Genomic DNA, 57,671 nt, shown 5'->3' with positions numbered 1-57,671 from the left:
CCGGCCCGTCCCTCTCAGAAGCGAAGGCGGATGTATGTCTGTCGAACTCCCTGGACCTGTCCCACCCCCCACCGGATCCGGCGAGTCCTCCTCGGCACCCAGTCGGCGTACCTTCATCGCCACCAGTACCGCGGTCGGTGGCGCCGCCGTCGCGGGCGGCGTGATCGGCGGGACACTCTTGACCGCCCCGGAGGAAGCCACCGCCGCGGAAGCCCTACCCTCCAGCCGCGTCTCCCTGACGGTCAACGGGACCCGCAGGACCGTGACGGTGGACAACCGCACGTCGCTGCTGGACCTGCTACGTGAGCACTTCGAGCTGACAGGCTCCAAGAAGGGTTGCAACGCCGGGGCCTGTGGCGCGTGCACGGTGCTGGTCGACGGCCGGCGGGTCAACTCCTGTCTGACGCTGGCCGTCCGCCTGGAGGACGCCGAGGTCACCACCATCGAAGGCCTGGCCGACGGCGACGAACTCCACCCGCTCCAGCAGGCGTTCATAGACGAGGACGCCTTCCAGTGCGGCTACTGCACCCCGGGTCAGATCCTCTCCGGAGTCGGCTGCATCCAGGAGGGCCACACCGACTCTCCGGAGGAGATCCGGGAGTGGATGAGCGGCAACGTCTGCCGCTGCGGCTGCTACGTCAAGATCGTGCGCGCGGTCGAGCAGACCGCCGCCCGGAAGTAAGGAGCGGCCACCCATGCATCCCTTCTCCTACACCTGGGTCTCCGACACCCGACAGGCCCTCAACGCCGGTCGCGCAGGCGGGCGTTACATCGCTGGCGGCACCACACTCGTCGACCTCATGCGCGAGACCGTCGAGCGTCCCGACACACTGGTCGACATCTCCGGGTTGCCACTGGACGAGGTCACCGTCACCGAGCGCGGGAGCCTGCGGATCGGTGCGCTGGTGAGCATGTCCGAGGCCGCCGCCCATCCCAAGGTACGCACCCTGTATCCCGTCGTCTCGCAGGCGTTGGAGCTGAGCGCCTCGGCCCAGCTCCGCAACATGGCCACCATCGGCGGCAACATCATGCAGCGAACCCGGTGCACCTACTTCCGTGACGTGACCGCCGACTGCAACAAGCGTGAACCGGGCTCGGGTTGTGCCGCTCTGCACGGCGTCAACCGCACCCACGCGATCCTGGGCACCTCCGACTCCTGCGTGGCCACCCATCCCTCCGATGTGGCCGTGGCGTTCGCCGCGCTGGAGGCGACCGTGCACCTCGTGGGCCCCGACGGGGATCGCCAAGTCCCCTTCGCCGGCTTCCTGCTGCGACCGGGCAGTACCCCCAGCGTGAACAAGCCCTGCGGAAAGGCGAGTTGATAACCGCCGTCGAGATCCCCGCGCTTCCCCGCCCGCTGAAGTCGGGCTATCTGAAAGTGCGCGACCGGCAGTCCTACGAGTTCGCCCTCACCTCGGCGGCCGTGGCGCTCCATGTGCGCGGCGGGGTGATCCGGGAGGCGAAGGTGGCCGCCGGGGGAGTGGGCACGGTGCCGTGGAAGCTGCCCGCCGTCGAGCGGCACCTGGTCGGTGAGCGTCCCTCGCAGTCGTTGTGGGCGGCCGCCTCCGAGCGAGCCGCCGATGGAGCACGTCCCCTTGACCACAACCGGTTCAAGGTCGAGCTGCTCAAGCGGACCGTCGAGCGTCAGCTGCGCATCGTAGGAGGTACCAAATGAGCCCCCAGCCGCAGGCCGCCGTGGGTGCGCCGCTGTCGAGGGTGGACGGCCGGCTGAAGGTCACCGGCAAGGCGGTGTACGCCGCCGAGAGCGACGTGGACGGGGCGGTGCACGCCGTGATCGTCGACGCGAGCATCGGACGCGGCCGTATCACCGCTGTGGACACCGGCGCCGCCGAGAAGCATCCGGGCGTGCTGCGGGTGATCCATCACCGCAACGCGCCGAAACTGCCCTACCGCGACAACGCCGGGTCCAACAACCTGCCGGGCCGACGGCTGCGGGTCTTCCAGGACGACAAGGTCCTCTTCCATGGCCAGCCCGTCGCCGTCGTGGTCGCCACCACCCTGGAGGCCGCACAGCATGGCGCGAGCCTGGTCGAGGTCCGCTACGACGCCCAGCAGCCCTCGACCGACCTGCACGACGCCGAGCCGGACAAGCCGACCGCCTACGCGCGCGGCGACGCGGAAGCGGGCCTGCGCGCCTCCGCCGTTCGGCTGGATGTGGCGTACCAGCTGGCGCGCAACCACCACAACCCGATGGAACCGCACGCCACCATCGCCCGCTGGGACGGCGACAGGCTCACCGTGTGGGACAAGACGCAGTGGGTCATGGGCACGCACGACGAGCTCGCCGCCGTGTTCGACCTGCCCGCGGACGCGGTGCGGGTCATCAACCCGTTCGTCGGCGGTGGCTTCGGCAGCGGCCTGCGCTGCTGGCCGCACACGGTGGTCGCCGCGCTGGCCGCCCGGGAGACGAAACGTCCGGTCAAGCTGGTGCTGAGCCGCAGGCAGATGTACTTCGGCACCGGTTTCCGGCCGTCGTACGCGTACCGGCTGCGCCTCGGTAGTGACCGGCGCGGTCGGCTGTCCGCGGCGATCCACGACATCGACGCCGAGACCTCCTCGTACGAGACGTTCACCGAGGCGGTCATGGGTGCGGGGCAGATGACCTACAGCATGCCCCACGTCAGCCAGGCGTACCGGACGGTGCCGCTGGATGTGAACACGCCGATCTGGATGCGCGGCCCCGGCTTCGCCTCGGCCTCCTTCGCGATCGAGTCGGCCATGGACGAACTCGCGCACAAGCTCGGCATCGACCCGATCGAGCTGCGCCGGCGCAACGAGCCCAGCGAGGACGAGTCGAACAACCTGCCGTTCTCCACCCGTCGGCTGCGGGAGTGCTACACGGTCGGCGCCCGGGAGTTCGGCTGGGACCGCCGCAACCCGAAGCCGCGCACCACGCGAGACGGGGACTGGTTGATCGGCCTGGGTATGGCCGCTGGAGTCTACGACCCCGGACGCTTCCCTGCCGAGGCCCGGGTCCGCCTGGATGCCGACGGGAGTGCGGTGGTCGAGTCGGCCACCAGCGACATGGGGCCGGGCACCTACACCTCCCAGACCCAGGTCGCCGCCGACGCGCTCGGGCTGACCGTGCGTACGGTGACCTTCCGGCTCGGCGACTCCCGGTATCCGCCGACCGGGCCGCACGGCGGCTCGGCGACCATGGCCAGCGTCGGCACTGCCGTCGTCGACGCCTGCGACCAGGTGCGCAAGCAGGCGATCAAGTTGGCCGTCGAGGACCGCGAGTCGCCGCTGTACGGCGTGGACGCCAAGGACGTGGTGGTGCGCGGCGGCCGACTGCACATACAGGGCAACCCGGCGCGCGGTGAGAGCTACAGGAGTCTGCTGGCCCGCAACGACCGCACCCACCTCGAAGCGGACGGCTCCTACACCGGGCCGCCGAATCCCGAGCGTCGCTCCTACCACGCCTACAACGCCACCTTCGCCGAGGTCGCCGTCGACGCGACCCTTGGTCTGGTACGGGTGCGGCGGATGCTCGGCGTGTACGACGCGGGCCGCATCATCAGCCCCAAGCTCGCCGACAGCCAGGCGATCGGCGGCATCGTCGGCGGCATAGGCACAGCCCTGCTCGAACACACGGTCACCGACCACCGCGACGGCCGGATCGTCAACGCCAACCTCGCCGACTACCTCGTCCCCGTCAACGCCGACGTCCCCGAGGTCAGGGCGATCTACCTGGACGGCGAGGACAACGACGGCAACGCACTCGGCGTCAAGGGGCTCGGCGAGGTCGTCCAGGTAGGAGTGGCGGCCGCCATCGGCAACGCGGTCTTCAACGCCACCGGGCGGCGGGTGCGTGAACTGCCCATCACCGCCGAGGCGTTGCTCTGACTCCGCCGCGCAGAGCACACCCCGACCGGTCCGGCATCCGGCTCCCCGTCTGATCGCCGGGCCCCCCGAGGGCCGCCGCCACGCGAAGACACTGCCCCGTAGCGCGGCGGCGGCCCTCCGCACTTTCCGTCATCCGGCTCCTCACGCGGAGAACGCCCATGCTGAACATCGCGGACACACTGCACCGTTGGTGCCGCGAAGGACGCCCCTTCGCCCTCGCCACCGTCGTGGATGTCACCGGCAGCGCACCGCTGCCCGTTGGCACGTCGGTCGCGGTGGACGGTGAGGGCAACGCGGTCGGCAGCATCTCTGGCGGCTGCGTCGAGGGAGCCGTCTACGAGCTGTGCCGACAGGTTCTCCACGACCAGGGTCCACCCCAGCGCGCCTGGTTCGGCTACTCCGACGACGACGCCTTCGCCGTCGGCCTGACCTGCGGCGGCGAACTCGACGTCCTGGTCCAGCACATCGACCCCGAGGCGCAACCGCACCTCACCGCCGCCCTCACCGACGTCGCGGAGGGCAGGCCCGCCGCCGTGGCCCAGGTCATCGACGGTCCGCAGGAGTTGCTCGGCCGGATACTGTGCGCCGACGCGGAGGGGCGTACACATCCCGGCAGGCTGACCGGAGCAGTCCAACGGGAGGTCGGCGCCCAGGCGCGGGCACTGCTGCGGGCCGGACGCACTGCCCGGGTGGACATCGGAGGGGATGCCGCCACCTGCCCGGAGCACCTGTCCGCGCTGATCCACGTCAACGCCTCCCGCCCCCGCATGCTCGTCTTCGGCGCGATTGACTTCGCCGCCGCACTCAGCCAGGCCGGCAGCTTCCTCGGCTACCAGGTCACCATCTGCGACGCTCGCCCGGTCTTCGCCACCACCGCACGGTTCCCGTACGCGGACGAGGTCGTCGTCGACTGGCCCCACCGCTACCTGGAACACACCGAGGTGGACGCCCGCACCGCCGTCTGCGTCCTCACCCACGACGCCAAGTTCGACATCCCCCTGCTGCGGCTCGCCCTCAACCTGCCGGTTGGTTACGTCGGCGCCATGGGATCCCGGCGCACGCATCACGAACGCCTCCGCCTCCTGCGCGAAGCCGGTGCCACCGAAGAACAGCTCGCCCGACTGCGTTCCCCCATCGGGCTCGACCTCGGCGCCCGCACACCCCAGGAGACGGCCATTTCGATCAACGCGGAGATCATCGCCCACGCCAACGGGAACACGGGCCTGCCCCTGACGCACCTCACCGGAGCGATCCACCACTCACCCCGGCACAGGCAGTCGGCCTTGGCAGCGATCACCGCTTGAAACCGGCCCTGTGTTCGTCGGCGCGGCGCGGCACGGTGGCGTTGGCGGATCAGTTGCTGGTGCTCCGACCACGAAGGCGTATGTGGCGAGGAGTGTGATGCGAATCCGGCTGCCCGGCGGGCGGCAAGGACTTCGACCCGTACCGCGAGACCCTGCGAGACCGGATCCGTCAGGCCGGGGCCGAGGCCGATATCGGCAGGCGGGGCATGTCTGTCCGGGGGTTATCGGGCGACGTAGCCGCCGTCGACGGGGAGGGCGACGCCGACGACAAAGCTGGCTCCGGGACTGCACAGCCACAGGACCGCCTGGGCGATCTCCTCCGCGGTGCCGAGCCGATTGATGGGCTGGTTGGCCTCGGCCTCGGCGCGGTCGAGCTCACCCTTGGTGATCATGTCGCGGACCATCGGGGTGTCGATGGTGCCGGGACAGACCGCGTTGATCCGGATGCCGCGCGGGGCGTATTCGAGGGCCGCGCTGGTGGTCAGTCCGATCACTCCGTGCTTGGAGGCGTGGTACGAGGCGCGGCCTGCGAGGCCGACGAGGCCGCCGAGTGAGGAGCAATTGACGATCGCGCCGCTGCCCTGGGGCCGCATGTGCCGCAGCTCGTGCTTCATGCAGGCCCAGACACCGCGGAGGTTGATGGCATTGACGCGGTCGAACCGCTCGGCGGGCTCCTCGGCGGCATCGCTGGGCGGGATCTGGATGCCGGCGTTGTTGTAGGCCATGTCGAGACGCCCGAAGGTCTCCACGGTGCGCTCGACCGCGGCGGCGACCTGCTCCTGGTCGCTGACGTCACAGGTCATGGCGAGTGCTCGGTGGCCGGCATCGGTGAGCTCCTTGGCCGCCGTGTTCAGGGCAGCGGCGTCGATGTCGGTGATGGCGACGGAGGCTCCGGCCTCGGCGAAGGCGCGGGCGGTCGCCAGGCCCACGCCGGAGGCGGCTCCGGTGACGAAGGCGACCTGACCGGTGAAGTCGTAGGTGGGGTTCATGCCGTGTTCTCCTGTCGAAAACCGAGTGGTGGATGTGAATCCGGGCTTGCGTCAGTGCTGCGACGGCGCCTGGGCGGGTTCCTCTCGCGTTCGGGGCGGGGCGGACGCGCCGGTTGACGATCCACCCGAAGTGGCTGTGCCGCCGGCAGCGAGGGCCAGGAGCGGAAGGATGGTGAGGGCCGTGATGACGGCGCCCACCAAGGGTGGTCCGGTGAGGCCGAGGGAGGAGTCCAAAGCCCTGCCGGCGATGGCCGCCCCGGCGGCGATGCCGGTGTTGTAGGCCGAGGTGGTGAGTGCCGAGGTCAGGGTGGGCGCGTCGCCTGCGAAGCGGACGGCGAGCGAGGTGATCACCGGATTGACGGTGAACCCGGTGAGGGCCATGAGGAAGACCAGGCCGGCGGCCGTGAAGGGATTGGCCGACAGGGGAATCAGCAGGAACAGGACGAGGGTGGTGGCCACCGCCGCTGTGAGGGCGGTGGTCATCGGACGACGGTCGCCCAGACGGCCGCCCACGGTGATGCCGCCCAGCGCTCCGACCCCGAAGGCGACCAGGACCAGCGGGACGGCACCATCCGGGACGTCGGCGCGGTCGGTCAGCAACGGGGTGATGTAGCTGTAGGTCGCGAGGACGCCGCCCATGATCAGCATCGCGGCGGTGAGCGCCAGCCACAGTCGGCCCTGCCGTAGCGCACCGACCTCGGCGCGCAAGGACACCTCGGTCGACTGCACGACTCGGGGGATGAAGCGACCGACGGAGGCGGCGGCGAGGGCCGAAAGGACGGCGAGTGCCCAGAAGGGGCCGCGCCAGCCGGTGATCTGGCCGGCGAAGGAGCCGATCGGGACACCGATGACGTTGGCGAGGGTCAGGCCGCCCATCATGACGCCCACGGCGCGGGTGGAGTTGGAGGGGCCTGCGGCGGTGGTGGCGACGACGAAGCCGACGGCCCAGAACGCTCCGGTGGCCAGAGCGGTGACGACGCGGGCTATGAGCACGACCGTGAAGGATGTGCTGGCGGCCGCGACGACGTGGCCGAGGCTGAAGACGACGAGGGCAAGGATCAGAGTCTGGCGCTGGGGCAGGCGCAGGGTGGCCATGGCCATGGTCGGTCCGCCGATGATCATGCCGATGGCGAAGGCAGTGATCAGCAGGCCGACGTGGGGGACGCTGACTCCGAGGTCATGGGCCATTTCCGGCAGCAGGCCGGCGATGACGAACTCGGTGGTCCCCATCAGGAATGTGCCTGCGGCGAGCGCCCAGACGACGAAGGGCAGTTTGGCGGAGGAGGTCTCGGGTGCAGAAGGCATGCTCGTGGTGACTCCTTGCGCGTATTGCGGGGGATCAGGGAACGGACGGAGCTCGGCCAGAGCAGACAGCAGCCACGGAATGGGTGACGAGAGCCGTCTTCTCCGTGACCCGCTGACGGCAGGGTCGCGAGACGGTGTTGAGGGTGGGGCTGTTCGCGGGGAAAGGGGCGAGCCTCGCGGTGTCGCAGCCGGCGACATGGTTAGAAACGGTCGGCCCGATAGGCGGGGCACCGTAGCGGTAAAGGGGTCGGGTTGCCTCAGGGGGGCGCAGTGGCAGAGGAGCCTGGGTTCGGCTGCCGCGCCCCCTGGGCGCCTCCGGGGCGCCGGAGACAGTGGTCCTTTCTGTTAGATGCCCGTCACAAAGGTCCGCGCTCGGGCGGGCAGAGCGACTAAGCCGTTATGGCCCGATCGTGGGCTGAGCGCCGAGCAGAGATCATTCGGCGTCGGCGCCGGTAAGTTCGGCTTCGATCCCCTCCGGAGAGAGGACGTGCTGACAGACGAGTTGGCTCGCGCCCATGATCGCGGCTCGTTCACCGGCGCGCGAAAGGGAGATGCGGAGGTTGGTGGTCGCAAGCGGAGGCGAGCGCTGGTAGACGACCTCGCGTACGCCCGCCGCGAGGTGCTCACCGACCGCGGCCATCGCGCCGCCGATCACGACCACCCTCGGATTGAGCAGGTTGACGCATGTGGCGAGGACCTCGCCGATGTCGCGCCCGGCCTGCCGTAGGGCCTGGATTACGGCGGTGTCACCGTTCGCGGCGAGCGTGATGACGTCGACCGTGCTCTTGGTGTCCAGTCCCTGTGCGCTGAGGGACCGGGCGACGGCGGCTCCGGATGCGATTGCTTCAAGGCACCCCGTATTGCCGCAGCGGCACACGATGTCCTGAGCGCGGGCCGAACGAACGTGTCCGATGTCGCCCGCGGTGCCGTCGGCTCCGCGTTGGAGCTGGCCACTGCTGATGACCCCGGAGCCGATGCCGGTGGCGACCTTGATGAACAGGAGGTCGTCGACATCGGGCCAGAACCACCGCTCTCCGATGGCCATGATGTTCACGTCGTTGTCCACCAGGACCACCCGAGTAGGCAGGGAGCCCCGGACGAAGCCGACGACGTCGAAATCGTCCCAGCCGGGCATGATCGGAGGCTTTACGGGCCGGCCCGTGATGTGCTGGACGGGGCCTGGAAGGCCGATGCCGACGCCTGCGAGGTTCTCCGGCCGATCGCTTTCCGCGAGCAGGCGCTTGCCCGCATCGGCGACGAACCCAAGCACCACGTCCGGTCCCGCCGTCACCGGCAAGGGCTCGCACTCCTCCGCGAGCACATGGCCCTTCAGGTCGGTGAGAGTCACGCGCACGTGGCTGGCACCGATGCCGGCCGCGAGCACGGTGCGCGCCTGGGGATCGAACGCGAAGCGCGACGCCGGCCGGCCACCGCTCGACTGGGCTTCACCGACCGGGACGACAAGCCCGGAGCGTAGGAGCCGCTCGACCTTGCCGACCACGCTTGAGCGCGAAAGCCCCGTAGTCGTGGCGAGCTCGGCGCGCGTCCAGGGGCGCCCGGCGCGGAGGATTTGGAAAAGATCACCGGCGCGAAAGACTCCGGTGGCAGGAGGTTGCTCACCTTTGGTGAGGTCGTCGCGCACATGAAGTCTCTTGCGTCGGCCTTCTGACATGGCGGGAGTATCGCACAGCCGACTTATGACAGTCCAGCGTTAAAAGTAAGGGTCGTTTCTTTGAAAGTTTCCCTTGCCTCCTGTTAAAAGTCGGTCTAGTGTCCGGTCAGCCGCCTCGGCTGGCAGAAATCTCCCGCCCCGCGCCAGCCGAGGCCGCTCTTCGCGGTCGCCTCGGGCCCCAGTCCCCAAGCGCATCGCCGCCGTACGCCCGTTCATCCATTTCCCCCGGCTCGGGCGCGGCATCTCGTCCCCACCCCTTCGACGAAGAAGGAACAACCATGAGACGAACCCGCACCACCGTGACGCGCCGCGGTTTCCTGGGTCTCGCGGTCGCCGCTGCCGCAGGCCCCGCCCTTGCCGCATGTGGCGGTGGATCCGGTTCCTCCGGGGGAGGCGGCACCATCAAGTTCTGGGACATGCCGTGGGGCGCACCCGCCTACAACGACGCGGCGAAGAAGCTCACCGCGTCGTACACGCCGGCGTCCGGCGCGCTTAGGGCGAGTTACCAGACCATCCAGTGGAGCAACTTCTACCAGACGTTCTCCTCGGCGATCGCGTCGAAGACGGGTCCGGCGGTCTCCACCGGCGGCGGGTTCCAGGCGTTCCAGTTCGAGCAGCAGGGCGCGATCGCGTACGCGGACAAGGTCGTCGACGCCCTGCGGAAGAACGGCCAGTTCGACGACTTCCTCCCCGGCGTGCTGGACCCGTTCAAGTCGGAGAAGGGCTACATCGCACTCCCATGGCAGCTCGACATGCGCGCGATGTGGTACCGCAAGTCGCTGTTCGACAAGGCGGGTGCGGACGCGCCGACGGACTGGCCGTCGATGCTCGCCGCGGGCAGAGCGCTCAAGAAGGTCGGCGCGGTGGGATTCGCCACCGGAGCGGGGCCGGGCAACTTCTTCGCCAACCACGCGGTCATCCAGATGCTGCTCAACAACGGCGGCGGCGTGTGGAGCCCGGACGGGCAGCTCGACGTCATGAACGACCGGAATCTCGAGGCCACGGAGTTCATGTACGAGCTGGGCTCGAACGGCATCATCGACCCCGCGGCCGTGAGCTACACGGACAACAACCTCCAGGCCCAGTGGAAGGACAAGAAGGCGGCCTACGGCTCGTACGCGGCCGGGCTGGACCAGAGGATCGGGGACACCTCGGGCGACCTGACGGTCGCGCCGGTGGTCGCGGGCCCGCACGGCGACAAGGCGACCCTTGTGTTCCCGAACAACATCATGATGTACAAGAACACCCCGTCGCAGGAGTCCTCAGAGGCATTCCTCGTGTACTACATGGGCCAGCTCAAGCAGTACTGGCAGCAGAGGCTCCTGGGCGGCCTGCCGGTGTTCAAGTCCATCACCGAGCTGCCCGAGTTCGCGGGGGACGCGAACAACGTCACGATCATCAAGGAATGGCAGCCGATCGCCAAGACGTTCGGCGCGCGCAGTACGGCCCTCGACGCGAACGTCGCGGTGCTCGACGGCGGCCAAGCGATCACCCAGTTCGCCCAGACGGTGATCACCGGGAAAGGTAACGCCAAGAGCGCCCTCAAGGCTTTCGAGGACGGCCTCAAGTCCGCCGTCAAGTCCTGACCGGAGGGTATCCCGTGACCAACACGATCAGCGGCCTGGCGAAGGCCCGCCGGGGGGTCGCCCCCGGCGGGACCGCCAGGGCTCCCGCCCGGCGCAACCCGAGTTCACCGACTGGGACCGGCAGATCACCTCCTGCGTCGCCCGCCTGCGCGCCATCGCCGGCACCGCACCCGACGCTCCCCACCTCACCAACCTCGTCGGCGAGCTGCTGCTGAAGAGCCCTGACTTCGCGGGCCTGTTGGAACGCTACGAAGTGACCGGGCGCAAACCCGCGCACAAGACTTTCCAGCATCCCCAGGTCGGCACGGTCACCCTCACCTCGCAGTCACTGCACGTCGAAGGCACCCCCGGTCAGCGCATCGGTGTCTACACCGCTGAGCCTGGAACCCCCGACCACGACGCCCTGCTCCTGCTCGACATGACCGCACCACGGCCCACAGGCTCCAGACTCTGCACCGCCGCCACGAAACCCCTGACTGACGCCGAATGGAAGCGCACCGTGGACGGACGCTGGCTCCGCTGGACGAGCACGTCCCAGGATGCGGGTGTTCACTTCGACGCCTTCGCCGCCCAGCAAACGAACAGCAGCCTCGCCACCTGGACCATCTGGGCAGCCACAGCATCGACCAGCCCACCTGGACGATCCACGCCTCTCCCGACGCGCCCGCCCCGATAATCGCCGACCTGGCCGAGGAAATCGCGCACAGCACCGGCACGGAACGGTCAGCACCAGCGTCCATCGGCAGCCTCCGCGTCTCACCGCTACGGCATCGGCCATCGCGTCGGCCGTCGCCAGATCCCAGTCAAGCCGAAGTCGCTAACCAGCGCACGCGAGCAGCAGAGTGGGCCTGCGGCCTGCATGCCGCAGGCCCACTCACACCGCACTGTCCGCCTGCGAGTTCCCCGCCCTTCGCCGCATCGGCACCAAGCGGTTGAAGACGTGGCTGCGCAAACGCCACTTGCCGCACAGGCGTCCGCGCCGCGGGTCGTGTGGTTCACCCCCCGCGTCGGTGGGGAGCATCAGCTCCGGACCGTGCTCGCCGACGGCGAGCCGTCGTTGCAGAAGCGCTGCGACACCGTCCTGCGGGCACTCCTGCCGAACCGCCCCGGAGACGACGTAGCGCTCCTGCTGGCCCGCACTCACCCCCTGGATGCCGACCACCGCGCCTCCTGCGACATTCCAGCCGATCCGGCGGTAGTTCTCCAAGGCTCGGACATACACCCGCAACCAACTGGCTACCTGGCTCGAGGACATCGCATTCACTACCGAGCTGGTCGTCAGTGAACTGGTCACCAACGCCATCCGCTACGGCGCCAGCCCCATCGGTCTGCGCCTGATCCGCGACGACGACTATCTGATCTGCGAAGTCGCCGACGCCAGCAACACCGCCCCGCACCTGCGTCGGGCACGGGTTTTCGATGAGCGGGGCCGCGGCCTGACGCTCGTCGCACAGCTCACCGACCGTTGAGGCAGCCACCACACGCCCCCACGGAAAGATCATCTGGGCGGATCAGTCACTGACCGGCTCGCGGGAGACAGACCTTGCCGGAAGCGAACTTGACTTCATGTCGGACGAACCCGCGCTGTGATCTTCGGCGCGACCTCGGAGCCCACTGGGCGTGTCCGACACCCACGCGGTGACCAGGCGCGGGTGAAGACTCACCGGGCGTCGACCGTGAGAATCGGCGGCTCCGTCTTCGCACGGACCTCGTCGACGGTCTCGCCGGGAGCGAGTTCGACGAGGTGAAGGCCGTCGACTCGTATGTCGATCACCGCGAGGTTCGTGATGATGCGTTGAACCACGCGAAGGCCGGTGTAAGGCAGTGAGCACTCGTTGACGATCTTGTAGCTTCCGTCCTTCGCGACGTGCTCCATGAGGACGATCACCTTCTTGGCGCCGTGGACCAGATCCATCGCGCCACCCATCCCCTTGACCATCTTCCCGGGGATCATCCAGTTGGCGATGTCGCCGTGCCTCGATACCTGCATCGCTCCAAGGATCGCGGCATCGATCTTGCCTCCACGGATCATCCCGAAGCTGGTGGCCGAGTCGAAGAAGCTGGCGCCGCGGCGCACAGTGACGGTCTCCTTGCCGGCGTTGATCAGGTCGGCGTCCTCCTCGCCCTCCATCGGGTACGGCCCCACGCCGAGGATCCCGTTCTCGGACTGCAGCACGAGCTCTGCCTCGGCGCCGACGTAGTTGGGAACCAGGGTCGGCAAGCCGATCCCGAGATTGACGTAGGCACCGTCGGACAACTCGTCGGCAGCCCGCGCCGCCATCTCCTCACGACTCCAGCTCATGCCGTACGCACCGTCCTCTTCTCGATCCGCTTGTCCGAAGCCTGTTGCGGGGTGACCACCACAACTCGGTGTACGAACACGCCTGGGGTGTGCACCTGGGTCGGGTCCAACTCGCCGGGTTCGACGAGCTCCTCGACCTCGGCGATGGTGACCCGCCCACACATGGCCGCGAGCGGATTGAAGTTCTGTGCGGAGTCCCGGTAGACGAGGTTGCCGTGCCGGTCGCCCCTCCAGGCCCGTACCAGGCCGAAGTCAGCGACGATCGACTCCTCGAGAACGAACTCGCGCTTGCCGTCGTGGGTTTCGAAGACCTTGGTCGGCTTCACCGGTGAAGCCTTGACCACCTGTCCCTCCGGTCCGTACTGCCAGGGAAGCCCTCCTGCAGCCACTTGTGTGCCGACGCCGGTCGCCGTGTAGAACGCGGCAATTCCCACCCCGCCGGCGCGCATGCGCTCAGCAAGGGTCCCTTGGGGGTCAACTCCACTTCCAACGCCCCCGACAGATACTGGCGGGCGAATTCCCTGTTCTCCCCCACGTACGACGACACCATGCGGCGGATGCGCCGGGCCGCCAGAAGCCGGCCCAGTCCCCAGTCGTCGACGCCGCAGTTGTTGGAGACGACTTCCAGGTTGGTGGCGCCGGCCGCCAGCAACGCCTCGATGAGCACCGAAGGGATGCCGCACAGGCCGAATCCACCGACGGCCAGTGTCGCGCCGGTCGGGATGTCTGCGACGGCTGCTGCAGCACTCGACTGCACCTTGTCCATGGCTGTCCGCTCCTCTTGGTCCGAGTGGCGACATGAAGCCATGGCCCTGGTCGGCGGCTCAATCGGGTGGTGTGCTTCGACGCGGAACTGGTCGTACCCCGGCCGTAGACGCCCTCCGGCGTTCACTGAGTGGACACGCGAAGAAGAGCCCCACAGGCGCCATCCAGAACCCTTGACACCCCTCCTGGCGCGACCCACAATGCGTTTCGCCCATATTAAATATTATGCACGCCGTGCAGGAGGCTGGGCCACGTGATCACTTCACGCATCACCCCTATACGCCGGTCCGGCATTTTGATGCTGGCTCTGCTGACCGTTGCCTCTCCACTTCTCACCGCCTGCGGTGGAAAGGCCGCAGGTTCCTCCGGCAAAGGCGTCCTGATCGGGGTCGCCTTCCCGTCACAGGCTCAGGAGCGAGTGGGATTCGAAACAAAGATCCTCAAAGAGGAGGCGGAGAAGAACGGCGACAAGGTCATATTCAACTTCGCCGAGGAGAACATGGCCACGCAGACCAGCCAGGTCGAAAGCATGCTGCAGCGTGGCATCAAGGTTCTCGTGCTGATGCCGGTGGAGGCCGAAGCGGCCGCGCCGCTCGTGAGAGAGGCCGAGAGCCAGGGCGTGAAGGTCGTCACCTACGACCGTCGTGTCGTCGGAGCTCCCGTCAGCTTCCACATCGAGCGCAACAACTACGAGAATGGAAAGCTGCACGCCGAATCCGCTCTCGCCGCCAAGCCGACCGGCAAGTACGCCATCATTCGCGGCGACAAGGCCACGGTCGCCGAGAACGACATGTCGAAGGCGTACGACAAGCTTCTGCTACACAACCCGAAGATCCAGGTCGTCTACGACAAGAACATCGTCGGCTGGGACTCCGCGGCAGCGCAGAAGGCCGCCGAGGCGGCACTGCAGAAGGACCCGGACATCGCCGCGTTCATCGTGATGTGGGACAACGGCGCACAGGCAGTCGCCCAGGCAATCAAGTCGGCCGACAAGAAGCCGGGCGCTGTGTGGGTGACCGGGACGGATGCCTCCAAGCCCAGTCTGAAGTTCATCGCCCAGGGGTGGCAGGGAGAAACGGTCTGGACTCCGGTCGACGAGATGGCACGCAATGCCGCCGATCTGGCGCACGACCTGGCCACCGGCAAGGAGCTCCCCAAGCCGGACGCTGTGGTGGACGGTGTGAAGACCGACTACGTGCAGCTGACGAGTATCACGAAGAACAACCTGTGTGACTTCGTCAACGGCGTCGCTCCAAAGGGATGGATCACCGCGCAGGAGGTCTTCGGTTCGGCAGGCGGCAACTGTGGCTGACACGAGCGCTTCCCCTGGCGGCCGCCATGTGGCGGTCGGCGAGGCGCGGCTCCTGATCGGACGCGGCCTTGAGAAGGCGTACGGACGGACCACTGTGCTCAAGTCGGTCGACGTCACCGTGCGTGAGGGCGAGGTCCTGGCCGTCGTCGGCGAGAACGGCGCCGGGAAGTCGACACTCATGAAGATCCTTGCCGGCGTCATCGGCCACGGCGACTACGAGGGCACCGTCGAACTCGGCGGCGAGCGCTGTGAGTTCACCTCTCTGCGAGCGGGTGAGGAAGCCGGAGTCGTACTGGTTCCGCAGGAACTCCACGTCGTGCCGCACCTGTCGATCGCGGAGAACATGTTCTCGGCTCATCTGCCAGGTCGCTTCGGTCTCTACGACAAGGGCCAGGCCGTCGCACAGGCGCGAGCGGCGCTCGCTCTCTTCGACCTGAAGGTCGACCCGCGGCGACCGGCATCCGCTCTGACACCCTCGGAGCGCAGGCTGACCGTCCTGGCCGCCGCCCTCCACCGCTCGGCGAAGATCCTGATCCTCGACGAGCCCACGGCCGCGCTGACCGACAGTGAGACCGAGGTCCTTCTGGAGCGGCTGCGTCAGTGTCGCGAGGCCGGGCTCGGGGTCTGCTACATCACGCACAGGCTGGATGAGCTGGACCGCATCGCCGACCGCGCGATGGTCCTCCGCAACGGCGCACTGGTGGCACAGTTCGACGAGATCCCGTCCCGGCCGCAGCTCGTGAGCGCGATGCTGGGAGAGACGTTGAAAGCTCGCCAAGCCCTTGCCGAGCGTGTTGCCGGCGTACGCAGTGACGAACCCGTGCTCCGTGTGCGCGAGTTGAACGTTCTCACCGCCGATGGCAGCAAACGCGCTCGAGTGGCCGGCGTCGACCTCGACGTCTACCCAGGTGAGATCGTCGGCCTCTACGGACTCGTTGGCGCTGGCCGTACCGAGCTGGCGCGTGCGCTGTACGGCGTCTGGCCCGGCAAGGCCACCGGCGAGTGCGAGATCGCGGGATCGACAGGCTTGCCGGCGAGGTCGCACGAGGCGGTTCGTCGCGGCTTGTCGTTGCTCGCCGAAGACCGGAAGTCGCAAGGAATACTTCCGGGACAGTCGGTGGCCAACAACATGACTGCCTCGATGCTCGGCGATGTCGGCCGGATGCGCTGGTTCGTCGACAAACGCAAGGAGCGTCGTCGGGTCGACGACCTCATCCAGAAGCTCGGAGTGCGACCCCCTCGCCCCGACCTACCGATCGACTCCCTGAGCGGCGGCAACCAGCAGAAGGTGCTCCTCGGGAGATGTCTGGTCGACGATCTGAAGGTTCTCATTCTGGATGAGCCCACGCTCGGGGTCGACATCGGCGCTCGGCGAGACATCTACGAGTTGGTCAGGACCATCGCGCAACAGTCGCAGGTCGGAGTTCTGCTCATCTCCAGCGACGTGGACGAGATCCTGACGGAGTCGGATCGCATCCTCGTCATGTACAAGGGTCGGCTGAAAGGTGAGTTCTCACGGGAAGCCACTGCCCACGATCTGTTGTCCGCCGCGACCGGAGCCTCGTCATCATGAACACTCATGGAACTGCGACCTTGGACGCCCCCCAGAAGAAGTCCTCCGCCCAGCGGGCACGTGGGGCGCAGAGCGCTGTCCTCCGTATCCTCACCACCCGCTCGACCGTGCTCGCGTTGGCCGCCCTCGTTCTGATCCTGTACTTCGACCAGGCGTCCGGAGGGCTGTTCATGACGCCGACGAACGCGTCCCTGCTGCTGCGTCAGACTGCCGTGGTCGCAGTGGTGGCGTCCGGAGTGGCGATCCTGATCATCATGGGAGAGATCGATCTGTCGGTCGGCAGCGCCGTCTTCCTGACCGGGCTCGTCGCTGCGAAGTGCCAGGTGGCGGGCTGGGGGCTGATACCCAGCATCCTGGCCGCGCTCGCCGTCGGCGTCGCCCTGGGACTGGTCCAGGGCGTCGTCGTGACTGCTCTTGCAGTACCCGCGTTCGTGGTCACGTTGGGTGGACTGCTCCTGTGGCGCGGCGTCGGCCTGATCTGGACCGACGCAGCGTCGATCGGCCCGGTCGACCCCAACTTCAGCTCCATGACCGAGGGAAGGACACCGACCGCGCTCGCCATAGGACTCGCAGTCGCAATCGTGGCAATCGTCGCCTGGCGTGCGGTGGTCAAGACAGCCCACACTGCGGTCACCGGCCAGGCGCGAATGGTGGCGATCGGCTCGCCGGTGGCTGTGGCGGTGCTGGCGGCGCTGCTCCTTCTCTGGGTCACTTTCGGTGACGCCGGCTTGCCCAACGCGATCCTGTGGATCGCTTCCATCATGCTGATCCTGGGACTGATCCTGAACGCGGCAAAGTTCGGACGCCGGGCGTTCCTGCTCGGTTCCAGCCGCGACGCGGCCGTGTACGCGGGCATCAACGTCCCGCGCACCGTCATGGTCGGCTTCCTGCTGATGGGGGCGATCTACGGCATCGCCGGCGTCATGCTGATCGCTCGCGTGGGAACCTCGACCGCGGATTCGGGTGTGAACATCGAGATGGTCGCCATCGCAGCCGCGGTGATCGGTGGAAACTCGCTTCGCGGCGGAATGGGCTCCATCCAGGGAGCTGTTCTCGGAGCGTTTCTGCTGTCCACCATCGACAATGGGATGAGCCTCCTGGGTGTCTCCACCTACGCGGAAAACGTCGTCAAGGCGCTCATCCTCGTGCTCGCCGTGGGCATCGACGGCTACTTCACTCGTCGCCAGTCATTGAGGTAGCGCGGCGGCTCGGTTCGCCGCGCCCTGCTCTCCCTGGACACCGCAAGCGAGATGCGCGACCTTCCACCGTCGTCCGTGGTAGGGACCATGAGAATGGCCCCACCACGGACGATGTCTTTCACGATGGTGGAGCCAAAAGGCCCTTCCCCCGGCTCGCACCTGGAGGGAACGGCCACGAGCCGGGGGACCGGAAGCCTCGTCAGATCGAGTTCAGGATGCGATGCCGGTTCGCGCCGGCCCGCCGGGAGATCTCAGCCGTCGGCACGAAGGCCTCGAACGCGTGGGGGGCACGCGGTATGACGTGCAGCTCCGTGCTGACGCTCGCAGCGTAGAGCTTCTGGGCGTAGGCGATGCTCTCGTCCCTGAAGATGTCGAGCTCGCCCACTTCGACATAGGCGGGCGGGAGCCCGGAGAAATCCTTCAACCGTGCTGCGGCGCCGTAGGGGGAGACGTCCGGACCGCCGACCGCGGACCCCAACAAGGCGCCCCATCCCGTGATGTTGTCCTCGTAGCTCCACGGGATCCAGGTGGAGAACCCGGGTTCGGGTGTCGTGTTGCGGTCGTCGAGCATGGGGTAGATCAGGATCTGCCTGGCGATGGCAGGGCCCTCGTGGTCGCGTGCGTAGATGGCGAGGCTCGCGACGATGCCACCACCGCCGCTGTCCCCCATGACCGCGATACGGTCGGGGTCGACCCTCAACTCTGACGCGTGCTCAACGAGCCACTGAAGCCCGGCGTAACAGTCCGTCACAGGGATCGGCGCCGGGAACTCCGGCGCCTTTCGATAGGCGACCGACAGGAACGGCACACCGGTGGCCGAGACGTACCGCGCGACGGGGCCGTCGTAGATCTCCATCCGGCTGGCGATCATCCCGCTGCCGTGGGCGTACAGCACCGCAGATCCCGGGGTCGCTTCGCCCTTCGTGTACCACCGCAGGACTATTCGGGCGCCGTCCTGTGTGGTGGTCTCGTAGTCCCTGATGTTGACGTCGCCAGGTGTCGGCAGCTGTTCGAACATCATCAATTGCATCTTGTCGAAAATGGCGCGGCGGGAGACGACATCGTCTACCGCCATGGGTTCCACCTCACCAAAGCCCTTGAAGAGGGTCTCAACGCCTTCAGCGATCTCTGGATCCAACGAGAAAGACAAATGTCGTCTCCTTTACAGAAGCGCCTCAAGACCGTTCGGTCAGCCCCGAGCTGAAGCGGAATATATGATATGTGGAACGCTACTTCGACGGTCTGCGCTCGTCAATACTGCTGAAACGTCGGAGAAACGAAAGGCGATGGCACGTTCAGCAACCATCCAAGGCCTGCGGTAAGCGGCTTCTCGTGCCCTTACGCCCGTCCGTGCTCGCTGATCCGCTGCGACAGTGCGTGGGCTTCGCTCAGCAGGAGCTTCCCGATTTGCTGCTGTCGCGGTGGTGTAAGGCGGGCCTCGACGCCGGTAATGCTGAGCGCCCACCGCGGCGAGCCTTCTCGGTCGAACACAGCAGCTCCGATTCCCCAGCTTCCCGGCACGATCAGTCCAGGGTTGACGGCATATCCCATGCGCCGCGTCCGCCCGATCTGATCCGTCAGCCGGTCGCGGTGGTGCGCATCGCCGTAGACCGTTGCCAGATCAGTGTCGCGCAGGTACTCGGTCTGTTCGCGGGTGTCCAGGAACGACAGGATCGCAAGTCCAGCCGAAGCGACACCGAGAGGAAAACGGATGCCCTCATAAAGAACGTGTGACCGAATCGGGAAACTGCCGTCCTCGCGCAACAGGCATACGGTCTCATCGCCCCGGCGAGCGGAGAAAAAGGCACTCTCCCCGGTTTCCCGCGCCACTCGCCGCACGGTCGAGCGCGCTATGTCGGTCGCGTCATGGCGAGCACTCGCGACGAGCCCCAACAAATAGATCTCTGGACCCAGATGCCACTTCCCCGAGGCGTCGTCCCGATCGGTGAGGCCCTCGGATCTCATCGAGCTGAGCAGTCGGTGTGCCGTCGGTCGGGCAAGCCCGGCAGCACGTGCGATGACCGTCGTGGTCGCCCCCGCCGGTTCATGAGCGGAGAGGGTGCGGAGCAGCACGCTGACCCGACCGACGACATCGATCGCGCTGTCCATGGAAACCCCTTACCCGGTGCGTGCATTCAGTGGACGCCGTTCTGCGACGGTCACTCTCCCAACTGCCCTGCAGGCACAGACCGACACGGACGCGCTGTTGTCCAGTCAGGCCGCCGAAGGTGACATCACGACCCGGAAGTGGCCGCCGGCACTGAAGAGTGGGGAGTCCAGGCATCAGTCCTGTGGGCGACCACGCATGGGGGCTCAGTCTCCTGGCGGCACTCCGATGTCGAAGAGATTGAGAAGCTGAGCCAGGGTCCGGTAGTACCCGACAAGGACGACCAGCTCGATCAGTGTCGACTCACCGAGTGGGGTACGCAGATCGATGAACTCCGATTCGTCCACCGGCAACCAGTCCTGGTTCAACAGTCCGCACAGCCGGTACGCCGCAACCTCGACGGGGTCGATCCCTTCGAACTCGCCACGGGCGAGGCTCTCGATTTCGAGCTCGGTCAGTCCTGCGGCGCGGCCTACCCGCTCATGAGCGTAGGCCTCGAACTCGCACGAGGTCGCTGCGGCGACGCTCAGGATCGCGATCTCACGGACACGCGCCGTCAGGGAGGTCCGATAGCGAATCGCGGCGCCGAGGTCTTGTAGGGAGCGCCCTATTTCAGGAACGTGCAGCATGATGCCGAACGGCCCGGTCAGGGCGCCCGTGGCGTCGACCAAGGGGAAGTGCTGAGGACCGGCCGATCGAGGGCCCGAAACGATCTGCTCGTAGAGGGCACGCTGAGCTCCGTCGAGATGGTCCGGCGTCAGTCCGGCCAACCTCAGGGGCGCCTCCTCTGACATTGGCTTGTTCATCGATCCCCTACTGAGCCACGTAGCCGCCGTCGACGGGAAGGGCCACACCGATGACGTAGCTGGCCCCGGGGCTGCACAGCCATAGAACGGCCGAAGCGATCTCCTCCGGTCGACCAACCCGACCGATCGGTGATTTGGCCAGGGCCTCGGCCAGGACGAGGTCCCCGTTCGCGACCAGGTCGTCGACCATCGGGGTGTCAAAGGTGCCGGGACAGACGGCATTCACTCGAACGCCCTGAGACGCGTACTCGACGGCCGCGCTCGTGGTGAGACCGACGACGGCGTGTTTCGCCGCATGATAGGTGGTACGCCTGGGGGCACCCACGAGGCCGCTCAGGGACGAACAGTTCACGATCGCGCCGCCGCCTTGCTCACGCATCTGCCTGAGCTCATGTTTCATGCATGCCCATACGCCGCGCGCGTTGACCGCGGTGACGCGGTCGTAGTCCTCTGCCCGTTCGTCCGCTGTGTCCGTCGACGGCGAGATGATCCCCGCGCTGTTGAAGGCCATGTCCAACCGACCGAAGGTCTGCACGGTCTTGCGGACCATCGCCTCGACCTGGGCCTCGTCGCAGACGTCGCAGACGATGCCGAGAGCCTCATGCCCAGCGCTCTTGAGGGCCTGCTCGGTTTCGGCGACCGCGGCTGCGTTCACGTCTGCGACGACAACTGCCGCACCCGAGACAGCGAACTGCTTCGCCGTCGCAAGCCCGAGGCCAGAAGCCCCACCTGTCACGAGGGCGACCCGCCCCGAAAAGTCGTACGTGGGATTCAATGGTCCTCCTTCTTCGTTCGCGCTACGTCGGATGTCCGGTCGGCGACTGTCGGGATCACTTATGCGCCCACGCCCGGACCGGAGCACCCGAGGCCGATCGCGGCATACGGCACGGGCATCGAGCCCTGGTGCCAGGTCACTCTCCCCATCACGATCGATGGTGAGTACGCCATCAGAAGGATCCTATACATTATATGTGATCTGAGTCCATGGCTGGTGAGACACGGATCGCTGCAAGGCGGCCGGCAAGCGGCGGGCGGGGGGCCATGCTTGCCGTCGCACTGCGCAAGCGCTGATCTCGTGGCGGCTGCAGGCCATGCCATACAGTGACCGCACGAGATATATGAAACATTCCACGCGGGGATGGAGGACGAAAACGTGGACGCCGCGTCGAACAGTACGCCGCCGCCTCGCCGTAGGACTGCCGCGCGCAAGCAGCTGCCGGAAGAGGTTGCCGCCTACGTCCGGGACCTGATCACCTCGGGCGAGGTTCGGCCAGGTGAGTTCCTTCGGATCGAGCGCATCGCCGAGGCGGTCGGCGTGAGTCAGACGCCGGTACGGGAGGGGCTGCTCGCCCTCAAGAGCGAGGGCATAGTCAACCTCCTCCCGCGCCGGGGATTCGTGGTCGCACCGATCACCCCACAGGACATCACCGACCTGTTCTGGGCCCAGGCACAGCTTGCCAGCGAACTCGCGGCCAGAGCTGCCGAGAAGATCACCGACGCCCAACTGGAGCGTCTCAAGGTGAACATCGAGCAGTACGCGACCGCAGTGACGTCGGGAGACTGGGAACGCATCCCCGAAATCGGGCTCGAGTTTCACCGCGAGGTGAATCGAGCCGCTCAGTCCCACCGGCTCGTCCTGCTCCTGGACACGATCATGGCGAACCTGCCAGGCCGCTACTACGCCGCCGGCAACCCGAAGCAGACGGGCGCCGAACATCCTGAGCTGCTGAGGGCGCTCCAGGAACGCGACCCGGAGCTCGCACGCCGCCTGATGACCGATCACATCTCGTCCCAGGGATCTCGTCTGATCGGCATCCTGGCCGAGCGGGGGCTCTGGGCCGAGAGCACCGACTGATCCGATCCCATTTGCCCGCGAACACCTTGCTCGTCCACTACGTCCTGGACGCCACCGAACCCGCGGCGTCCAGGACGGGCTTGCGAGCGCTTTCGACCGGCCGTACCGGCCGGCCTGCCGGTGGGATCCAGTCCCATAGCACGAGTTCAGCTGCCTCCGAGAGACCGGATGACAGTCGAGACATCGTCCACCGACTCGAGGTTCATGATTCCGTCGACGACTTGGTTCGCGGCCTCGTCCACGAGCACGCCTTCGGCGTTCCGCCGGAACTTGGCGACCAGCTCCTCGTCGGACATCCCGATGCCGCCGTTGGCACCAGGCGTGCCCCGAGGGTAGAGCAGGTCCGCCGAGAACGTGCGGCCCCGGGCATCGATCTCGATCCGTGACGGCCGTGCGGCCGGATCAGTCGAAATCATCGTGACCCAGTCGGGGTGCACCTCGTACATGACCTTGTCCATCAGCGACAGGATGTCGGGGTCGAACACCACCTCAGTTGACTGCCACGCCCTGCTGGGGGGAATCCGCTGGGCGCCAACCGCGAGGCCGTGGGCAATACTGAACTGTGCGTCGACAGGGTGACTGATCGCGTGGGTGAGCCATGAGGACCGGTCGACATGGCCTTCCCCCCAGGCGCGGATCGCGTCGATCTCCGAGGCTCGAAGCTGGTGTTCATCGAGAGTGTCGATGAGGAGATCGAGCAATCCGTGTAGGGCACGGCAGTGCGGATAGTGCTTGAACGAGTTCTCGCGATGAAAGTTCCAGTCGGTTCCGAGTCCGGCGGTGAGACGCTCGGGCTCCCACCGCTTCGTGCCGATGAACCTCGGATAGCCGAACTCACGGTCGTCGAAGACGGCTGGATCACCTCGGTGTCCGTAGGACGCCATGAACGACGCCGTCAGTGCGGCTTGCGCCACCGGACCTGCCATCGTGTACTTGATCGTCGACACCGGAATGTGCTCGAGCCAGGAGCGGTGCGAGTTCACCGGCGTGATGCTCGCCGCGATCGCCAGCGCCTGTGCCGTCATGTCGGCCGACACACCACGAAGACGCGTGACCGCTGCGACCGCCCCGAAGACCGTGCTCGTGTATCCCAGTATGGGCGGCATCGAGATGACGCCGTCCTGCGTGTCGCGGATGTAGTCCATCGCCTTGCCGAAGCGGTTGGACAGCTCGTGCGAGATGGCGACGGCTAGAACCAGATCGCGCCCCGACACCTGGTCGGCCTCTGCGACGGCGAGCGCGCCAGGCAGTACGTACGGCGATACGTGCCCTGGAGGCAGTACCGCGTCGAAGTCGAGCGCATTGATCAGTTCACCGTTCGCGAAGGCCGCGCCGAAGATCGAGGATCGCTGCTTCGCACCGAAGATCGTCGCGACGTCCTGGTCTCCGCCGAGTGCCTGCGCGTACTGAATGCCGATCTGGCCCTTGGTCTCGCCGACCGCCGCGACGGCACATCCGATCGAGTCCAGCACGATGCGCTTCGACTCGGCCAAAACGTCCTCAGGAACCTCCGCGAAGTCGGTATCCGAGACGAACTTGGCCAGCTGCTCTGCGATGGGGGCTTGCATGCATGTCCCTTCGTATCGCTGAATCTGTACATAATATATTTGTCTTGCTCGGATCGTTGCTCGTCACGCGCCACCGGGTGACGCGTTCAGCCCTTCCGGTGCGTCCCCACCATGACCGAGGCAACGGTGCACGGCTGATCGGACTCGTTCCGCCAGTTGTGCCAGCCACCACGCATGATGATCACGTCACCGGCCCTGACCGCGATCTCTCCGCGTTCGAGCTCCATGACCACTTCACCCGAGAGTACGTGGACGTAGTCGACCGAATCGGAGATGTGCATGCCCGGCTGCTCCGGGTCGAAGGCCTCGGTGAAACCTGAGCTCTCGTCGATCGTGGCGTCCTGAAGCGAGGAGGGCGTCCCGCCTTCGCCCTCTCCGGAAGTGTTGGGCAGGAACGTGAAGAACCGGAACCGCGTCCCGCCGGGCCCAGGGAACCATGGGTCGCTGATCTGCTCCGGGTTCTGACCGGGACCGACCATGGGGATGCCGTCGGCCGTCCCCCACAGCTGCGTGACGGTGAAGACCGGGTTGCCACCCTCGTCGTGCTCGGTGTGCGATTCGTGCACCTGCACGTCGAAGTCGGACATGCTGTCGGAGGCAGTGGAGGTCACGATGACTCGGGTTCGTTCGGGGTGATGCATCAGAACTTCCCTTTCATGGTCAGATCCGCGAGACAGCCCGGCGGACGGCGGAGAGGTCATGCAGGTCGCAGCGACCCGGTCAGGGAACGAAGACACCCTTCCCCGACGTCTGCTTCTCGGCGAGCTCGTAAGCCGCATCGGCTTCCGCGAGATGCCAGCGATCGGTGAACAGAGCATCGACATCGACGTTCCTCTGGACCACGAGGTTCGCACAGTCCTCCATGGCGGGAACCGACAGTGTCCACGAGGGCACGCCGGTGATCTGCCCTTGTAGAGATGCTCCGTCAGGTCGAAATGGATGGTCGAGCCCACTCCGACCCAGCACGCCACCCCCGCAGGTCGAGCACGTGGAGAGCGGCCTGAGTGGCCGAGGAGGCCCCCGACGTCTCGAGACATGTCGAGCGCGATCACGCGAGCACCGAGCGCGCGCACGAGCTGGGTGGCCGCCAGCCCGACGGGGCCCTGGCCGAACACGACGACGGTGTCGTCGCCATGGAGTTGCAAGCGCTTCACGCCCCCCCAGGCCGTCCCGGTCCCGCAGCTGATCGCCGCCGCGGCGAGATGGCTCAGCCCGTCGGGCATGGGCAGAACGGTTCTCATCGGAACGCAGATGTACTCGGCATGGGACCCCGGAGTAGTCGCACCCATGGCCGTTGCGCCTGCGCGACACATCCGGGTCCACCCCGACCGGCACTGGTCACACCGTCCGCAACCGACGTAATGGTGCACCATGACTGGACGGCCCACCCACGCATGCGGAACCTGAGAGCCTCGCCCCACCACGACCCCGGCCGGCTCGTGGCCGGCGATCGTCGGCGCCTCCAACTTGGGCCCGCGGAAGGTGTGAAGATCCGAACCATACATCCCGGAGGCCCTGATCTCGATGACGACTTCATCCGGAGCGGGTATCGGATCGTCGACCGTCTCGACCGGCAACTCTCGCTCGGCGTAGAACACAATCGCCTGCATAGGAACCGCTCCTCGGTGGGCGCTGCCCTGCTCCTGGGTCTTGCGGGCGAGGGTGGTGGAAATATAATATACGGTTTGTTTCAGGGTCAACGCCTAGCGTTGCAACGTCACGTCTCGCTGAGACAGGCGGTTGCCCGGTCCAGGGATCACAGCCTGGCGGCTTCGCGTTGCCGTCGATACGTGTCGATCCGTGGGGCCGGCACGCACGCATCGAGAGGGTCCAGGATGACCGAGTACGCAGTGAACAGCCACGACCGGCTGTACATCGGAGGCGACTGGGTGACGCCCGCCGGCCAGGATCGCATTGAGGTCATCTCCCCCGTCACAGAAGAAGTCATCGCGACGGTTCCGGCAGGCACTCGGGCAGATGTCGACCGCGCGATCGCAGCGGCTCGGACGGCGATGGTCTCGAACCCGTGGGCGTCCATGACCCTTGAGGACCGGATCGCTGTCCTTGAGCGGCTTCGCGACCTGCTCGTGAAGCACTCCGAAGAGCTGGCCCAGGTCATCACCGAGGAGATGGGCTGCCCAATCTCACAGTCGCGGGCGATTCAGGTGGTGAATCCGGTTCGGATCCTCGATGGCTACATCGAGGCCGCAACCCGCTACCCCTTCCGGTCGATCCGGCGCTCAGAGCACGGCCAGGCGCTCGTTCTTCGCAATCCGGTCGGCGTGGTGGCCGGAGTCGTTCCGTGGAACGTCCCTCTTTCGCTCACGATGCAGAAGCTGGCCCCTGCGCTGCTCACGGGGTGCACCATAGTGCTCAAGCCCTCGCCGGAGACTCCCCTCGACGCGTACGTCGTGGCGCGACTCCTCGAAGAGGCCGGATGCCCCCCGGGCGTCGTGAACATCGTTCCAGCCGATCGGGAGGTCAGCGAGTACCTGATCGGTCACCCCGGCATCGCCAAGGTGACGTTCACCGGGTCCAGTGCTGCAGGCCGGCGCATCGCGGAACTGTGCGGCAAGGACCTCCGGCGAGTGACTCTCGAGCTTGGAGGGAAATCGGCGGCCGTCGTGCTTCCCGACGCGGACCTCGACCTCACCGTCGAGGCGCTCCGGCTCGGCAGTTTCCGGAACAACGGTCAGATCTGCACCCTCAAGACGCGTCTCGTCGTTCCTGCCAATCTGCAGGACGAATTCATCGATCGGCTCAACGGCATGATCGACACGATGACCATCGGCGATCCGCGCGACAAGGAGACGCAGATCGGCCCGCTCGTCAGCGAGCGGCAGCGCACCCAGGTCGAGGGCTACATCAAGGCCGGGCTGGCCGAAGGTGGCCGCCTCGTCCGCGGGGGCGGCCGGCCTGACGTCGATCGAGGCTGGTTCGTCGAACCGACGGTGTTCGCGGACGTGGACCAGGACGCGACGATCGCGCAACGGGAGATCTTCGGGCCAGTCGTCTCCGTCATTCCCTACGCCGACGAGCAGGAGGCGATCGAGATCGCCAACAACTCGACCTACGGGCTCAACGGCGCCGTGTTCACGACCGACATCGACCGCGGCCTCGAAGTGGCGCGGCGCATGGAGACGGGAACGGTCGAGCTGAACGGTAGCTCCGCCGGATTCCAGGCCCCCATGGGTGGCGTCAAGTACAGCGGTCTGGGGCGCGAGTTCGGCCCAGAAGGCATTGACCCCTTCGTCGAGTTGAAGTCCATCGGTATCTCGTCGGCGATCGCCGAGTCCCTGGCCTAGAAGTCACAGCTCCGAGCAACTACGAGCGGGCCAGCCCGGCATCAAAGAATATTTTATCGATCATGCATGGCGCTGAGAATGGAAGAGAAGACGATGCCCAGCGAACACGATGAAATCGGCCTCTTTCGGAAGGAGCTGGCCGAGGCGCTCCCCTCCGCGAACATTCCCACGCTACTCCTCCTGCTCTACCAGTTCACCGGCGAGGAGCGTTGGCTCCTTGCGCCGTTCACTCCTGAGGCCAGCCGCTGGGACGACAACGACTCTGGCGGCCTCCCACCCGCCATACAGGAAGAGGTCCGGTCCGCCGCGCTCGAGGCGATCGTCGCGTGGAAACAGAGCGGCCAGATCGAAAAGCCCCGCCCGACAGCCGACGAGCTCATCAGGATGATGACGGTGTCGGAGGCTCAGCCCATCCCGGCCGACTACGCCCAGCTCATGCTCCACAAACTCAACAGGTACGCCGGGGAGGCGCCGAGCCCCATCGGCCTGCCCGAAGACTTCAAGGTACTGATCATCGGCGCCGGCATGTCCGGCATCGCCGCAGCCTTCCGACTCCGGCAGGCCGGAGTCGAGTACACCATCATAGAGAAGCAGGATCAGGCCGGCGGTGTGTGGCACTCGCACCACTACCCGGGCTGCGGGGTGGACACCCCCGGTCACCTGTACTCGTACAGTTTCGCCGACGGCGACTGGACCACGTTCTTCCCGCTCCAGGGCGAGGTCGAGGGCTATTTCCAGGGTGTTGCGAAAGCCAGCGGTGTCCTGGAGGAGGTCCAGTTCGGCACCGAATGCGCCACCACGCGCTACAACGAACAGACCCACACCTGGCATTCGCTTCTGCGGCGCTCCGACGGAAGCGAGGAGACGCTGGTCACCAACGCGGTGGTGTCGGCGGTGGGCGCCTTCACCACGCCCAAGTGGCCTGACATCCCGGGCCTCCACGACTTCGACGGGCCGGTCGTGCACACCTCCAAGTGGGCCCCGGACATCGACCTGGAGGGCAAGCGCGTCGCGGTCATCGGCAACGGCGCGAGCGCCATGCAGCTCGTGCCGGCCATCGCCGACACAGTCGGCTCTCTGACCATCTTCCAGCGATCGCGTCAGTGGGCGGCGCCGTTCCCGAAGTTCAGGAAGCCGGTGCCCGAAGCGGTCCGGTTCCTGTTGCGCGAAGTGCCGCAATACCAGTGGCTGTACCGGCTGCGGTTGAGTTGGATCTTCGACAGCCAGGTACACGAGGCGCTCCTGAAGGACCCGGAATGGAAGCACCCGGAGCGTTCGATCAACGCGACGAACGAGGGCCACCGCGAGGTCTTCACGCGCTACATCAAGGACCAGCTGGCCGATCGTCCGGACCTGGTCGCGAAGGTCACCCCGACGTTCCCGCCGTTCGGGAAGCGGATGCTGCTCGACAACGGCTGGTACAACGCGCTGAAGAAGCGGCATGTGAAGCTGGTCGACGAGGGTGTCACCGCCGTCAACGGCCGGAAGGTCAGCAGCACGGGTGGCGAGGAACACGAGGTCGACGTCCTGATTGTCGCCACCGGATACGACGTGGCCCGGTTCCTCTCGCCGGTCGAGGTGGTAGGTCGGGGCGGCACGAGCGTTCGCGAGGCTTGGGACGACGACGACTCCCGCGCCTATCTGGGCACCGTTGTTCCGCAGCTCCCCAACTTCTTCATGCTCTACGGCCCGAACACCGCGCTCGGACACGGCGGCAGCTTCATCTTCACCGTGGAGTGCCAGATCGACTACGTGTTGTCCGCCCTTCGCCAGATGGCCCAGCACTCGCTGCGTGAGATCGAGTGCCGGAGCGACGTCTACGACGCCTACAACGAGAAGATCCAGGCGATGCACCAGAAGATGATCTGGAGCCACCCGGGAATGTCCACCTACTTCCGCAACTCCCGCGGTCGCGTCGTCACCAACAGCCCGTGGCGGCTTCTGGACTTCTGGAACCTGACGCGCGAGGCGGAGCTTGCGGACTTCGTGACCGTGCCCCCGGTCGGGGCCGTCGACTCGCCGCGCCGGCAGATTCCGGACCACTTCGCCTATGACCGCGCGGCCACCGAGCCGTTCCACTTCCAGCCGGGCTCGACGTCGGCGTGACACCCGTCGGCCCCGTTCCGGCGCGCCGCCGATCCATCGAGCGGCTTGCGCTTCGCACAGGAGGTTCCTCATGTCAGTGCTCGTGACCGGTATCGGTTTCGTCGGCGGCTATATCGTGCGCGACCTCGTCGAAGCCGGCGAGGACGTCGTCCTGTACGGGCTCTTCGGCGGAAGCCCCGAAGGCACCGGCGAGTACCCGGACATCGACAACGCTCGCTACCTCGTCGGGAACCACGGATGGGACCGGGTCACCGTCGTCGTCGGGGACATCCGCAATCGCGAGCTCCTCAGCCGCACGATCCGGACACACGGCGTCACCGGCATCATCCACCTCGCCTCGCTGGTGGCAGCCGCCTCTGAGCTGAACATTCCGCGCGCGATCGAGGTGAACGTCGGCGGCAGCATCAACGTCTTCGAAGCAGCACTCGAGAACGATGTGGAACGCGTGGTCTGGGCCAGTTCCATCAACGTCTACGGGCCTCGTTCGATCACCGCCACCGGGGCGATCGACGACACCAGCGTGCTCGACCCGCAATCCACCTACGGCAGCACCAAGGCTTTCGTGGAGCAGATCGCTCGCCGCTACCACGTGAACTCCGGCCTCAGCGTCGTCGGGCTCCGGCTCGGCAAGGTCTACGGCTTCGGAGAACACGTCAAGGCCGGCCGTGGCGGCGGAAACACGTGGTTCATAAACCTGGTCGAGAACCCGGCACGCGGAATCGGGCCGTCGGTCGTTCCTTTCGGCGACCGGAGCCTCGGCTTCCACTACATCGAAGACGTCGCGCGTTCCTTCCTCACTGCGCTCGCGTCTCGTGACGGCGGTGGCGAGAGCTTCGTGACGTCCGGCGACTACCGGCCCATCCGCGAGGCGTTCGAGTTCGTTCGCAAGGCTCTTCCGGATGCCGACATGGAGCTCGTCGACGGCGGCGAGGCCGCCGGCCTCAAGGCGGGCTCGGAGACCAACTGGGCCCTCCGCTACGACGCCTCCAAGGCGAGAGACGTACTGGGCGTCGCGCCGCGTTTCACCATGGAGGAGGGGCTCCATCGCACGATCAGCACCTATCGCGAGTACGTCGGCCTGCCACCCGTCGAAGCTCTGAAGTGACTCTGCCGTTCCCGCTGTTCCCCCGGCGCGCTCGACGCGCTCCTTGACCGGGGTGCTCAACACAGCACTGAAGGCGGCCTGTTCGGCATCACTTGATACGTACGCCCATCGGTCCGCCACCCTCCAGTGGACCGATGGCTCAGGGCCCGAAGTCGCTGCGCCAGGTCGGGCGAGGTCATCCGGCGTCTGCAGCGCTTGCTAGTTCGGCCTCGATTCCGTCCGGCGAGAGGACGTGCTGACAGACGAGATGACTCGCACCCATGGTGGCCGCCTGGTCGCCGGCACGTGAGAGAACGATCCGGAGATGGGTCGTCGCGAGCGGAGGTGAGCGGTGATAGACCACCTCGCGCACCCCTGCCATGAGGTGCTCACCGGCCGCCGCCATGGAGCCGCCGATCACGATCATGCTCGGGTTGAGCAGGTTGACGCACGTCGCCAGGACCTCGCCGATGTCACGCCCCGCCTGCCGCAAGGCCTGGATCGCGGTGACGTTGCCGTTCTCGGCGAGCGCGACGACGTCAGCGCCGCTCGCGGCGTCCAGGCCCTCCGCGGCGAGCGAGCGGGCGACGGCGGCTCCGGACGCGATCGCCTCAAGGCACCCGGTGTTGCCGCAGCGGCAGACGGTGTCCTCCCCGCGGGCGGCACGGACGTGGCCCAGGTCGCCCGCGGTGCCGTCGCATCCGCGCTGGAGCTGACCGCTGCTGATGACTCCGGAGCCGATGCCGGTGGCGACCTTGACGAACAGAAGATTGTCCACGTCGGGCCAGAAACCCGCCCGCTCCCCGAGGGCCATGATGTTGACGTCGTTATCGACCAGGACTGGCGAGGGCAGGGATCGCCGGACGAAGCCGACGACGTCGAACCCGTCCCAGCCGGGCATGATCGGAGGTTTGACGGGCCGTCCCGTCGTGTGCTGGACGGGGCCTGGAAGGCCGATGCCGACGCCTGCGAGGTGGTCCGGCCGACGGCTTTCGGCGAGCAGGCGCTTGCCGGAATCGACGACGTACCCGAGCAGCGCGTCGGGTCCCGCCGCGACCGGCATGTCCGCGCGCTCCTCCGCGAGCACCTTGCCGTTCAGATCAGTGAGGGCCACTCGCACGTGGCTCGCGCCGATGTCGACCGCCAGCACTGTGCGGGCCTGGGGATCGAATGCGAAGCGGGTGGCCGGCCGGCCACCGCTCGACCGGGCGTCGCCGACCGGGACAACAAGCCCGGAGCGCAGGAGGGGGTCGACCTTGCCTGCCACCGTCGAGCGCGCGAGGCCCGTGATCATGGCGAGCTGCGAGCGCGTCCAAGCTCTCCCGTCGCGGAGGAGTTGGAACAGATCGCCGGCACGAAAGGCTCCGGTGACAGGCGGCTGCTCACCCTGGGTGAGGTGATCGTGCACTTGGTGGCCTTTACGTCGCTGTTCTGCCATAGGCGGAGTATCCCACAAGCAACTTTGAACGAATTGGCTTCAAAGCTTGGAAGACTCTTTCGAACTTTGTCTTGCTCTCCGTCAAAAGCCCCCGTAGGGTCCGGCACAACCGCGGTGAAGGTTGGAAGAACCCCAGCCCGCGCCAGCCGATCAGAGCTGCTGCCACAGCCCACGGTCCGGGACCCGGCTCCGAAGACTCGCTGTGCCACCACCACGCGATCCCTACGGTCCCCGCCCTACAGGGCCAAAGCTCCGCATCCCCCGCATCCCGCGTCCACCCCCTTCAAAGAAGAAGGAACAGCTATGCGATCCACCCGTACCATTTGTACGCGCCGTGGCTTCCTGGGCCTCGCGGCCGTCGCTGCGGCAGCACCCGCGCTTGCCGCGTGCGGCGGCGGCTCCAGCTCCTCCGGAGGCGACGGCACCATCAAGTTCTGGGACATGCCGTGGGGCGTCCCGGCCTACAACGACGCCGCGAAGAAGGTCGTCCAGGCGTACGCACCGGCGTCCGGCAACCTCAAGGCGAGCTACCAGACCATCCAGTGGAGCAACTTCTACCAGACCTTCGCCTCGGCCATAGCGTCGAAGACCGGTCCGGCGGTGTCCACCGGCGGTGGCTTCCAGGCCTTCCAGTTCGAGCAGCAGGGCCAGATCGCCTACGCGGACGGCGTCATCGACGCGCTCAAGAAGAACGGCCGCTATGGCGACTTCCTCCCGGGCGTCCTCGAACCGTTCAAGTCGGACAAGGGCTACGTGGCCGTCCCCTGGGGGATCGACATGCGTGTCCTGTGGTACCGCAAGTCGCTCTTCGACAAGGCCGGCGTAGACGTCCCAACCGACTGGCCCTCGCTGCTCACCGCCGGCAAGGCGCTCAGGGAGATCGGCGTCAGCGGCTTCGGAACAGGCTCGGGCTCGGGCAATTACGCCGCCAACCACCTGGTGCTCGCCATGATGATCAACAACGGCGGCGGCGTCTTCTCTCCCGAAGGACAGCTCGACCTCATGAACGACCGGAACGTCGAGGCCATCGAGTTCATGCTGGAACTCGTCTCGAACGGCGTCATCGACCCGGCCGCCGTGAGCTACACGGTCGACGACATGCTGGGCCAGTGGAAGAAGGAGAAGGCCGCCTACGGTCTCTACTTCGCCGAGCTTCCCGGGCGCGCGGGTGTGAAGGCCGACGACACCCTGGTGGCCAGTCCGCTGACCGGCCCGCACGGCGACAAGGCCGTCCTGATGTTCCTGAACAACATCATGATGTACAAGAACACGCCGTCGCAGGCGTCCTCCGACGCCTTCCTCGTCTACTACCTGGACCAGCTCAAGCTGCTCTGGCAGCAGAAACTGGTGTCGCTGCTCCCGGTGTTCAAGTCCATCACCGAGATGCCCGAGTTCACCGACGACCCGGGCAACGTCAAGATCATCAAGGAGTACGTCCCGATCGGGAAGACGTTCGCGGCGCGGAGCACCGCGCTCAACGCGGACCTCGCGGTCCTCGACGGCGGCCAGGCGCTCACACAGTTCGCCCAGACGGTCATCACCGGCAAGACCGGCGCCAAGAGCGCGCTACGCACCTTCCAGTCCGGCCTGCAGTCCGTCCTGAAGTAGGCGGGTCATGAAGACTACTACGTTCAACCGTGCCCAGCTCCGCCGCAGTGAGGCGGCAGCCGGAGCCGGAGAATCCCGCACCGTCAGGATGTCTGGGCTCGCGAAGGCCCACCGTGGTGTCGCTCCCGGCGGCCCGGGGCGGGCTCCCGCCAAGCCCAACCACAGGGGCAAGCTCGGGGCGCAGACGACGAGGACGTACTTCTGGCTGGTCATGCCGTCTGTGCTCCTCCTCGTCCTCATCCAGGGCTATCCGCTCGTGTACGCCGCCGTCCAGGCGACCCACGACGGCTCGCTCATCCAGTCCGGCAGCTTCGTGGGACTGGACAACTTCACGAACGTCCTCACATCCCCCGCGTTCTGGAAGGCCGCGCGGTTCACCCTGTTGTTCACGGTCGTCGGCGTGTTCGGCTCGTGGGCGGTCGGCCTGGGGCTCGCCCTGCTGCTGCGCACCAAGATCCCGGCACGAGGCGTGTTCAAGGTGCTCCTTCTGTTGCCCTGGGTCGTGCCGATCGTGGTCTCCTCGACCGCGTGGAACTGGCTCGTCTCCACCCCCACCAGCCCCATCCCGACCCTGTGTCGCGCCCTCGGTCTGGGCACCCCGCTCTTCCTCGCCGACCCGAACCTCGCCGTCGTCACCGTGTGCGTCTTCAAGATCTGGGTGAGCTTCCCGTTCATGATGATGATGTCGTCCTCGGCGCTGGCTTCGGTGGACGGGACCGTGTACGAGGCCGCGAGCATGGACGGGGCGAACCGTCGACAGCAGTTCACGCGGATCACCCTGCCGCTCATCGCGCGGTCCACGTACATCAGCTGGATCCTGATGACGATCTTCTGCGTCAACGACTTCCCGACCATCTACCTGCTCACCGGCGGCGGTCCGGTGGACTCGACCAGTTCCCTGGTCGTCTACGCGTACCGGATGGTCTTCCAGAACTTCCAGACCGGCCCCGGTGTCGCGATCGCCTTCCTCATGACGATGACCCTCGTGGTCGTCTCGGTGATCCTCTACCGCCAGATCCGAAAGTCGAGCGTCGCATGAGTATCGTTGTGCACACGCACGCGCCCTCAGCCGGCGCGACGAGCAGCCGGGGGGCGTCCCGCGCGGTCTCGGACGCCGGTCTCCGCGGGCGCTGGTGGCGCTTCGCCCTGCTCCTGGTCATCACGGCCATCGTCCTCGTACCCGTCGGCGTCGTCCTCGTCCTCGCCTTCACCCCGGGCGCGCAGAGCACGTCGACCGGCGTCACCTTCGAGAACTTCAGCCACGTCTTCAAGGACACCCTCGTCCTGACCTGGCTCGGCAACAGCCTGATGACCACCCTCGCCACGGTCGTCGTCTCGGTCGTCGTCGCGGCGCCCGCCGGATACGTCCTGTCGCGAGGGCGTGGCCGCGCCGTCTCGGGCTACTCGCTCCTGCTGTTCGTCGTGCAGTCCCTGCCCGTCATCACCGCGGTCGTGCCGCTGTTCATCCTCTTTGCGAAGATCGGTCTCGTCGACAACCTGTTGGGGCTGACGATCGTCTACGTCGGCTCGACGATGAGTGTCGCGACGTGGATGATGGCCGCCTACTTCGACTCGATCCCGATCAGCCTCGAGGAGGCGGCCTGGATCGACGGGTGCTCGGTGTTCGGCTCGTTCACCAAGGTCGTCCTGCGCAACAGCCTCCCCGGGATCCTCTCGACCGCGATCTTCGCGTTCCTCCTCGCCTGGAACGACTACCTCGTGGCCGTGGTGTTCCTGCGCTCGCAGGAGATCTTCACGCTCCCGATGGGTGTGCAGTCCTTCTTCCAGCAGAACATGACCGACTGGGGGTCCGTCATGTCCGTCGCCATCATCATGATGCTCCCGCCCGTGATCATCTTCGTGGCCCTCAACAAGTACTTCAGCGTCGGCGGCATCGGCGGCTCCCTCGCGGGCCGCTGACGGTCCTGACGACCGCTCACGCACCCCTCTTCCTCCCCCTCACCTTTCTGCGAGGACATCGTGAACTGCTCTGTCCAGCTGTACACCGTCCGGGACGCGGCGCAGGCCGATCTGGCCGACACGATCCGGCGCCTGGCCGAGATCGGATTCACCCACGTGGAGCCCTACAACTTCGCGGCCCAGGCCGAGGAGCTCGCCGCGGCGCTCGCCGCGGCCGGCGTCACGGCACCGACGGGCCACGCACCGCTGCTCTCCGACCAGGATGAGATCTTCGCCGCCGCCAAGCGTCTCGGCATGGGCATCGTGATCGATCCGTTTCTCCCCGGCGAGCACTGGCAGGACGCCGAGACGATCCGCGGCACTGCTGCCCGCCTCAACGCGGCGGCCAAGAAGGGCGCCGAGTACGGAATCCGCGTCGGCTACCACAATCACTGGTGGGAGTTCGAGACGAAGATCGAGGGCGTCTCCGCGCTGGAGTTCTTCGTCGGCCTGCTCGACCCCGAAGTGGTCCTGGAGATCGACACCTACTGGGCCGCCGTGGGCGGAGAGGACCCGGCGGCACTGCTCAGGCGCCTGGGTGAGCGCGTGGTCGCCGTCCACATCAAGGACGGCCCGGCGACGCAGGACATGATGGCCCAAGTACCGGCGGGCCAGGGGACGATGGACGTCTGGGGCATCCTCGGCGCGGCGAGCTCACTCGAGGTCCCCGTCCTCGAGTTCGACGACTACGCCCACGACATCTTCGACGGCGTGTCGGCATCGCTCCGCTATCTCCAAGCAGGCCCGCCCGCTGAGTCGGACGCAGAGGCGGACGCCCGATGAGCCGCGGACCACTCGGGGTCGCCGTCATCGGCGCGGGCGTCATCAGCGCGCACTATCTCGACCATCTCACCTCGTTCCCGGACCTCAAGGTCCACGTCGTCGCCGACATCCTGCCCGAGGCCGCCCGGGCACGTGCCGAGCAGTTCGGGATCGCCGAGCACGGCACCCCTGAACTCGCGCTGGAGCACCCGGATGTGGAGATCGTCGTCAACCTCACCATCCCGGCCGTACACGTCGAGGTCGCCACCGCCGCGGTGCGCGCGGGCAAGCACGTCTGGAGCGAGAAGCCCTTCGCGCTCGACCGCGAGAGCGGCCGGGACCTGCTGCGGGAGGCCGCGGAGGCGGGAGTACGGCTCGGGTGCGCGCCGGACACCTTCCTGGGCGCCGGCCTGCAGTCGGCGCGCCGGGTGATCGAACGCGGCGACATCGGCGTACCGCTCACCGCCCAGACGGTCTTCCAGACCCCCGGGCCGGAGTCGTGGCACCCCAACCCCGCGTTCCTCTACCAGCACGGCGCGGGCCCGCTCTTCGACCAAGGCCCTTACTACCTCACCGCTCTCATCCAGACATTCGGCAGCGTCCGCCGGGTCGCCGCCCTGGGATCGAAGGCCCGGGCCACCCGCGTCATCGGGTCGGGCCCCAAGGCAGGCCAGACGTTCGACGTCGAGGTCCCCACCTACGTGAGCGCCCTGGCGCAGTTCGACGGCGGCGCCTCCGCGCACAGCCTGTTCAGCTTCGAGTCCCCCCATGCCCGTTACGGCTTCGTGGAGATCTCCGGCACCGACGCGACGCTCCGGCTGCCGGACCCGAACTACTTCGACGGCGAGTTGCAGATCTGCCGCACGGGGGAGGAGGAGTGGACCACGCTGCCGACCGCCGGACCGGCCGACGGCCGCGGCATGGGCATACTCGACATGGCACGGTCCCTCCGGGCCGGTCAGCCGCACCGTGCCACCGGCGAACTCGCCCACCACGTCGTGGACACCATGGTCTCGATCGCGGAGGCGATCGACTCGGGCACGTTCGTCGACGTCACCAGCTGGGCACCGGCCTCCGCGCCCCTGCCCGAGGACTGGGCGCCCACCGAAGCAACTATCGAAGGAGTTTCCGTATGACGGCAGCCGGAGATCCGAGCGGGTCGGCCCCGCTCGGCGTCGCGATGATCGGCTACGCGTTCATGGGCAAGGCCCACTCGCAGGCCTGGCGGAACACAGCCGCGTACTTCGATGTGCCGGCGATCGAGCAGCGCGTCCTCGTCGGCCGGGACGCCGGACAGGTCGCCGAGGCGGCGGCCCGGTTCGGCTGGGCGGAGACCGCGACCGACTGGCGCGACGTCATCGCCCGGGACGACGTTCACATCGTGGACATCTGCACGCCGGGATGGACGCATGCGGAGATCGCCATCGCGGCCCTGGAGGCAGGCAAGCACGTCCTCGTCGAGAAGCCCTTGGCGAACTCCCTGGCGGAGTCGGAGCGCATGGTCGCCGCCGCGCGGGCAGCCCGGGAACGCGGGGTGCATTCGATGGTCGGCTTCAACTACCGGCGCGTGCCCGCCCTCGCCTACGCGCGCCGGCTCATCGCCGACGGGCGGATCGGCACCGTCCGGCAGGTCAGAGCCTCCTACCTGCAGGACTGGCTCGCGGACGAATCCGCTCTTATGACCTGGCGGCTGCGGAGGGAGACGGCTGGGTCCGGGGCCCTGGGCGACATCGCCAGCCACGTCATCGACCAGATCCAGTTCTTGCTGGCCGACACCGTCACCGATGTCTCCGGACGCCTGCACACCTTCGTCGAGCAGCGGCAGGGCCCCGAGGGCGTTGAGGACGTCACGGTCGACGACGCGGCCTGGGCCACGCTGTCACTCGCCGGTGGCGCGCTGGCCTCCGTCGAGGTCTCCCGGGTCGCGCTCGGCCGCAAGAACTCGCTCCGAATCGAGATTTACGGCTCCCACGGGTCGCTCGCCTTCGACCTTGAGCGGCTCAACGAGCTCGAGTTCCTCGACGGCACCGGTGCCGTCGTCGAGCAGGGCTTCCGGCGGATCGTCGTCACCGAACCCGAACATCCCTACGCCGGTGCGTGGTGGCCTCCGGGCCACGTCATCGGATGGGAGCACACCTTCACCCACCAGATCCGGGACTTCCTCGTCGCCATCCGCGATGGCACCACCCCGAACCCCTCCTTCGAGGAAGGGCTGCAGGTCCAGCGCGTCCTGGCTGCGATCGAGGAGTCCGCCGCCGCCAAATCCGTCCGGCTGTGAACCGGGCACCATCCGAGGAGAAGAATCCATGCCCCGTCCCTTCACCCTGTTCACCGGCCAGTGGGCCGATCTGAAGCTGGAGGAGGTGGCCCGCTACGCGTCCGAGTGGGGCTACGACGGCCTTGAGATCGCCGTCTCCGGCGAGCATCTGGACGCCTGGCGGTGGGACGACGACGCCTACATCGCCGAGCGACTCGACATCCTCGAACGCCACGGGCTCAAGCTGTGGGCCATCTCCAACCACCTCAAGGGCCAAGCCGTGTGCGACGACCCCATCGACTTCCGCCACCAGGCGATCGTCGGATCCCGTGTATGGGGTGACGGCGATCCCGAGGGGGTGCGGCAGCGCGCCGCCGAGGAGCTGAAGAACACCGCCCGCCTCGCACGAGCGCTGGGCGTCGAGACGGTGGTCGGGTTCACGGGCTCCAGGATCTGGCAGTACGTGGCGATGTTCCCGCCCGTCCCGGCCCATGTCATCGACGCGGGCTACCAGGACTTCGCCGACCGATGGAACCCGATCTTGGACGTGTTCGACGAGTGCGGGGTGCGCTTCGCCCACGAGGTGCACCCGTCCGAGATCGCCTACGACTACTGGTCCACCCAACGCGCCCTGAAGGCCATCGGGCACCGGGAAGCCTTCGGCCTCAACTGGGACCCCTCCCACATGCTCTGGCAGGGGGTCGACCCCGTCGGGTTCATCACGGACTTCTCGGACCGGATCTACCACGTGGACTGCAAGGACACCCGCATGCGTATGGGCAACGGCCGCGCTGGGATCCTCTCCTCGCACCTGCCCTGGGGCGACCCGCATCGCGGCTGGGACTTCGTCTCCGCCGGCCGCGGTGATGTGCCCTGGGAGGACTGCTTCCGTGCCCTCACCGCAATCGGCTACGACGGACCCATCTCCGTCGAGTGGGAAGACGCCGGCATGGACCGTCTCGTGGGAGCGCCAGAAGCCCTGCGGACTCTGAAGCAGTTCGACTTCGCCCCCGGCGAGCAGTCCTTCGACGCCGCGTTCAGCAAGCAGACCTGACCTCGCGGGACAGGTCTCCCGCGACGTGCCGACGTACCGGGCCGCCGGACCGAACGCGTCGTACCGAACGCGCCGGGCCGTTCGGAAGACCGTGTAAGCGAAAAGAGGACAGAACCGTGATTCCCTATCCGGACAGAGCGCTCGTCACGGAGCTGCTGGACGTTCTCGTACCAGCCGATTCACAGCCCGGTGCGACCGAGGCCGGGCTGTTGAAGTGGATGGACGGCCTCGCTGATCGCGACCACGCGACGTACTGGGCCCAGCTGTTCACCCCGGGCCTGGACGCACTCTCCGCCGAGCTCGATGCGGGAGCCGTTCTGGGAGCCGAGCTGGTCGCCGAGTTGCAGGCGGCTTTGACGCGGCCGGGATGGACGGTCTCCCCTGCCGAGTTCGTCGAGAAGATGGCCACCGTGGCCGCCCACGGCTACTACGGGCGACGGGAGAGTGGATCCTGGGAAGGGCTCGGATACGACCCGTCACCGAAACGACCGACAGAACTGCCGGTCCACCACGCACGCCCCGTCGAATCAGGGCCTGAGGCACTCCTACACCCCTGGGACGTCATCGTGGTCGGGGCTGGCGCGGGCGGCGGAGTGGCGGCCCGTGTCCTGAGCGCGGCTGGGGCCCGGGTGCTGCTGCTGGAACGTGGGCGCTTTCTCACCTACGAGGAGATCGGCCACGACCACCTCGCCAACCACCGGTTCCCCGCGTACGGCCACACCACCGGGCCTGACTACACCGGCAACCCCCGTGTGGTGGCCGAGCCGGGCGGGCCGGACCGCCGGGTCGAGGAGCCCTATCACCCGGATTGGCACAACAACGCGATGACGGTCGGTGGCGGCACCCGTGTCTATCAGGGCATGGCGTGGCGGTTCCACCCCGACGACTTCCGCATGGCGTCGCGGTACGGCGTACCCGATGGCAGTTCGCTCGCGGACTGGCCCCTTACCTATGACGATCTCGAACGGCACTACACACGCGCCGAGCAGGAGTTCGGTGTCTGCGGGGACGGGCAGGCACACCGGCGCCAGGGGCTCCGCAGCCGGGCATACCCGATGCCCGCTCAGGAGCCCACGCGCGAGGCCTACGTCCTCCGCGAGGGTGCCGAAGCCCTCGGCCTGACCACCGGGCCGGTGCCGCTGCTGCTCAATTCCGAACCCCGTGACCGACGGGCCGCCTGTGTGAGATGCGGTGAGTGCATCGGCTTCGGCTGCCCGGTCGACGCCCGTGCCGGTGCCCACAACACCGTCATCCCGCTGGCCCTGGAGACGGGCCTGTGCCGCCTCGTCAGCGGCCGGCGGGTACAGCGAGTCCTGGTCGACGGCACCGGACGCGCCATCGGTGTGGTGGTACGCGATATGAAGACGGGTGCTCGCACCGAAGTGCGCGCCGGGGCCGTGGTCCTGGCCGCCGGGGCGATCGAGACCGCCCGGCTCCTGCTGGCCAGCGCCACCGACGAGGCTCCCACGGGCCTGGGAAACGGTTCGGGCCAGGTCGGACGGCACCTGCAAGGGCACAACTACACCGGCGCGTTCGGGTTGTTCGACGAACCGGTGCAGGATCTGCAAGGCCCTGGGGTGTCGATAGCGACCTGCGACTACAAGCACAATCTGGGCGGCGACGTGATCGGCGGCGGGGTGCTGGCCAACGAAACGGTGAAGATGCCCGTGCTGTTCCGTGACTGGGCGATGCCACCGGACACACCGCGTTGGGGCCACGAGGCGAAACGCTGGATGCGGGACTCCTACCTGCGCACCTCGCACATCATGGGCCCGATCCAGGAGATCCCGAACCCGGAGGCGAGGGTGACCCTCGCCTCCGGAGTGCTCGACTCCGGAGGCGACACCGTGGTCCGGCTCTCCGGGGCGCAGCACCCGGAAAGCGTCCGGGCCGCGGTGGCGCTGCGCGAGCGGGCTCTGGCCTGGATGCACGCATCCGGCGCGCGCCGAGTGTGGGCGACGCCCGTGGCAACGGGGCTGTCCGCGGGCCAGCACCAGGCGGGGACCGCTCGCATGGGCGCAGACCCTGCCACCTCGGTGACCGACCCCTTCGGGCGTGTGCACGGACATCCCGGCCTCTGGGTCATGGACGGCTCCCTGCATGTCACCAACGGCGGCGTGAACCCCGTACTGACCATCCTCGCGCTGGCCTACCGCTGCGCCGAGGAAATGACGCAGACCAGCAGGTAGACCGGCCCCGCGTGAACCGGCAGGTGAGAGAAGCGATGAACCCATCGGAAACGAAGGCGGACACAACTGTGCCCGACAAGGACCAGCCGGGCTCCGAGGAGACCGAGCAGCCGCTGCGGCATGCCCGCACGCTCCTTCCTGGCCAGCGCGCGGAGCTGTATGTCCTGGACGTGGATAGCGGGCGCTCCCAACTGGTGCTGTCCAGCGAGGACCAGCTGTTCGAGTCACCGAACTGGCACCCGGACGGACGCTGGATCGTCGTCAACGCCGACGGCGCCCTGTACCGGGTGGACAGTCACGCCCCCTCGGGCCTCGACCCGATTCGTGCCCCCGGTCTGCCCGAGCTGAACAACGACCATCTCGTATCTCCGGACGGCCGTTGGCACTATGTGTCAGCCAACGACTGGCACCTGCACCGAGTGCCGTGGGAGGGCGGACACTCCGAGCGCATCACGGTGCCCAAGGCGCCGGAGCGGAGATTCCGCCACTTCTTGCACGGCGTCTCCCCAGACGGCAGGACTCTCCTCTACGTCGGCACAGAGGTCCTCGACGGAGACGAGTGGGGTAGGCGCGCAGTGTGGTCCCTCGATCTCACAACCGGCGGAGAACGGCTCATCGGTGACGGGTACTCACCGGCGGACGGACCGGAATTCTCGCCCGACGGCGCCAGCGTGTTCTTCAACTCGGAGATCGCGGCCGACGTGCCCGGTCACGCACAGCTGTTCCGGCACGACCTCGCCGACGGGGCCGTGCGGCAACTCACGTTCGACGAACGGGTGAACTGGTTCCCGCACCCTTCGCCCGACGGCCGACGATTGGTCCACCTCAGCTATCCGCCCGGAACCGTGGGGCACCCGGCCGACCTTCCCGTCGTCCTGCGGGTGATCGACCTTCCGGACGGCCCACCGCGCGACCTGGTCAGGCTTCCGGGCGGACAGGGAACCCTCAACGTTCCCTGCTGGGCGCCTGATTCTCGCCGCATCGCCTACGTCCGGTATCCGCGCGGCGACAGCGAATGCGACGTCTGACCGCGCCGCCTCGACGATCAGCGTCTCCGGCGCCCTGACCCATGCCCCCCGTCAAGAAGGTGTGTTGACTCATGTCCTCCGGCTCTCCTCGAATCGAACCCGGCCGCACCGTGCCCGACCAGGGCCATGACATGGAGGCAGAGCTGCGCAAGCGTCTCGCGGCTCTCCGGCTGGAAGAGAAGGTCCGGTTGCTGACCGGCGCGGACTTCTGGTCGCTGTATCCGCAGTCCGCGGCCGGGCTGGGCCGCCTCGTCCTCTCCGACGGCCCGGCAGGGGTGCGCGGTGAGCTGTGGGACGAGCGGGACCCGTCCGCCAACATCCCCTCCTCCGCCGCGCTGGCCGCGACCTGGGACGAGGCCCGCCTGGAGCGGGTCGGCGCAGTGCTCGCAGCCGAGGCCCGCCGCAAGGGCGTACACGTCCTGCTCGCCCCCGGCATCAACCTGCATCGCAGCCCGGCCGGCGGTCGCAACTTCGAGTACTTCAGCGAGGATCCGCTGCTCACCGGCAGGATTGGCGCGGCCCTGGTGCGGGGCGTGCAGTCCGGCGGCGTGGCGGCCACCATCAAGCACTTCGTTGCCAACGACTCCGAGACGGACCGCTTCACCCTCGACGCGCGGGTGGACGAGCGCACGCTGCGGGAGCTGTACCTGGCTCCCTTCGAGACGATTGTCCGCGAGGCCAGGGTATGGGCCGCAATGTCCGGATACAACAGCGTGAACGGCACGACCATGACGGAGAACCCGCTCCAGCGCGAGGTGTTGAAGCGGGAGTGGGGCTTCGACGGGGTGGTCATGTCCGACTGGGGCGCCACCCGCACCGCCGACGCCGCCGCCAACGGCGGACTCGACCTGGTCATGCCCGGCCCCGACGGGCCCTGGGGTGACGCACTCGTCGAGGCCGTCCGCGCCGGCCGGGTCAGCGAGGAGACAGTCGACGACAAGGTGCTGCGGCTGTTGCGGCTCGCCGCCCGCGTCGGTGTTCTCGACGGCGTGGCGCCCGCCGTGTCCCGGCCGCGGGACTGGTCGGCGGCCGAAGTCGCCGCGGAAATGCGAACGTCGGCCGCCGCGGGATTCGTCCTCGCCCAGAACCACGACGAGACGCTCCCGCTCGAACCGCAACGCCTCAGCCGTGTCGCGATGCTCGGCCCTAACGCGACGGCCGGCCGCACGCTAGGCGGCGGCAGCGCCACCGTCTTCCCGCCGTACGTCGTCTCACCCCTCGACGGCCTTCGCGTCGCGCTCGGCGACACCGTCGAAGTCGAGTACGCGCCGGGGGTCCGTACGCTGACCCGGCTCACCCCGGCCGTCCCGGAACTGACGCGCGTACCGGGCGGCGACTCGGACGGTGTGGAGGTCCGCTTCCGGGCCGCGGACGGGAATCTGCTCGGAAGTGAGTACCGCCGCACCGGCAAGTTCACCTGGCTCGGCCCACAGATGAGCGGCCTGCCCACCGACCAGGTCGCCACCCTCGAGGTCCACGCCCGTCTGCACGCCGCCACGGCGGGGGAGTACCTCGTCGGTGCCGGCGGAGTGGGCCGGTTCCGGCTCACCGTGGACGACCGGCCGGTCTTCGACGAGCAACTCGCACTACGGCCAGGAGCGGACCCCGCCGAGGCGATTTCCTGCCCACCGCAGTATGCCGCGCCCCTGGTACTCGAGGCAGGCCAGGAGGTTGATCTCGTGCTGTACCACGACCTGCGCTCCGGCGGCGGGCTGTCCTTCGACGTGGCAATCACCCATCTGGAGTTCGTCCTCCAGCCCCCGGCCCGGCCGGAGGACGAAGAGCTGGAACGGGCGGTGGCACTCGCCCGCCAGGCGGATGTCGCCGTGGTCGTGGTCGGCACCACCGCCGAGGTGGAGAGCGAGGGCTTCGACCGCGCTTCCCTTGCCCTGCCGGGCCGCCAGGACGAGCTCATCCGCCGCGTCGCTGCGGTCAACCCGCGCACCGTGGTCGTCGTCAACAGCGGCGCGCCCGTGCTGGTGCCGTGGGCCGACGAGGTAGCCGCCGTGTTGCTGACCTGGTTCCCGGGCCAGGAGTTCGGCCACGCCCTGGCGGACGTACTGCTCGGCCGTACCGAGCCCGGCGGCCGGCTGCCCATGAGCTGGCCGGCCACGGCCGAGTACCTGCCGTCGACCACACCGGTGAATGGAGCCCTGGCCTACGAAGAAGGCCTGTCCATAGGCTACCGGTCCTATCAGCACGACGGCCGCAGGCCCCTTTACCCCTTCGGTCACGGCCTCGGCTACACCACCTGGCAGTACCTCAAGGCCCAGGCGCCGGCGTCCGTCGCCCCCGACGGCGAGGTCACTCTGACCGTCCGGTTGCACAACACCGGCACCAGGGCGGGCCGGGAAGTCGTCCAGGTCTACGCCTCCGCTCCGCACAGCTCGGTGCCCCGCCCCTCCCGATGGCTGGCGGGCTTCACCACCGCCGAGGCCCGGCCCGGAGAGGAGACCAGCGTCGAGGTGACACTTCCCGCCGCTGTCTTCCGGCACTGGGACACCGCACGCCACGCCTGGGCTGTCGAGCCGGGCACATACCACCTGGAGATCGGCCAGTCATGGGGGAAGACCCCCCTGACAGCCGAGATCACGGTGTTGGTGGGGGACTGACTGCCCCCTTGAGACGGGGTGCTGCCGCGACCAACCTGACAGGACGCGGCAGCACCCTTCCCATCACTACCGTGGGAGCTCATCTGCCGGTCAGCGGATTTCCCACGGTTAGAGATGTTCGAACTTGCTGTTGAATCATGGTTGAAGGACTTCGGTCCCGGTGATTTGAGGTCCGGCGGGTAGCCTTTGCCACGGAGCCAGGAGTCAAGGGCGAGAAGGACGACGTCACCGTGGGGGTATCGGTGTCGGCGTTGCAGCGGCGGATCCGGCGCTGGAACTGAAGAGCTTCAGGGAGGGACGGCATGGTTGAGCTGCCCTCGTTTGGTGTGCCGGTCTTTGATGACGTTCAGGGTGTCAAGGTCGGTCACGGTTCTCCCAGAACAGTCTTTCGTTCCTGTCCGGATCGGTGACGATCCGGCACCGGGCGTCGAGCCACATCGTGGCACGGTCGGTCAAGGTGTAGGCGGGCCACCTCGGCACGCCCGCCGCCGTGGGGCGGCTGGTGTGGGCGAAGCCCGCCCACAGTTCGCTCATGTGCCGTGCGGTCGCCAGCCGTTCCGGCGACTGATCCGCGTTGAGGATGGAACCGGGGTCCTTGTCGGTGTTGGCGAACTTGAGGGCGATGTCCGACGCGTGAGGTGAGCCGATGGGGAAGTCGGTGCCGGGCACCAGGGTCGGGCTCGGGTAGGCGAGCTGGTACATGAACACAGGTGCGGCGCGCTGCGCCCGTTTGGCCTCCGCGATCTTGATCGAGTCACGCCAGATGGGCGAGGTGGTGATCGCGAAGTAGAGCTGTGCCGGTGTCGCACCGGGACGCGAGGCCTGGAAAGTGCTGATGACGCGGTCGAGTTCGGCACCCTGATACGTACTGCTCAGTCGGCTGCGCAGTCCCGCGTCGTCGATCCGGAAGATGTCGGGCGGCCCGAAGAGACTGAAGAACACCGTTTCGTCGCGGCAGGTGCCGCACATCAGCGGCTTGTCGGCCGAGAAAGGCGCGGCGCCGTCGGCGAAGGGGTGCCGCGGGATGACGGTGCCGTCGACGAAGGCGCCGAAGCCGGGGAGCGGGCCTGGGTCGCCCCACGGCGGGGCGCCGTTCGCGGCCTCGGACTGCTGGATCTCCAGCAGCCTTGCGGCCGGAATGTGATGGAGCCGGGGAGTGTCCGCCGTGGTCAGTCCGAGCAACTCCAGCGTGCGCCTGGCCCGGGCGGTGGCACCGTCACGGGTGGGGAAGCGCAGGGGCGCGGCGCTCTCGATCGAGGCTTTGTGGAACAGTGGCACGGCGGCCGGCATGGTGTGGACGGCCGCGGTCTTGGCGCCGCCGCCGCTCTCGCCCCAGACCATGATGTTGTCGGGGTCGCCGCCGAAGCTCTCGATGTTCTCCCTGGTCCAGCGCAGTGCCGCGAGAATGTCCAGCATCCCCTGGTTGGCCGCGTAGTCACCGCCGGCGAGATCGCCCAGGAACAGGTAGCCCAGCAGGCCCAGCCGGTGGTTGGACTCGACCACCACCACGTCATACAGCTGCGCCAGGTGGGTGCCGTCCTGCCCGGTGGCGGAGCCGGAGCCGATCATGTAGCCGCCGCCGTGGTTGTAGAACATCACCGGCCGCCGTCGGCCGTCGGCGGCGGGGGTCCAGATGTTGAGGTAGAGGCAGTCCTCGGAGGGAGCCGGCATCCGGCCGTTGCCGCCCGGGCCCATCTCACCCCCGGCCACCTGGAACGCCGGGTTGGGGAAGCTCACTGCGTCGCGTACGCCGGCCCACCGCGTGGGCGGCTTCGGGGCCTTGAATCGGAGTTCGCCGAGCGGCGGAGTGGCGTAGGGCACGCCGAGGAACTTGGCGATGCCGTCCTCGCGTTTCCCGCGCACCTTGCCGTACCGGGTCGGTGCCACGACCGCGCTCCCGGCGGGCCGCGCATGCGCCGGTAAGGGCATGCTCATCGCGGCGACCACGGCCAGCGAACTGCCGATCATGGCCCTGCGGTTGATTTCCGAACTCACCATCAGACCTCCTCGTACGGATGACACAGGCCTTCTGCAGATGATCGATTGAGCCGCGGTACGTTGGGCGATTCAGACGTCGAGTTCGCGGCGGGAGATGACGTCGCGGTACCACTCGAAGGAGGCCTTGGGTTTGCGGTCGAGGGTGTCGGAGTCGACGTGGACGATGCCGAAGCGCTTGCTGAAGCCCGCGGACCATTCGTAGTTGTCGAGGAGAGACCATAGGTAGTAGCCGCGTATGTCGGCGCCCTCGTCGATCGCGCGGGCGATCCACTGCAGGAAGCCGCGGACGTATCGGATGCGCTCCTGGTCGTCGAACGGGTCGGCACCGTCGGCGTCGACCGTGCCGTTCTCGGTGATGTACACCGGTCCCGTCCAGCCGTAGTCATCCTGGACGAGGTTGATGGCGTCGTAGACGGCCTTCGGGTAGAACTCCATGCCGTTGTCGAGGAAGTTACCGCCCGGGTGCGTCTCGCGATTGACCTCCCACCACTTCGTGTCCGCGTCCTTGGCGCTGGCGACGACCCTGGAGTACACGTTCAGACCGAGGAAGTCGACCGGGGAGGCGATCAGGTCCAGGTCCCCGTCGCGGACCTCGGGCATGGTGCCCTCGCGGGTGAGGTGTTCGACGTTGCGCTCGCTGTATCCCTTCTTCAGGAGCGGGTCGAGGAAGAACCGGAAGGTGTCGTCCTCGTTCCGCGCCGCGAAAGCCGCGTCGGCGGGGTCGTCGGTGGCGGGGTGCTGCTTCCAGATGTCCACCACGATGCCGATCTCGGATCCGGGTGTGCCGAGCTCCCGAAAGGCGCGGACCGCCTCACCGTGCGCGAGGAGTGCGTGGTGCATGGCCTGCTTGCCCAGCCGGGCATCCGCGTGGCCGGGCGCGAACATGCCCATGCCGTATCCCACCCAGATGGCGATGGGCTCGTTGAGAGTTACCCAGCGCGGCACCCGCTCGCCGAACTCCTCGAACGCCAACGCGGCATAGTCACGGAACCACTTCGCCACGTCGCGGTTGCCCCAGCCGCCGCGGTCCTCGAGTGCCTGAGGCAGGTCCCAGTGGTAGAGCGTGACATTCGGGGAAATCCCGGCCGCGTCCAGTTCGTCGAAGAGGCGGTGGTAGAAGTCGATGCCAGCGCGGTTCACGTCACCGGTTCCCCCGGGGAGTAGCCGGGACCAGCTCAGCGAGAGACGGTAGGAATTGACTCCGAGATCGCGCATCAGGGCGACGTCCTCGTGGAACCGGTGGTAGTGGTCGACGGCGACGTCGCCGGGGATGTCCAGGTGCACCTTGCCCGGGGTGTGTCCGAAGGTGTCCCAGATCGATGGACCTTTCCCGTCCTCGTCCCAGGCGCCCTCGATCTGGAAGGCGCTGGTGGCCGTGCCGAACACGAAGTCCCTGGGGAACACGATCCGGCCGTCGCCACGTGGGCTGTTCATCGCTGTGACCTCCTCATGCTGCCACTGACTCCTTCGGGTTGTTGTCGGCTGCAGGGCAAGAGTGAATCGATGGACGCCGAGTGAGGCGACGTACAGGCGCGCGGATGCCGGCCCCGCCGGGAGGTTGAACTCCCGGCGGAGCAGCGGCACGGGGCCGGGGGAGGTGCGGCCCCGGTCATTGGGCAGGCGGCCAGGGCGAGCCGTCCGATGCGCGTCGTCGAGCAGCGAGGCTTCCACTCGGGCGGTTTCGCTCCACTCCGTCCAGCCGAGGTCGGTGCGGACCCGGACCCGCCGGTTCATCGCGTCAGGTGCCTCCGGAGGAGTCGCCGTGTGGATCGGTGCAGCGCGGTGCGGTGGGCGGCGGTTCCCCAGGAGTGGTCCGCGTCCTCGACGATCTCGACGTGCGCGTTGTCGTTCGGCCCGAGCCGCCCGGCCTGCTCGCTGCAAGGGTGCGACGTTCCGCCCTCCGTGCAGCTCGGCTCCATGATGATGGCATCGGCCTTCGTGTGTAACGGCCGCAAGGGCGTCGGCAACGCGCTGGGCCGGGCTGGGCACGTGTCGCTGTTCGACAGCGACACCAACGGTCGGCACGGTCGACGCGACCACCTGTCTACGATTCAACACCTCGCCGGGTAGATAGGGCATGGTCAGCTTCCGGCCTTGTAGTCGGCGTCCATCTCGTCGAGGAGTTTCCCGGGCGTGGCCTGGCCGCTGAAGACCTCCTGGAGGCCGCTGACCAGCGTCTGTCCGACCTTGGCGCTGGGCCACAGCTGGTCCATGAACGGCACGGTCCGGTCCGCCTCGACGAATTTCGTCACCTCGGCCAGGGACGGGTCCGCCGCGTAGCCCGTGTCGGGCAGGGTGGGCAGACTGCCCTGCTTCTTGACGAACGTGTTCATGCCGTCGGGTGACATCACGAAGTTCACGAACTTCAGGGCGAGTTCCTTGTTCTTCGCCTTCGCGTTGATCGCATAGCCGGCGCCCGCCGCGGCCGGCATGAGGGTCTCAGACGGGTTGTCAGTGGCGGGTAGTGCCTTCAGGGTGAAGGTGGCCTTCGGGTTCTTCTCCTTGAGCAGGGTGACTACCCAGTTGCCCTGCACGATGCCGAGGGTCTTGCCGGTGGCGGCGAGTTGCTGGCTGGCCTCGTAGCTGGTGCCCAGCGGCTTCTTCTGGAAGCAGCCGGTCTTCTCCATCGTCAGATATTTGTCGAGGGCCGTGGTCCACGGTGACTTGGCGAAGGTGGCCTGGCCGGCCTGCATCTTCTTGTCGAAGTCGCGGTCGCCGCTGTAGACGGTCGTGGCGACCTGTGCGTACTGGACCATCTGGTCGACCCAGCCGTCCTGGATGCCCAACGCGAAGGCGGGGGTTCCCTTGGCCTTCGCCGCCCGACAGAAGGCCAGCAGATCGGTCCAGGTGTCCGGCGGGGTGAGGCCGGCCTTCTCCATCGCCTGGTTGTTGTAGATGGCGCCGATGCCGTTGAGCCCGAAGAGCGCGGTGTAGGACTTGCCCTCGTACTCGGTCATGTCCCTGACCGCTCCGGGCAGTTTCGCGACCCAGGGCTGGTCCGAGAGGTCGAGCAGGTAGCCGGGTTTGGCCAGGACCTGAGTGGCCGCGGCGTTTCCGTTGCCCGGCCAGACCGACATCACGTCCGGTGCTGTACCCGAGCTCAGCTGGGTTCTGATCTGCTGCTGGTACTGATCGGTGCCGGTGACGGTGTAGCGGACCTTTACGTCCGGGTTGGTCTTCTCGAACGCCTTGACAACGGCATCGATGGAGCCCTGGTCCTGCGAAGCGAGCGTGAGGGTCTTGGATCCGCCTGAGCCTCCGCCTGAGCCTGAGTTGGTGCCGCCGCTGCAGGCGGCAAGGAGGGCAGCGGCTGTAATCGTGGCGATCAGAGCCACGGGTGTGCGTGTTTTCATGAAGTCTCCCTTGAGGAGCAGGCGATTCGTCATCCCTTCAGCCCTCCCGCGAAGCCGCTGATGATGCTGCGCTGGAGCAGGAAGTAGACGATCAGGACGGGCAGGATGCTGATCACCAGTGCGGCGAAGATGAGGTTCCAGTCCGTGACGTACTGGCCGACGAAGCCGGCGATCGCGACCGGCAGGGTCTGCTGAGCGCTGCCGCTGAGGTACAGCAGCGGGGTGAAGAAGTCGTTCCAGACGGCCACCGTGTTGAGCACCAGGGCGGTCACGGTGATCGGTTTGAGCATCGGCAGGACCACGTACCGGAAGCCCTGCAGCGGTGTGCAGCCGTCGATCAGGGCCGCGTCCTCGAAGTCCCGGGGCAGGGCGCGCAGGAAGCCGACGTAGAGGAAGACAGTGAAGGGGACTTGGAGGCCGGAGTAGAAGAGGACCAGTGCCCAGGGGGTGCCCAGCAGGCCCATGTCGCGCATGGTTTGGTACAGGGGCAGCGAGGCGAGTTGGAAGGGCAGCGCCAGTCCCAGAAGGACGAGCAGGTACGTTCCCCTCGCCCAGTGGGCCGTCACGCGGGCCAGCGGATAGGCCGCGAGCGACGACACGGCCAGCACGATGACGACGCTGCACACCGTCACCAGCACGCTGTTTGCCAGCGCGCCGCCGAGTGCGCCCTGTTGCCAGGCCTGGGTGAAATTGTCGAGGGTGGGTGAGGTGGTCGGGCTGATGGGAGAGGAGGTGTCGGCCGTCGGCCGCACAGCGAGGTTGACCAGGACGTACACCGGGAAGGCGACGAACAGCGCGCCGGCGATCATCGCCAACTCGAGCGCGAGAGTGCGGCGGCGGTAGCGGTTCACGACGTGGCCCTCTCGTTGCGGGACAGCATGATGTACTGGCTGGTGGAGGCGACCGCCACGATGATCGTCAGCACTACCGCGAGGGCGATGCTGTAGCCGAACTCGCCGAGCGTGAAGGCGTCCTTGTAGATCAGCGTGGAGAGGGTGTCGGTCGCGTGCCCCGGTCCGCCGCCGGTCAGCGCGTAGACCTGGTCGAAGAGTTTGATGCCGCCGATGATCGACAGCATGAGATTGATAGTGAAGGCCGGCGCCAGCAACGGCCGGGTCACCGACCAGAAGCGCCGTACGGGACCGGCTCCGTCGATCGCCGCGGCCTCGTGAATCTCCCTGGGTACGGACTGGAGACCGGCCAGGAAGATGACCATGGAGTAACCGGCGAACTGCCACACGATCACTCCGACGATCGCCCAGAGCGCGAGATCGGGATCTCCGAGCCAGTCCTGCTCCCAGCCATTCAGTCCGATCGCGCCCAGCACGCTGTTGACCGCGCCGTCTGGGCCGAGCAGATTACGCCAGAGGTAGGCGGTGACGATCGGGGTGATCACGGCCGGGGCGAACAGGAACACTCGCAGCATGTTGCGGGACTTGATGGCCGAGTTGACGCCCAGGGCCAGCACCAGCCCCACCGCGTTCTGAATCACAGTGATCGCGACGGCGATCAGCAGAGTGTGCCAGATGGCCTGCGTCGCGTCGGCATCGCGCAGCATGTCGGAGAAGTTGTCCATGCCGACGAAGGAAAAGTGGGGATCGAGGCCGTCCCAGTCGGTGAAGGCGTAGTAGACACCGCGGGCGCTCGGCACCAGGACCACGAAGGCGAACAGCAGCAGCGCAGGCAGTGCGAACCACCATGGCGGGGTGGTACGTGCCTGCTGGATGCGCGGTACACGCTTCACGTCCAGGGATCGGTCGTGGCCCTGAAGTTGCTCGTGCGGAGCGAGGGTCACCGGCGAACCAACTTTCTTGAAACGTTTCAAGCACTTGCTGATCAGTTCCTTGGCCGCCATTGCATGGAAGGCGCCCGGTCGGCCCGTTCGTCTGGGGGTGGCGCGATCCGCTGCCGGGTCGAGCCGACCCGAGGGTAAGTGGGTAACGTTCCCCAAAGGGCGTAGCCGGACCTTAGAGAGAGCCCCGCGTGCCGTCAAGACACCGTGCAAGTTGCGTTTGTGTCACAACCAAGGGCTGCGAGGCGCCCTCTGAACTGCGGGGGTCCTCCCGCGCCCGGCGGCCCTACACTCGGCGGCAACGTTTCCCGGAGAGGCAAGGAGCGAATGGAGCAGCCAGTACCACGCCGCAGGGTCACCATCATCGACGTCGCCCGTCACGCCCAGGTGTCCACCACGGCGGTGTCGAAGGTGCTGCGCAATGCCTACGGGGCCAGCCCGGAGATGCGTGCCAAGGTGCGCCGGTCGATCGACGAACTCGGCTACCGGCCGCACGCCGGGGCCAGGGGCCTGCGCGGGCAGACCTACACCATCGGCGTGATGCTGCCCGACATCCGCAACCCGTTCTTCCCAGAGATCCTCGACGGCATCACCGCCTCACTGGAGGCCACCGAGTACCAGGTGTTTCTGGGACCGGGCTGCAATGGGGAGAAGGCGGAAGCCCGCGTCACCGATGCCATGATCGACCGCGGCATGGACGGCATCATCCTGGTCGCACCCGTGTCGTCGCGCGCCTATCTGGAGAGGGTGGCCGCCTCGGTGCCGACGGCCGTCGTCGGCCGGCAAGGGGCCTCGCCTGTGTACGACACCGTGGCCGACGAGGACAACGAGGGCGCGGCCCTGGTCGTCGGGCACCTCGCCGGGCTCGGACACCGCCGGATCGCCCACATCGAGCATCACGAGACAGACCCGACCCGTCTCGTGGAGATGCCCAACGCCCGGCGCGCCGACGGATACCGGCAGGCGATGCGGGCGCACGGGCTGGCGGAGTGGATCGACGTGGTTTCCACCAGCTACACCCAGGAAGGCGGCTACCAGGGCGCCAAAGAGCTGCTGGCCCGTCCTTGTAGGCCCACGGCCGTTTTCGCCGGGGCGGACATCGTCGCCATGGGCGTGCTCGATGCGTTCGCCGAGGCCGGGCTGTCCGTTCCCGGCGGTATCTCGGTGGCCGGATACGACAACACCACCTTTGCCGCCCTCAGCCAGATCTCGCTGACCAGCGTCGACCAGGCCGGGCACGAGATGGGCAGCAACGCCGTCCGCCTCCTACTGGAACGGATCACCGATCGTCACCGGCCGTCGGTTCAGGTCACGCTGTCCCCCACTCTCGTGCCGCGCCGGACCACTGCCAGGCCAGGGGAGTAGGCGTTCGCGTGGCCCGGGCCGTGCGCCAACCGGTAGTGGGCCGCGCACAAGAGCGCCTCCCGTGAACCGTGGGCGCCGTCACCTGCGGGCGTGCGTACGTCGCCAACGGCCGTCTTCACGGGGAGGGTAAATGAGCGAGAAGGTTCTCCTGCGGCACGGTCCGGCGAACGAGCCGAAGACTGGCTCCTTTTCCTGGTGTTCCAGCCTGGTGATGAGATCGGACGCAGAGTTTCTCCGGCGATCGCGCAGGTCAGGACGCGGCGATCTGGCCTCGCGCCTCGTCGATGGTGGCGAGGATCGATACGTTCTCGTCGAGCATGTGGACGGGTGACTCTGTGCGTCCCTCGCCGACGAACCGCGCCAGTGCCGTGGCCTCCCACGACAGCCCGTCGAAGGCCCTGAGGTCGGTCGGATCACTCCAGGTGAGCACCGGGCTGGAGGGGTCGCCGAGAGAGGAGAGCGTGAATGAGGTCGGGTTGAAGAAGACGCTGTCGATGCTGAGCGTCGCCTCGCTTCCGGCGATCACGGCAGCAATCGGCGTGCGTGTCAGGATCGAGGTGTAGAGCGTCGACTGCGCGTCGCGTGCGTGGCTGAGCACCAGGGTCGAGTAGGCGTCCACGCCCGTCTTGGTCATGCCTCCGACGGCGGTTACCCGGGTGGGTGTCCCGAGCACCATGGAGGCGAACTGCACCGGATAGATGCCCAGATCCAGCAGCGCTCCGCCACCGAGCTCGGGGCGATGGAGGCGGTGTTGAGGATCCGCCGGGATCGCCTGTCCGTGATCGGCGAGAACAACACGGATCTCCCCGAGCACGCCGTCGGCGAGGAGCCTGCGGATCACCGATGTCTGTGGCAGGTAGCGGCTCCACATCGCCTCCATCACCAGCACCCCGGCGGCGCGCGCCGCATCGGCCAGGGTCTGCGCCTCATCTGCGCTCACGGTGATCGGCTTTTCGATCAGCACGTGTTTGCCGGCGGCGATCGCTGCCAAGCCGATGGAGAGATGCGAACTCTGCGGGGTGGCGACGTAGACCACGTCGACGTCGGGACGGGCGAGGAGCTGCTCCGTGGAACCGAGAGCGAGGTCGATGCCGTGGGTGGTTGCGAACGATGCCGCACGGTCGAGGGAGCGGGAGGCGACCGCCACGATCCGTTGAGCGGTGTGGTTGCGGACGGCCTTCGCGAACTCGTCGGCGATCCAGCCGGGCCCGACGATGCCCCATCGAAGCGAAGGCTCTCCGGTGCCAGGCAGGTAGAGGTCGGGTTCCGGCAGGCGGGAAGGCAGCATGTCACGCTCCATCGACGTTGCTATAGGCAAACCGGTTGGCACGAGCTTAGGTCCGGTCACCAGGAGCTCAGGTGCCGATATCGCCAGGAAATTCCGCACTCCGCGCAGCGGGTCACGACCTGGATCCTCACCCAGTCCGCGAGCGTGCAGTTGAAGGCGCAGGAGTTGAGCGCGGGCGATCCGGCCTCCGCCATCGCGGTGGTGGGTGCGGATCGGCTCACTCGGCGCGGTCATCGGCGATCCGCTGTGGGGGCACTCAGCGATCGGACCTGGACGCGGTGGAGGCGACGACGACCGTGGCTGTCCGAGATCTCACCTTCTCCCAGCAGATCGGCGGCTCGTATCCCTGCTCCTCGCGGGTAGCCTCTGTGCCGACGCCCTAACCGCTCACCTCACCGACGTGGGTCGGAGCGGACGGCCGTCTGCTCCTGGACGATCCGGGCACCGACGTAGTCCGAGAGCTGGACTCCGGCACGTTTGCTGCGTGCCGCGGGCGGCAGATTCTCCGAGCGGCAGACCCGCCGATCGAGCCCTGCAGTCACTTGCTCGGAACCCCGCAGTTTTCCGTGATTCCCGTACAACCTGGCACGCGTCTGGCACGGCTTCCTCAGCCTGGCCTGCTGGTGGTCCCCGATTGTCGCGATGGTCGAGTCCGTGGTGTGCCACTGCAGTGTGGTCTCGATGCCCAGGCGAAGCGCTCCGGCCGACGCCGTCATCCTGCTCGCACCGCAGGGGCCGACCGGCTCCGCCCGGGACGCGACCTGTTCGCCCGGCTCGTGTTCAGCTTGGGCGGCGCGCTCCTTGGGACCGTCATTGCGCTGGCGCTCGATGTGTTGTCGACCTCAACACCCCTACGCACAGCTCCTGTTGCCTGGCGTCGCGGGTTCCCGGCCGGGCCGGGGAGGTTTACCGCCGCGAGCAACGCCGCCTCGCGGCGCAGACACACTGTCCGACACCAGACGAGCGAAGGAGCAGGCGTGGGATACAGCAAGAGCGCACCTGTGGGCGACATCCTCGACGACCCCGCCGCGTCCGCGGTCGTCGACCGCCATCTGCCCGGGGCTCTGGCCCTGCCCATGCTGCGCCATCTGCCGCTGATGAGCCTCGAGTCGGTGACGGGCGCGCTGTTCGCCGGGCAGCGGCAGCAGGACCTGACGGGCATGTGGGACGAGCTCGCGGCGCTCGACGGACAGCCCAGGGCGCGCGGCTCACAGCACGCCCCCGCGCCGGCACCCACCCGTATCGACACCGGCGATACCCAGTCAAAGGCGCTCGTCATGGGGATCGGACCGCCCGGACGGATCGAACAGTGGGGTGTCGCCGAGCTGAGCCTGGAAGGGCCGCCGACGGACAACCCGTTCACCGACGTCGATCTGCACGCCACGTTCGTCCGCGACGGCCACACCCCGGTCACCGTCGGCGGCTTCTACGACGGCCAGAGCGTGTACCGGATCAGGTTCCAGCCGTCGGCCGCGGGCGAGTGGCAGTTCACCACCGCCTCCAACGCGACGGTACTTGACGGCATCCGCGGTTCCTTCCACGCTGCGCCACCCTCACCCGGCAACCACGGTCCGGTCGAGGTCGCGGACACCTTCCACTTCGCCCACCGCGACGGCACCCGGTTCGCCCCGCTGGGCACCACCGCGTACGCCTGGACGCACCAGCGCGCCGAGCTGGAGGAGCAGACGTTGCGCACGTTGGCGGACAGTCCGTTCCAGAAGGTCCGGATGTGCGTGTTCCCCAAGTCGTACCTGTTCAACACAGAGGAGCCGACCCGCCTCCCGTACAAACACGGCTCGGACGGCTGGGACTTCACCCGCCTCGACGTGGGCTTCTTCCAGCACCTCGAACGCCGCATCCTCGAACTGCAGGCCCTGGGCATCGAGACGGACCTTATCCTCTTTCACACCTACGACCGCTGGGGCTTCTCGCAGATGCCCGCCTGGGCCGACGACTTGTATCTGCGCCAACTGGTGTGCAGGCTCGGCGCGTTCAGGTCGGTGTGGTGGTCCCTGGCCAACGAGTACGACCTGCTGCGCAACAAGACCGAGGCGGACTGGGAGCGCTTCGCGGCGATCATCGGCAAGGAGGACCACGCCCGGCACCTCACCTCCATCCACAACGGCCTCACCTTCTACGACCACAGCCGGCCGTGGATCACCCACTGCAGCATCCAGCGCATCGACGTCTACCGCACGGCCGAGAACACCGACGAATGGCGCCTCACCTACGGCAAGCCGGTCGTCGTCGACGAGTGCGGCTA

General features: G+C 67.4%; 42 protein-coding genes and 5 pseudogenes (1 of these 47 cut by a window edge). 27 read left to right on the top strand and 20 right to left on the bottom strand.

Features of this window, described 5'->3' with window-relative positions:
- The first annotated feature begins 34 nt into the window (after window positions 1-34).
- The 4 genes and pseudogenes from ACQEV8_RS04145 to ACQEV8_RS04130 all read left to right on the top strand — a co-directional run bounded on the left by ACQEV8_RS04145 (window position 35) and on the right by ACQEV8_RS04130 (window position 5,171).
- Window positions 35-682, top strand: a complete 648-nt coding sequence (locus tag ACQEV8_RS04145; protein ID WP_432957406.1) for a (2Fe-2S)-binding protein — start codon at window positions 35-37, stop codon at window positions 680-682.
- Between the two features lie 13 nt (window positions 683-695).
- Window positions 696-1,675, top strand: a pseudogene (locus ACQEV8_RS04140) (FAD binding domain-containing protein).
- On the top strand, window positions 1,672-3,867 hold the full coding sequence (locus ACQEV8_RS04135) for a xanthine dehydrogenase family protein molybdopterin-binding subunit (protein WP_432957404.1): 2,196 nt from the start codon (window positions 1,672-1,674) through the stop codon (window positions 3,865-3,867). Before ACQEV8_RS04140 ends, ACQEV8_RS04135 begins: the two are co-directional and overlap by 4 nt.
- A 158-nt stretch (window positions 3,868-4,025) precedes the next feature.
- Window positions 4,026-5,171, top strand: coding sequence for an XdhC family protein (locus tag ACQEV8_RS04130; protein WP_432957403.1), 1,146 nt, complete (start codon window positions 4,026-4,028; stop codon window positions 5,169-5,171).
- Between the two features lie 221 nt (window positions 5,172-5,392).
- On the opposite strand, the gene ACQEV8_RS04125 is transcribed toward ACQEV8_RS04130, so the two are convergent.
- From ACQEV8_RS04125 to ACQEV8_RS04115, 3 genes are all read right to left on the bottom strand, one after another.
- Window positions 5,393-6,160, bottom strand: a complete 768-nt coding sequence (locus ACQEV8_RS04125; protein WP_432957401.1) for an SDR family NAD(P)-dependent oxidoreductase — start codon at window positions 6,158-6,160, stop codon at window positions 5,393-5,395.
- Between the two features lie 51 nt (window positions 6,161-6,211).
- The gene (locus ACQEV8_RS04120) at window positions 6,212-7,465 is read right to left on the bottom strand and encodes an MFS transporter (protein ID WP_432957399.1); all 1,254 of its coding nucleotides are present in this window, start codon (window positions 7,463-7,465) and stop codon (window positions 6,212-6,214) included.
- A gap of 433 nt (window positions 7,466-7,898) precedes the next feature.
- Window positions 7,899-9,107, bottom strand: a complete 1,209-nt coding sequence (locus tag ACQEV8_RS04115) for an ROK family protein (protein WP_432957397.1) — start codon at window positions 9,105-9,107, stop codon at window positions 7,899-7,901.
- Window positions 9,108-9,415: 308 nt separating this feature from the next.
- Between ACQEV8_RS04115 and ACQEV8_RS04110 the strand changes: the two genes are divergently transcribed.
- The 4 genes and pseudogenes from ACQEV8_RS04110 to ACQEV8_RS04095 all read left to right on the top strand — a co-directional run.
- A complete protein-coding gene (locus tag ACQEV8_RS04110) occupies window positions 9,416-10,723 on the top strand; it encodes an ABC transporter substrate-binding protein (protein ID WP_432957395.1) in 1,308 nt (435 codons plus the stop codon).
- Window positions 10,724-10,814: 91 nt separating this feature from the next.
- Window positions 10,815-11,171, top strand: a pseudogene (locus tag ACQEV8_RS04105) (transcriptional regulator); the annotation flags it as partial.
- 38 nt (window positions 11,172-11,209) lie between these two features.
- Window positions 11,210-11,659 carry a DUF317 domain-containing protein gene (locus ACQEV8_RS04100; protein ID WP_432957393.1) on the top strand — a complete coding sequence of 150 codons (450 nt, stop codon included), beginning with the start codon at window positions 11,210-11,212 and terminating at the stop codon, window positions 11,657-11,659.
- Window positions 11,660-11,735: 76 nt separating this feature from the next.
- Window positions 11,736-12,313, top strand: a pseudogene (locus ACQEV8_RS04095) (ATP-binding protein); the annotation flags it as partial.
- A gap of 70 nt (window positions 12,314-12,383) precedes the next feature.
- On the opposite strand, the gene ACQEV8_RS04090 reads toward ACQEV8_RS04095, so the two are convergent.
- Together ACQEV8_RS04090 and ACQEV8_RS04085 are read right to left on the bottom strand one after the other, a co-directional pair.
- Window positions 12,384-13,025: a 3-oxoacid CoA-transferase subunit B gene (locus ACQEV8_RS04090; protein ID WP_432957391.1), complete on the bottom strand. Its 642-nt coding sequence runs from the start codon at window positions 13,023-13,025 to the stop codon at window positions 12,384-12,386.
- Window positions 13,022-13,791: pseudogene (locus tag ACQEV8_RS04085) on the bottom strand (CoA transferase subunit A). Before ACQEV8_RS04085 ends, ACQEV8_RS04090 begins: the two are co-directional and overlap by 4 nt.
- Before the next feature lie 252 nt (window positions 13,792-14,043).
- On the opposite strand from ACQEV8_RS04085, the gene ACQEV8_RS04080 reads away from it, so the two are divergent.
- Genes ACQEV8_RS04080 through ACQEV8_RS04070 form a run of 3 tightly spaced genes read left to right on the top strand, consistent with a single transcriptional unit; the run spans window position 14,044 to window position 17,874 of the window.
- A complete protein-coding gene (locus ACQEV8_RS04080; protein ID WP_432957389.1) occupies window positions 14,044-15,102 on the top strand; it encodes a substrate-binding domain-containing protein in 1,059 nt (352 codons plus the stop codon).
- Window positions 15,095-16,675, top strand: coding sequence for a sugar ABC transporter ATP-binding protein (locus ACQEV8_RS04075; RefSeq protein WP_432957387.1), 1,581 nt, complete (start codon window positions 15,095-15,097; stop codon window positions 16,673-16,675). The genes ACQEV8_RS04080 and ACQEV8_RS04075 overlap by 8 nt, the downstream gene beginning before the upstream one ends.
- 20 nt (window positions 16,676-16,695) lie before the next feature.
- Window positions 16,696-17,874, top strand: coding sequence for an ABC transporter permease subunit (locus ACQEV8_RS04070; RefSeq protein WP_432957385.1), 1,179 nt, complete (start codon window positions 16,696-16,698; stop codon window positions 17,872-17,874).
- Window positions 17,875-18,073: 199 nt separating this feature from the next.
- Here ACQEV8_RS04070 and ACQEV8_RS04065 read toward each other — a convergent pair whose 3' ends face one another.
- The 4 genes from ACQEV8_RS04065 to ACQEV8_RS04050 form a co-directional block, all read right to left on the bottom strand.
- On the bottom strand, window positions 18,074-19,024 hold the full coding sequence (locus tag ACQEV8_RS04065; RefSeq protein WP_432957383.1) for an alpha/beta hydrolase: 951 nt from the start codon (window positions 19,022-19,024) through the stop codon (window positions 18,074-18,076).
- A 188-nt stretch (window positions 19,025-19,212) separates the two neighbouring features.
- Window positions 19,213-19,983, bottom strand: coding sequence for an IclR family transcriptional regulator (locus tag ACQEV8_RS04060; protein ID WP_432957381.1), 771 nt, complete (start codon window positions 19,981-19,983; stop codon window positions 19,213-19,215).
- A gap of 204 nt (window positions 19,984-20,187) precedes the next feature.
- Window positions 20,188-20,751: a carboxymuconolactone decarboxylase family protein gene (locus ACQEV8_RS04055; protein ID WP_432957379.1), complete on the bottom strand. Its 564-nt coding sequence runs from the start codon at window positions 20,749-20,751 to the stop codon at window positions 20,188-20,190.
- 43 nt (window positions 20,752-20,794) lie between these two features.
- Complete coding sequence (locus tag ACQEV8_RS04050; RefSeq protein ID WP_432957377.1) at window positions 20,795-21,562, bottom strand: glucose 1-dehydrogenase; 768 nt, start codon at window positions 21,560-21,562, stop codon at window positions 20,795-20,797.
- 363 nt (window positions 21,563-21,925) lie between these two features.
- On the opposite strand from ACQEV8_RS04050, the gene ACQEV8_RS04045 reads away from it, so the two are divergent.
- The gene (locus tag ACQEV8_RS04045) at window positions 21,926-22,642 is read left to right on the top strand and encodes a GntR family transcriptional regulator (RefSeq protein WP_432957375.1); all 717 of its coding nucleotides are present in this window, start codon (window positions 21,926-21,928) and stop codon (window positions 22,640-22,642) included.
- Between the two features lie 146 nt (window positions 22,643-22,788).
- Here ACQEV8_RS04045 and ACQEV8_RS04040 read toward each other — a convergent pair whose 3' ends face one another.
- The 3 genes and pseudogenes from ACQEV8_RS04040 to ACQEV8_RS04030 form a co-directional block, all read right to left on the bottom strand.
- A complete protein-coding gene (locus tag ACQEV8_RS04040; RefSeq protein ID WP_432957373.1) occupies window positions 22,789-24,210 on the bottom strand; it encodes an MmgE/PrpD family protein in 1,422 nt (473 codons plus the stop codon).
- 86 nt (window positions 24,211-24,296) lie between these two features.
- Window positions 24,297-24,821, bottom strand: a complete 525-nt coding sequence (locus tag ACQEV8_RS04035) for a cupin domain-containing protein (protein WP_432972428.1) — start codon at window positions 24,819-24,821, stop codon at window positions 24,297-24,299.
- Window positions 24,822-25,436: 615 nt separating this feature from the next.
- Window positions 25,437-25,820: pseudogene (locus tag ACQEV8_RS04030) on the bottom strand (alcohol dehydrogenase catalytic domain-containing protein); the annotation flags it as partial.
- Window positions 25,821-26,045: 225 nt separating this feature from the next.
- Between ACQEV8_RS04030 and ACQEV8_RS04025 the strand changes: the two are divergent.
- The 3 genes from ACQEV8_RS04025 to ACQEV8_RS04015 all read left to right on the top strand — a co-directional run bounded on the left by ACQEV8_RS04025 (window position 26,046) and on the right by ACQEV8_RS04015 (window position 30,726).
- Window positions 26,046-27,515, top strand: coding sequence for an aldehyde dehydrogenase (locus ACQEV8_RS04025; protein ID WP_432957371.1), 1,470 nt, complete (start codon window positions 26,046-26,048; stop codon window positions 27,513-27,515).
- 93 nt (window positions 27,516-27,608) lie between these two features.
- A complete protein-coding gene (locus tag ACQEV8_RS04020; protein ID WP_432957369.1) occupies window positions 27,609-29,621 on the top strand; it encodes an FAD-dependent oxidoreductase in 2,013 nt (670 codons plus the stop codon).
- 70 nt (window positions 29,622-29,691) lie between these two features.
- Window positions 29,692-30,726, top strand: coding sequence for an NAD-dependent epimerase/dehydratase family protein (locus tag ACQEV8_RS04015; RefSeq protein WP_432957368.1), 1,035 nt, complete (start codon window positions 29,692-29,694; stop codon window positions 30,724-30,726).
- A gap of 175 nt (window positions 30,727-30,901) precedes the next feature.
- Here ACQEV8_RS04015 and ACQEV8_RS04010 read toward each other — a convergent pair whose 3' ends face one another.
- Window positions 30,902-32,143, bottom strand: coding sequence for an ROK family protein (locus ACQEV8_RS04010; protein WP_432957366.1), 1,242 nt, complete (start codon window positions 32,141-32,143; stop codon window positions 30,902-30,904).
- A 303-nt stretch (window positions 32,144-32,446) separates the two neighbouring features.
- Between ACQEV8_RS04010 and ACQEV8_RS04005 the strand changes: the two genes are divergently transcribed.
- The 10 genes from ACQEV8_RS04005 (at window position 32,447) to ACQEV8_RS03960 (ending at window position 45,612) form a co-directional block, all read left to right on the top strand.
- Complete coding sequence (locus ACQEV8_RS04005) at window positions 32,447-33,751, top strand: ABC transporter substrate-binding protein (protein WP_432957364.1); 1,305 nt, start codon at window positions 32,447-32,449, stop codon at window positions 33,749-33,751.
- A gap of 88 nt (window positions 33,752-33,839) precedes the next feature.
- A complete protein-coding gene (locus ACQEV8_RS04000) occupies window positions 33,840-34,790 on the top strand; it encodes a carbohydrate ABC transporter permease (RefSeq protein WP_432957362.1) in 951 nt (316 codons plus the stop codon).
- The gene (locus ACQEV8_RS03995) at window positions 34,787-35,671 is read left to right on the top strand and encodes a carbohydrate ABC transporter permease (RefSeq protein WP_432957360.1); all 885 of its coding nucleotides are present in this window, start codon (window positions 34,787-34,789) and stop codon (window positions 35,669-35,671) included. Before ACQEV8_RS04000 ends, ACQEV8_RS03995 begins: the two co-directional genes overlap by 4 nt.
- 60 nt (window positions 35,672-35,731) lie before the next feature.
- Window positions 35,732-36,493: a sugar phosphate isomerase/epimerase family protein gene (locus tag ACQEV8_RS03990; RefSeq protein ID WP_432957358.1), complete on the top strand. Its 762-nt coding sequence runs from the start codon at window positions 35,732-35,734 to the stop codon at window positions 36,491-36,493.
- Window positions 36,490-37,608 carry a Gfo/Idh/MocA family protein gene (locus ACQEV8_RS03985; RefSeq protein ID WP_432957357.1) on the top strand — a complete coding sequence of 373 codons (1,119 nt, stop codon included), beginning with the start codon at window positions 36,490-36,492 and terminating at the stop codon, window positions 37,606-37,608. The genes ACQEV8_RS03990 and ACQEV8_RS03985 overlap by 4 nt, the downstream gene beginning before the upstream one ends.
- Window positions 37,605-38,750 (top strand): Gfo/Idh/MocA family protein, encoded by a 1,146-nt coding sequence (locus ACQEV8_RS03980; RefSeq protein WP_432957356.1) that lies wholly within the window; start codon window positions 37,605-37,607, stop codon window positions 38,748-38,750. Before ACQEV8_RS03985 ends, ACQEV8_RS03980 begins: the two co-directional genes overlap by 4 nt.
- A 28-nt stretch (window positions 38,751-38,778) precedes the next feature.
- The gene (locus ACQEV8_RS03975) at window positions 38,779-39,783 is read left to right on the top strand and encodes a sugar phosphate isomerase/epimerase family protein (protein ID WP_432957354.1); all 1,005 of its coding nucleotides are present in this window, start codon (window positions 38,779-38,781) and stop codon (window positions 39,781-39,783) included.
- 116 nt (window positions 39,784-39,899) lie between these two features.
- Window positions 39,900-41,972, top strand: coding sequence for a GMC oxidoreductase (locus ACQEV8_RS03970; RefSeq protein WP_432957352.1), 2,073 nt, complete (start codon window positions 39,900-39,902; stop codon window positions 41,970-41,972).
- Window positions 41,973-42,007: 35 nt separating this feature from the next.
- On the top strand, window positions 42,008-43,000 hold the full coding sequence (locus tag ACQEV8_RS03965) for a TolB family protein (protein ID WP_432957350.1): 993 nt from the start codon (window positions 42,008-42,010) through the stop codon (window positions 42,998-43,000).
- A gap of 71 nt (window positions 43,001-43,071) precedes the next feature.
- A complete protein-coding gene (locus ACQEV8_RS03960) occupies window positions 43,072-45,612 on the top strand; it encodes a glycoside hydrolase family 3 C-terminal domain-containing protein (protein WP_432957349.1) in 2,541 nt (846 codons plus the stop codon).
- Window positions 45,613-45,966: 354 nt separating this feature from the next.
- Here ACQEV8_RS03960 and ACQEV8_RS03955 read toward each other — a convergent pair whose 3' ends face one another.
- From ACQEV8_RS03955 to ACQEV8_RS03935, 5 genes are all read right to left on the bottom strand, one after another.
- A complete protein-coding gene (locus ACQEV8_RS03955) occupies window positions 45,967-47,610 on the bottom strand; it encodes a carboxylesterase/lipase family protein (protein WP_432957348.1) in 1,644 nt (547 codons plus the stop codon).
- Window positions 47,611-47,679: 69 nt separating this feature from the next.
- Window positions 47,680-49,044 (bottom strand): GH1 family beta-glucosidase, encoded by a 1,365-nt coding sequence (locus ACQEV8_RS03950; RefSeq protein WP_432957346.1) that lies wholly within the window; start codon window positions 49,042-49,044, stop codon window positions 47,680-47,682.
- A gap of 647 nt (window positions 49,045-49,691) precedes the next feature.
- Window positions 49,692-50,963, bottom strand: a complete 1,272-nt coding sequence (locus ACQEV8_RS03945) for an extracellular solute-binding protein (protein WP_432957344.1) — start codon at window positions 50,961-50,963, stop codon at window positions 49,692-49,694.
- A gap of 29 nt (window positions 50,964-50,992) precedes the next feature.
- Entirely contained in the window at window positions 50,993-51,814 is an 822-nt protein-coding gene (locus ACQEV8_RS03940) for a carbohydrate ABC transporter permease (protein ID WP_432957342.1), read from the bottom strand.
- On the bottom strand, window positions 51,811-52,914 hold the full coding sequence (locus ACQEV8_RS03935) for a carbohydrate ABC transporter permease (protein ID WP_432957340.1): 1,104 nt from the start codon (window positions 52,912-52,914) through the stop codon (window positions 51,811-51,813). The genes ACQEV8_RS03940 and ACQEV8_RS03935 overlap by 4 nt, the downstream gene beginning before the upstream one ends.
- Before the next feature lie 168 nt (window positions 52,915-53,082).
- Between ACQEV8_RS03935 and ACQEV8_RS03930 the strand changes: the two genes are divergently transcribed.
- Window positions 53,083-54,120 (top strand): LacI family DNA-binding transcriptional regulator, encoded by a 1,038-nt coding sequence (locus tag ACQEV8_RS03930; protein WP_432957339.1) that lies wholly within the window; start codon window positions 53,083-53,085, stop codon window positions 54,118-54,120.
- Between the two features lie 250 nt (window positions 54,121-54,370).
- Here ACQEV8_RS03930 and ACQEV8_RS03925 read toward each other — a convergent pair whose 3' ends face one another.
- On the bottom strand, window positions 54,371-55,420 hold the full coding sequence (locus ACQEV8_RS03925) for a Gfo/Idh/MocA family protein (RefSeq protein ID WP_432957337.1): 1,050 nt from the start codon (window positions 55,418-55,420) through the stop codon (window positions 54,371-54,373).
- 44 nt (window positions 55,421-55,464) lie between these two features.
- Window positions 55,465-55,629 (bottom strand): hypothetical protein, encoded by a 165-nt coding sequence (locus tag ACQEV8_RS03920; protein WP_432957335.1) that lies wholly within the window; start codon window positions 55,627-55,629, stop codon window positions 55,465-55,467.
- 756 nt (window positions 55,630-56,385) lie between these two features.
- Here ACQEV8_RS03920 and ACQEV8_RS03915 point away from each other — a divergent pair.
- A protein-coding gene (locus ACQEV8_RS03915; RefSeq protein WP_432957334.1) for a DUF5605 domain-containing protein crosses the window boundary here: on the top strand, window positions 56,386-57,671 show its 5' portion. Its footprint extends 469 nt past the window's final position; the window shows 1,286 of its 1,755 coding nt (coding positions 1-1,286); the start codon lies at window positions 56,386-56,388; its stop codon lies off the right edge, out of view.

Source organism: Streptomyces sp. CA-179760 (genome assembly GCF_050937045.1).
In the GTDB taxonomy this organism is placed as follows: Bacteria; Actinomycetota; Actinomycetes; order Streptomycetales; family Streptomycetaceae; genus Streptomyces.
This window is presented reverse-complemented; position numbering and strand designations above follow the sequence as displayed.

Bases quoted from the DNA above. Each gene is read 5' to 3' on its own strand.
- ACQEV8_RS04045 (WP_432957375.1), top strand. From the start codon at position 21,926: ATGGAGGACGAAAACGTGGACGCCGCGTCGAACAGTACGCCGCCGCCT.
- ACQEV8_RS04000 (WP_432957362.1), top strand. From the start codon at position 33,840: ATGTCTGGGCTCGCGAAGGCCCACCGTGGTGTCGCTCCCGGCGGCCCG.
- ACQEV8_RS03930 (WP_432957339.1), top strand. From the start codon at position 53,083: ATGGAGCAGCCAGTACCACGCCGCAGGGTCACCATCATCGACGTCGCC.
- ACQEV8_RS04040 (WP_432957373.1), bottom strand. From the start codon at position 24,210: ATGCAAGCCCCCATCGCAGAGCAGCTGGCCAAGTTCGTCTCGGATACC.
- ACQEV8_RS03980 (WP_432957356.1), top strand. From the start codon at position 37,605: ATGACGGCAGCCGGAGATCCGAGCGGGTCGGCCCCGCTCGGCGTCGCG.
- ACQEV8_RS04090 (WP_432957391.1), bottom strand. From the start codon at position 13,025: ATGAGCTGGAGTCGTGAGGAGATGGCGGCGCGGGCTGCCGACGAGTTG.
- ACQEV8_RS03950 (WP_432957346.1), bottom strand. From the start codon at position 49,044: ATGAACAGCCCACGTGGCGACGGCCGGATCGTGTTCCCCAGGGACTTC.
- ACQEV8_RS04010 (WP_432957366.1), bottom strand. From the start codon at position 32,143: ATGGCAGAACAGCGACGTAAAGGCCACCAAGTGCACGATCACCTCACC.
- ACQEV8_RS04025 (WP_432957371.1), top strand. From the start codon at position 26,046: ATGACCGAGTACGCAGTGAACAGCCACGACCGGCTGTACATCGGAGGC.
- ACQEV8_RS03985 (WP_432957357.1), top strand. From the start codon at position 36,490: ATGAGCCGCGGACCACTCGGGGTCGCCGTCATCGGCGCGGGCGTCATC.
- ACQEV8_RS04020 (WP_432957369.1), top strand. From the start codon at position 27,609: ATGCCCAGCGAACACGATGAAATCGGCCTCTTTCGGAAGGAGCTGGCC.
- ACQEV8_RS03965 (WP_432957350.1), top strand. From the start codon at position 42,008: ATGAACCCATCGGAAACGAAGGCGGACACAACTGTGCCCGACAAGGAC.
- ACQEV8_RS04100 (WP_432957393.1), top strand. From the start codon at position 11,210: ATGGAAGCGCACCGTGGACGGACGCTGGCTCCGCTGGACGAGCACGTC.
- ACQEV8_RS04005 (WP_432957364.1), top strand. From the start codon at position 32,447: ATGCGATCCACCCGTACCATTTGTACGCGCCGTGGCTTCCTGGGCCTC.
- ACQEV8_RS04130 (WP_432957403.1), top strand. From the start codon at position 4,026: ATGCTGAACATCGCGGACACACTGCACCGTTGGTGCCGCGAAGGACGC.
- ACQEV8_RS03955 (WP_432957348.1), bottom strand. From the start codon at position 47,610: ATGGTGAGTTCGGAAATCAACCGCAGGGCCATGATCGGCAGTTCGCTG.
- ACQEV8_RS03975 (WP_432957354.1), top strand. From the start codon at position 38,779: ATGCCCCGTCCCTTCACCCTGTTCACCGGCCAGTGGGCCGATCTGAAG.
- ACQEV8_RS03925 (WP_432957337.1), bottom strand. From the start codon at position 55,420: ATGGAGCGTGACATGCTGCCTTCCCGCCTGCCGGAACCCGACCTCTAC.
- ACQEV8_RS04015 (WP_432957368.1), top strand. From the start codon at position 29,692: ATGTCAGTGCTCGTGACCGGTATCGGTTTCGTCGGCGGCTATATCGTG.
- ACQEV8_RS03945 (WP_432957344.1), bottom strand. From the start codon at position 50,963: ATGAAAACACGCACACCCGTGGCTCTGATCGCCACGATTACAGCCGCT.
- ACQEV8_RS04120 (WP_432957399.1), bottom strand. From the start codon at position 7,465: ATGCCTTCTGCACCCGAGACCTCCTCCGCCAAACTGCCCTTCGTCGTC.
- ACQEV8_RS04125 (WP_432957401.1), bottom strand. From the start codon at position 6,160: ATGAACCCCACCTACGACTTCACCGGTCAGGTCGCCTTCGTCACCGGA.
- ACQEV8_RS04135 (WP_432957404.1), top strand. From the start codon at position 1,672: ATGAGCCCCCAGCCGCAGGCCGCCGTGGGTGCGCCGCTGTCGAGGGTG.
- ACQEV8_RS04060 (WP_432957381.1), bottom strand. From the start codon at position 19,983: ATGGACAGCGCGATCGATGTCGTCGGTCGGGTCAGCGTGCTGCTCCGC.
- ACQEV8_RS04110 (WP_432957395.1), top strand. From the start codon at position 9,416: ATGAGACGAACCCGCACCACCGTGACGCGCCGCGGTTTCCTGGGTCTC.
- ACQEV8_RS04145 (WP_432957406.1), top strand. From the start codon at position 35: ATGTCTGTCGAACTCCCTGGACCTGTCCCACCCCCCACCGGATCCGGC.
- ACQEV8_RS03960 (WP_432957349.1), top strand. From the start codon at position 43,072: ATGTCCTCCGGCTCTCCTCGAATCGAACCCGGCCGCACCGTGCCCGAC.
- ACQEV8_RS03995 (WP_432957360.1), top strand. From the start codon at position 34,787: ATGAGTATCGTTGTGCACACGCACGCGCCCTCAGCCGGCGCGACGAGC.